Source organism: Dechloromonas hortensis (genome assembly GCF_009469765.1).
Classification (GTDB): domain Bacteria; phylum Pseudomonadota; class Gammaproteobacteria; order Burkholderiales; family Rhodocyclaceae; genus Azonexus; species Azonexus hortensis.
Genome location: NZ_SSSQ01000004.1, coordinates 286,783 through 343,319 on the forward strand (window position 1 = coordinate 286,783; position 56,537 = coordinate 343,319).

Here is a 56,537-nt window from a genome sequence, read left to right on the forward strand (position 1 = left end):
AGGTGCGAATTGACCCCGCGCACCCAAGCCGTCAGCGGCCGCTCGACAGGCGCATCGAAGTGCACGACTTGCTGGCTGGCATGCACCCCGGCATCTGTCCGCCCGGCACACACCACGCCGACCTTGCAACCGGCGATTGCCTGCAGCGCAAGCTCGAGCGCATCCTGGACGGTTTTGCCCTGCGCCTGACTCTGCCAGCCGCGAAAACCTGTGCCGCAATATTCCAGCCCCAAGGCAACTCTCACAGCAGCAGACCTCCTAGCACGACCAGGACAATGATCATCAGCAGCAGCGTATCCGCCATCTTCCAATTGGGCATCGCCACGCGAACGCTGTCCGGACCATCGACAAAACGCGCTTCACCAACCAGCATCTTTTTCCATGCCCCTTTTTCATGTTCAGTCTGCAAATTTTCCAGCACCAGCGACAGCCGGACGACCAGACGCCCGGTATCCAGACCAAGGTAGCGCAAGGGGAGCAGCATTCCCCACAAGCCGCCAAACAAGCCGTCCCGCCCAAGACGAACAAAGAGCCAGGCGAGAAGCACCAACATGCTGAGCAGGCGCACGACCTGCAGGTTGGCCTCGGCGATGCCTTCGTAAGTCGGCGCCCAGGACAAGTCTTGCAAGGCCTCGCCTGGCGTATTGAAGGCAACTATCAACCACAAGCTGAGCAATAGCCAACGTGCACGCCGAGCGTAGCCCAACCAGGGCCGGCAAATGGCTGGCGTGCTCAAAACGGCTACAGTAAGCATCAGCCCCAGACCGGGATAGCCGAGAAACTGGATCGCGACGATACCCGCCAGCCAGAGCACCAAGGCCGCAGAAGGATGCAAATCAGGCTCCCAAAATGCACACAGCCCCTTGCGGGGCCATGTGCCGATCACATGCCTGGATTTTACTCGCCTATTCGACCGAGAATCGCACGCGCCTGCTCGACCAGATCGACCGGCCCTTCGCCAACAACTTCTTGCAGCAACTCGCGGGCTCCTTCCAGATCGCCCATTTCCTCGTAGGCCTTGGCCAGATCGAGTTTGGTATTCACCTCTTCCCACTGTGAATCGCGGACCGGCTCGGCAAGCGAGTCGGCCAATGAATCGGCGAATGACTCGGCAAGCGGCTCCGGCATCACCGTCGTTGCGGCAAGCTCAGCCATCTCCGGCTCACCCGGAACCGGTTCGGAGGCAAGATCAAGGTTGATCGAGCCGATATCGAAATCCGGCTGCACCATCGGCTGACCAAGGAAAACCGAATCCGTCAGACTGACGTCGAACTCCAGCGAGTCTGCGTCCAACACTCCGGGGCTGACCGACGTTGCGGCCAATTCCGGATGATCAAACTCAAACTCATCAGACGGCATCGGCAAGGGATTGACCACGGTTGCGGTTGACTCGTTTTCCAGCACCGAATTCACCATGGTCTGCGTTGCCGGCGAGTCGATATCGAGATCGAAATCGACCATCGGCGCTTCCTCGACCGGCGGCTCGGGAGTTTCAGACTCTTCGGTCGAGGCGGAAATGGCATTGACACCGACAAAGGTCGACACTGCCGAATCGATTTCCGAGTCTGGCTCCAAAGGCATGACCATCGTTCCTTCCGGCGAAAAGTCCGGCGAGGCATCGGGCTCCTCGGACTCGACGACGTTGGCCACCTCTACCGCTGCCTGAGTCGCCCCACCGAGGTCGAAATCTACCGCATCGACCACCAGATCGTCCGCCTCGACATGCAACTCACCGACCGGCGCCTCTTCAGAAACTTCGGCGACCGGCGCGGCGGCCCCCAAGTCGAAATCAAGGGCATTCGACTCCGACAGGCCCATCGTCTCGACATAGGGCTCATCAAAAGCCGGCGAAGCTTCGCCAGCCTCCTTCTCCAGCAACTCGGCAGCCGGCGCCTCAGGCAGAATCTCCGGCAAACCGAGATCGAAATCGAGGCTCATCGCATCGTTGATCGGCTCTTCCACCTCGGCCGCTTCGGCGGCAACGGCCAGTTCGGCCGGAGCGGACAGCGCCAGCGTGTCCGCCGCCTGTTCGAGCGGCAGCTCATCCGGCACACTGGCGATCTCGGCCAACGGGGGCACGGCACCGGTCATCGCCATCGTGGCCCGCCCCAGATCCTCGCTAGAAACGATCATCGTGGCATCGGGATTGAAGCTAGCCCCCGGTACCGCCTGAACCCCGGAGTAAAGGGGATTGGCAGGATCCAGCCCAGCCCCCAGCGCGGCCACTTTTTCCCACTCTGGGCCGGCCCCGCCGGTTTGCGCATACAACTCACTGGCCAGGGTTTCGAACTGCTTCAGGCTTTTCCGATTAGCGTATATCTCGAGCAGCTTGGCGTGAATGGCCGTACGCTGCGGGTCTTTCTGCAGCGCCTCGAGAAGAATTTCCTCGGCCTGGGTATCCCGCCCATAGGCCATGTAAACATCGGCTTCTGCCACTGGATCGACTTCGTCAGTATCGATCGTTCCCGGTCCGGTCTGGCTGAAGTCGCCGGTTTGCGGTGGCGTATTGCCGGTATCGACGCTTTGTCCGCCGGTCATCCGGAACACCGAATTCGGTCCAAGGCTCGACGGACCGGGTGCCGCCGTCGTTTCCACGGACGAACTCTGCTCGCGCCGACGCTTCAACATGAAGTAGCCGGCCAGCAAGGCCAGAATGCCAGCACCGCCCGCCAATGGCAGCGGATCGCTCAACAAGCCATCGACAAGACTCGGCTCCTCGGGTTCGGGAGACGGCACCGGCGCCGGCTTTTTCTCGGGAGGCGGCGGCTTGACCGGTTCCGGTGGCTTGACCTCGGCTGGCTTCGCCTCTTCGACCGGCTTGGCAGCCTCCACAGGCTTCACCGGTTCGGCTTCCTTGGCCGGCTCGGCAAGCTTCGGCGGCTCCGGCGCCTTGACAGGCTCAACCGGTTTGGCCGGCTCGACCGGCTTGACTTCATCTTTCTTGGTGGCTGATTGCTGTTGCAACTCGGCCAACTTCTGGGTTTTCATCTCAACGAGTTTCTGCAACTCGCCAACGTTTTTCTCAAGCAAGGCCAGACGATCCTGGGCTTCCTTCAGAGCCTTATCCTTGGCAATCTGGTCCGCTTCGTTAATCGCCCCCGCCTTGCCTGCAGCGCCCTTCGTCACCACTTCGGTCTTGGCGATCTTGACCTGATCCTTCGACTGATCAGCCGGAGCAGCCTTTTCTTCAACCTTTGCAGTTATCTTGCCGGAGGCGACCTGGCTGGCAGACTCTTCACGAGCCGGCGCCTTCGCACTGGTCGCTGCCAGCTTCTGGCGATAGGCATTCCAATCGCCGGCCTGGGTGACGTAGACCTTTTTTGCATCGGCGTCGGAAACCGCCTCGACCGCAGCCTGTTCTGGAATCCCCAGAATCGCCCCCGCCTTCAGGCGATTGATATTCTTGCCGATAAAGGCATCCGGGTTGCTCTGGAACAGACCAACCAGCATCTGTTCGAGAGAAACGCCATCGTATTTTGTCTCGCTGGCGATCTTGCGCAGGGTTTCACCCGGCTGAACAACACGAGAACCGCTGGCCTCGGTCCTTTTCGGTTCAGCAGGCACCTTGGCCGCTACCGGCTGACGCGGCGCGCTGCGCGTTACGGCCGACTGGCTGCCGCCAGCACCGCCGCCCCGTACCGTTTCGACAACTTTAGCCTCGGCAACCGAGACCTGGCCGCCGGTTCCCTTGGCGGCAATCTCGGGAGGATCGAGCAAAAAAGTGTATTCACGAACCAGGCGACCCGACGGCCAGTTCAATTCAACCAAGAAATCGAGAAACGGCTCGTTAACGGGCTTGATCGAAGTAACTTTGACAATCGATTGACCATTTGCCCGCTTTTCGACAACAAAGCGCAAATCGGTCAAAGCAGAGGCGTAATCAACACCGGCCTGCTTGAAGGCATCGACGGGAGCTAGTCGCGCTGTCATGCCAGCCAGTTCGTCACGACTCGCACCGATTTCCAGTTCGGCCCGCAAAGGCTGCCCCAGACCGGAATAAACCGTAAGTTTCCCCAGGCCGGCGGCCTCGGCAACCCATGGTGCGAGTGACAGACAGGAGGCCACCGCAAGGGCGGCTGCACGTTTCTTGAACTGGGAGCGATTAGTTTCGGTCACGTCGAAACCCTGAGCGTTAAATTTTGGGACTTTCAAATTAACATCATGGACTTAGCAATGCAAGCTAAACCCGCTTCTCATCACTCGGCCATTGGCATATTCCCAACAAATGAAAAACGGGGCAAAAGCCCCGTTTTTCCGATAAAAAACAACAATCAAGCATCAAGCATCAAGCATCAAGAAGAATGCGCAACATGCGGCGCAGCGGCTCGGCCGCGCCCCACAGCAACTGGTCGCCACAGGTAAAGGCAGCCAGATATTCCGGGCCCATTGCCATCTTGTGCAGACGGCCGACCGGCACGGTCAGCGTACCAGTGACTGCTGCCGGGGTCAGTTCGCGCTCGGAGATCTCGCGATCGTTCGGCACGACCTTGGCCCACGGGTTAGCCTTGGCCAGCATGTCACTGATTTCATCAAGCGGCACATCCTTCTTCAACTTGATGGTCAGCGCCTGGCTGTGGCAGCGCATGGCACCGATGCGCACGCACAGGCCGTCGATGGGAATCGAACCGGCCGTGCGGAAAGCCGGCTTGCCGAGGATCTTGTTGCACTCGGCACCGCCCTTCCATTCTTCCTTGGACTGGCCGTTCTCGTAGGGCACATCGATCCACGGGATCAGCGAACCGGCCAACGGCGTATTGCGGAAGTTCTTCTTCGGGAAGCTGTCGGAACGGATGGTCTCGGCCACCTTGCGGTCGATGTCGAGGATGGCGGAAGCCGGGTCGGCCAGCAAATCGGCAACCGACGAATGGATGGCCCCCATCTGCGAAATCAGTTCGCGCATGTTCTGCGCGCCAGCACCGGAGGCCGCCTGGTAGGTCATCGAGGTCGCCCATTCGATCAGGTCGTTCTGGAACAGGCCGCCGAGGCCCATCAGCATCAGGGAAACAGTGCAGTTGCCGCCGATCCAGTTCTTGCCGCCCTTGGCCAGCGCGTCCTTGATGACGTGCATGTTGACCGGATCGAGCACGATCACGGCATCATCGGCCATGCGCAGCGACGAAGCGGCATCGATCCAGTGACCGTTCCAGCCGGCAGTACGCAGCTTCGGGAAGACTTCCTTGGTGTAGTCGCCGCCCTGGCAGGTGATGATGATTTCACAGGCCTTCAGTGCATCGATATTGGAAGCATCCTGCAGCGGCAGCGAGGCTTCCTTGCCACCGAACAGCGGCGCCTTGCCGCCCGCGGCGGAGGTGGAGAAATACACCGGATCGATATGGGCGAAATCGCCCTCTTCGACCATGCGCTGCATCAGCACGGAACCAACCATGCCACGCCAACCGACCAGACCAACCTTCTTCATGACTTACTCTCCGAATAGAACCTGTATTTAACGCACGAATGTGCCGTTCGGTTTACGCCAGCGCCGCCAGCACGGCATCGCCCATTTCCTTGGTACCAACCTTGTTGGTGCCGCGCTCGTAGATGTCGCCGGTGCGATAGCCCTGGGCCAAGACCTTTTTGACCGCATTCTCGACGCGCAGTGCCTGCTCTTCGAGGCCGAAGGTATAGCGCAGCATCATCGCGGCCGACAGGATAGTGGCCAGCGGATTGGCGATTCCCTTGCCGGCGATATCCGGGGCCGAGCCGTGCGACGGCTCGTAGAGGCCCTTGTTCTTGTCGTCGAGCGAGGCCGACGGCAACATACCGATCGAACCGGTCAGCATCGAGGCTTCGTCGGACAGGATGTCGCCGAACATGTTGCCGGTCACCATCACGTCGAACTGCTTCGGCGCCTTGACCAACTGCATGGCGGCGTTGTCGACCAGCATGTGGCTGAGTTCGACGTCCGGGTAGTCGTGGGCGATCTCGATCATCACGTCACGCCACAACTGCGTGCATTCGAGCACGTTCATCTTGTCGACCGAGCAAAGCTTCTTGTTGCGCTTCTGTGCCGCCTGGAAAGCAACGTGGCCGATGCGGCGGATTTCCGACTCGCTATAGACCATGGTATTGAAACCAACGCGCTCGCCATTTTCCTCACGCACGCCACGCGGCTGGCCAAAATAGATGTCGCCGGTCAACTCGCGGACAATCAGGATATCCAGACCCGCCACGACCTCCGGCTTCAGCGTCGAGGCATTGGCCAATTCTGGGTAGAGAATGGCCGGACGCAGGTTGGCGAACAGGTTCAGGTCCTTGCGGATGCCCAGCAGGCCACGTTCCGGACGCTTTTCGCGGGGCAACGAGTCCCACTGCGGGCCACCGACCGCACCAAGCAACACGGCGTCGGCTTCGCGGGCCAATTTCTGGGTCGCTTCCGGATAGGGGCTACCGGTCGCGTCGACCGCGCCACCACCGAGCAGCGCCTCTTCCATCTCGAACTTGAGGTCGAGGGAGTTCAGGACACGCACTGCCTGGGCAGTAATTTCAGGACCAATGCCGTCACCCGGCAGAACACAGATCTTCATCGCTTTTCCTTGTTACGCAAACAGCCAGGGCTGGTTGATACGGCGCTTTTCTTCAAACTCGCGAATTTTCTCGGCATGGCGCAGGGTCAGGCCGATATCGTCCCAACCGTTCAGCAGACATTCCTTGCGGAAGGCATCGATCTGGAATGGAACACCGTGGCCGTCCGGACGAATTACCGCCTGCGCCTGCAGGTCTACCACCAGCTTGTAGCCGGGCGTGGCTTCCACCTGCTGGAACAGTGCCTCTATTTCAGCAGCCGGCAGCACGATCGGCACAATGCCATTCTTGAAGCAGTTATTGAAGAAAATATCGGCAAACGACTCGGCGATGATCGCCTTGAAGCCAAAGTCGAGCAGCGCCCATGGTGCGTGTTCGCGCGAGCTGCCGCAACCGAAATTGGCACGGGTCAGCAGCACCTGGGCGCCTTGATAGCGCGGCTGGTTGAGCACGAAATTCGGATTCTTCGGACGCCCGGAATTATCCTGACCGGGCTGACCGACATCCATGTAACGCCATTCATCGAAGGCATTCGGGCCAAAGCCGGAACGCTTGATCGATTTCAGGAACTGCTTGGGGATGATCGCATCGGTATCGACGTTGTTACGATCGAGCGGAGCGACCAGACCTTCGAGACGGGTAAATTTTTCCATGTCCGCTCCTCAGAGAACTTCACGCACGTCAGCGAAACGACCGGCGATGGCCGCCGCTGCAGCCATGGCCGGGCTGACCAGATGGGTGCGACCGCCCGGCCCCTGGCGCCCTTCGAAATTCCGGTTGGAGGTCGAGGCACAGCGCTCGCCTGGCTCCAGACGGTCGGCATTCATCGCCAGACACATCGAACAGCCCGGCTCGCGCCACTCGAAACCGGCGGCAATGAACACTTTGTCCAGCCCCTCAGCCTCGGCCTGACGCTTGACCAGCCCCGAGCCCGGCACCGCCAGCGCCAGCTTGACGTTGGCAGCGACGTGACGGCCTTTCAGCACCGAGGCGGCTTCGCGCAGATCCTCGATCCGGGAATTGGTGCAGGAACCGATGAACACCTTGTCGATGGCGATGTTCTGGATCGGCGTATTCGGATTCAGGCCCATGTATTGCAGCGCCCGCTCCATGCCTTCCCGCTTGACCGGATCGCTTTCCTTGGCCGGATCGGGCACCGCGGCACCAACCGCGACCACCATTTCTGGCGACGTCCCCCAGGTAACCTGCGGCTGGATGGCCTCGGCCTGCAGCGTGACAACACGGTCGAACTGTGCACCAGCATCGGAATGCAGCGTGCGCCAGTATTCGACAGCGCGCTCCCAGACCTCGCCCTTGGGCGAGAACGGACGGTCTTTCAAATAGTTGATCGTGGTGTCGTCGACCGCAACAAAGCCCATCCGGGCGCCACCTTCGATCGCCATGTTGCACAGCGTCATGCGACCTTCCATGCTCAGACCACGGATCGCGCTACCGCCGAACTCGATGGCATAGCCGGTGCCGCCCGCCGTGCCGATGGTGCCGATGATGGCCAGCGCCACGTCCTTGGCGGTAACGCCCTTGCCGAGCTTGCCGTCGACGGCGATCAGCATGGTCTTCGATTTCTTTTGCAGCAGGCACTGCGTCGCCAGCACATGCTCAACCTCGGAGGTACCGATGCCGTGTGCCAGGCAGGCGAAAGCGCCGTGCGTCGAGGTGTGCGAATCGCCGCAGACGACAGTCATACCGGGCAGCGTTGCGCCGTTCTCCGGACCGACGACATGGAGAATACCCATGCGCGGATCCTTGAACGGGAAATAGGCCAGGGCGCCGACTTCGCGGATATTGGCATCAAGGGTCTCAACCTGCTGGCGCGAGATCGGATCCTTGATCCCTTCATCCCAGTGATCGGTCGGCGTGTTGTGGTCCGGCGTCGAGACGATGGACGAGACGCGCCAAGGCTTGCGGCCAGCCAGCTTCAGGCCTTCGAAAGCCTGCGGGCTGGTCACTTCGTGTACAAGGTGACGGTCGATATAGAGCAAAGCCGTGCCATCCGCTTCTTGATGGACAACATGGTTTTCCCAGAGCTTGTCGTAGAGTGTCTTCGGCATGGAACTAAATTAGGGCCGTAAAGCGTCGAATTATTGCACAGGATCGCTGGTTTTTGCCCTTGCCGGGGCGTCGACCGCAGCGCTCCCGCCAACCCAACCCCAGATCAGGACAAAGCCGAGCAAGGCGAAGCCGGCCCCCAGGCTGAATGTCCAGCCGGCGCCGAGCGGCTCCCAGATCCAGCCGCTGATCAGCGCCCCCAGCAGACCACCGGCCCCAAAAGAAAGACTGGAATAAAGTGCCTGGCCGCGCGCCTGCGCTCGCCCCGGAAACCACTGATTGACGGCAGCGATGGCCGAGGCGTGATAGGCGCCGAAAGTCAGGCCATGCAGCAACTGCACCAGCACCATGATGGCCACCGATTCGACACCCCAGCCCATCATCAGAAAGCGGACAACCGCGGCGGCAAAGCTGGCAAGAAGAATGGCGCGCAGCGAAAAACGCAGCGTCAGCCGGTTCATCAACATGAAGACCAGGATTTCGGCCAGCACACCGAGCGACCATAGGCCACCGACCTCGGTCTTGCTGTAGCCATGCCCGGCCAGATGAATCGAGTAGAAGACGTAGAAAGCGCCATGCGCCGCCGACATCATGAAACAGGCGCTCATCAGCGCCTTGACCCGCGGCTGGCGGAGGATCGCACCGATCGAAAGACCATCCCTGGGGTGTTCAACCAATGGCGCTTCCGGCAAGACCAGCGCCAGCCCGAGAATGCCGAACAGAATACCGGTGCAGACCCAAAGCACCCCCACCGGCGGCGCCATATCAAGTAAGCCGCCGGTACCCATCACCGCCAGAATGAAACCCACCGACCCCCACAGCCGAATCCGGCTGTACCGCCCGCGCTCTTCGCGCAGGTGGTCAAAAGTCAGCGTCTCAACCAGCGGCAGCGCGGCGCTCCAGAAGAAGGCCAGCACAGCCATGGCCAGCAACATGCCCGGCAAGCGGTCGAGCCAGTAGAAAGCCAGGAAACCGGCCAGGCCGATGGCTGCCGCCAGACGAATGATCGCCATACGCCGGCCGAAGCGGTCGGCCAGCCAGCCCCACAAATTGGGACCAAACAGGCGCATCAGCTGCATTTGCGACATCAGCAGCCCGATGTCCCAGGCCGAAAAATTCAGCGACTGGAGATAAAGCCCGAAATAGGGCGAGAACGCGCCAATGAAGGCGAAATAGAAAAAGTAGTAGCCCGAGAGGCGCCAGTAGGGCAATGCATGCATCCGGCAATTCTACCGGATGCATCCTCGGACCAAGGCGCGATCAGGCCTTGGCCGACTGCTGGCCGGCGCGATAGGCCAGCAGCATGTGGTAGAGCTCGTCCTTGAGCTTGACTCGTTGTTTCTTCATGTCTTCGATGGTGAAGTCAGCCACCGGCATGTCGTTTTCCTCGAGGTCTTCGACGCGCCCGGTCAGCCGGTGGTAAATCGAAAACAACTTGGCGAAATGCGCGTTGCCCGTTTTCAGGGCATGAATGGCATCGTCCAGCTCCGGGAACTCGTGATGAAGGTCGTGATGTTCGACTTGCATAGTACTCTCCCTGATACAAAGCCCCGCCGAATGGCGGCTAAAACCAGCAATCTTAAGCGATTACACCGGGAATGCGCGGCGTCTGACAAACCACATCGCCGCATTGCGCCCGATGGCGCAAGGCGTGATCGATCAGGACCAGCGCCAGCATCGCTTCGGCAATCGGTGTCGCCCGGATGCCGACACAAGGATCATGCCGCCCCTGCGTCGCCACCTCGATGGCATTCCCTTGCGCATCGACCGAATGACGCGGCTGGGCAATCGACGAAGTCGGCTTGATCGCCATGTTGACGACGATTTCCTGTCCGCTTGAAATTCCGCCGAGAACGCCGCCGGCATGGTTGCTGGCAAAGCCCTGCGGCGTCATTTCGTCGCCATGTTCGCTCCCTTTTTGCGCGACCGAGGCGAAGCCGGCGCCAATCTCGACCCCCTTGACGGCATTGATCCCCATCATCGCATAGGCGATGTCGGCATCCAGCCGGTCAAAAACCGGCTCGCCCCAGCCCGGCGGAACGCCGGTGGCGGTGACGGTGATCTTGGCGCCAACCGAATCCAGCGACTTGCGCAAGGCGTCCATATAGTCTTCAAGCTGCGGCACGATTGCGGCGTTCGGCGCGAAGAAGGCGTTGCCGTCGATCTCGTCGGCCGAGACGAAGGGAATTTCGATCGGTCCCAAGGCGCTCATCCAGCCGCGAATCGAGACACCGTAACGCTCCTGCAGCCACTTGCGGGCAATCGCCCCGGCTGCGACGCGAACCGCCGTTTCACGGGCCGACGAACGACCGCCACCGCGATAGTCGCGGAAACCGTATTTCTGGGTATAAGTGTAGTCGGCGTGTCCGGGACGAAAAGTCTCGGCGATATTGCCGTAATCCTTGCTGCGTTGATCCTGATTGCGAATCAGCAGACTGATCGGCGTCCCGGTCGTTTTGCCTTCAAAGACGCCGGAGAGTATCTCGACGGTGTCCGGCTCGCGACGCTGCGTCACATGACGCGAAGTACCAGGCTTGCGGCGATCCAGTTCGGCCTGAATATCGGCCTCGCAAAGCGCCAGTCCGGGCGGGCAACCATCGACGACGCAACCAATGGCCGGACCATGGGATTCGCCAAAGGAAGTAACGGTAAACAGCGTGCCAAAAGTATTGCCTGACATGGGGAGGGACAGTCTAATATGGAATCAGGAGTTTACCATGCCAAGCAAAAAGCCCCCGCCCGACACGTCGACCGCAGGCAAGCGCTCAACGCAACCGCAACCGGGAAAAACCACGCCACCCGCCGCCATCAACACACTCCGGCAAGCCGATAACCGCTGGCAGCGCACCAAACGCTACGGCTGGGACAGCCGCTGAGCGCTTTCACACGGACATAAAAAAGGCGACCGTAGCCGCCTTTTTCATCGCTCAAGCCGATCAGACCTGCGGCTCGTCCGGCCAGTTCTTGATGTAGCTTTTCAGCATCTTGTTCTCGAAGCTCTGCTCTTCAAGAACAGCCTTGGCGACGTCGAGGAAGGAAATGACGCCCATCAGGGTGTCGCCATCGAGCACCGGCAGATAGCGCGAGTGTTTTTCGATCATCAGGTAACGCAGGTCGTTGACCTCCATCTCAGGGAAGGCGGTTACCGGCTCGCGGACCATGACCTCACCAACGCTGAGCGCCTCCGGGCTGGCCTTGTGCTGCTTCAGGGCCTGCATGACTTCGCGAAAAGTCAGCATGCCGGCCATCTTGCCGCCAGCCATGACCACCAGCGAACCGACATCAAGTTCAGCCATCGTATCAATGGCAGAGGCCAGAGACTGTTGTGGCGTAGCGGTGTACAACGTGGCGCCCTTGACGCGAAGGATCTCTCGCACCTGCATCGAATTCTCCTGAACAGAGGTTTTATTTGTCAGATGATCTTAGAACATCGGCCCGGTTTCGGGAAGAGCAATCCTCAAAACCCAGCGTGCAGAACCGCTTTGCCGGATCAACCCCATGATAATTATGGTTTTCTATCGGCGCAGTTAAAAATATTTATGGCATTTGCACTTGCGGAACGTCATAAGCAGCTATACACTAAGTCATATTACCTAAGTCATACACCGCTAGGATGCTTGGGTACCCATAGAACACTAGCGTATGGAGATTGGATGATGACTACTGTTAAAACCATCGAGAAAATCGACGCCCGCGAAATCCGTCGCAAACTCGGGCTCAACCAGCAACAATTCTGGTCCACGCTGGGCGTGACCCAAAGCGGTGGCTCCCGCTACGAAAGCGGCCGCAACATGCCGAAACCGGTGCGCGAACTGCTGCGCCTGGTGCACGTTGAACAAATCGACATCAAGTCGATCAAGCGTGAAGACTGGGATGTCGTCGAGTATCTGAAGTCGCAGGAACCGGAACTGTTCAAGTCCCTGAAGAAGTCGGCCCGCAGCCGCACCAAAAAGGCCGCCTGAATATTGGCCTGAAATCGCAGTCGACCGCGCCCCCACGGAAGTACCCTTGGGGCACAGAAACGGGCATTACGGGGAAACGTTGACCCGAATGCCCGTTTTTTTATGGATCTCGTCGGCAAACGCCGACAGTTCTTCCGCCGGCAGGCGGCTCAGCCGTGGCGCAGCAGGCTGCATCGAAGGCCGCGCCAGACCGTAGAGATGAATGCCGGCCAGACGGCTGGCCAGTGGCTTCAACAACTCGCAGTAGGCGTTACGCGCCGTAGCTGGCGGCACCTCGCCATCAAGGGCAAACCAGCAGGTCTGCACCCAGGTCGGCGCCAAGCCGGCACACAGTTCCAGATTGCGGAATACGCGCTCCGCCACCAGGGGAACACCATTCACCTCGGCCGCCGCGGCTGGATCGACCCGGTCGATCTTGAACCAGACCTCTCCGCCGAACTCGCCAAGTTGCCTGATCCCGGCCTGAACTTCCGGACGGTGCAGCAAGCTGCCGTTGGTGATCAGGCGAACCGGCAACTTGCCGAGCAGATCAAAATTCGCCAACACCTTGCCCACCCGCGCCACCGCCTCGGCAAACTCGGGAGCGCTGGTCGGCTCGCCATTTCCGGAGAAGGCGACATCCATCAAGCGACGCGCCTCCGGCGGTACCTGGCGTTGCATGAAATCACCGTGCACTGCATCGGCCAGAAAACCGCTCAACTCCTCCTCCAGAACATCGAGATCGATCGGCGGCGGACCGCCCCGCGTCAGATTCTCAACCTGGCAATAGACGCAGGCCCAGTTACAGGCATTGTTGGTATTGAGGTTGATACCGACCGACACCCCGCCGGCGCGGCGCGACACGACCGGATAAACGTAGCGCAAGCCGGCACTGTCCCGGCGATGATCGTCTGTGGAGAGCATGCCGCATTGTATAATCCGCGACCGCCTTGCAGAGCAATCCACCCATGTTTATCACCCGCCGCCTCGAGTTTGATGCCGGGCATCGCATTCCCGACCACAAGAGCCAGTGCCGCCACCTGCACGGGCACCGCTACGTCATCGAAATCACCCTTTCCGGCCAGGTCATCGACAAGGCGGGCGACGCCGCGAACGGCATGGTGATGGATTTCTCGCAGGTCAAGCATCTGGCCAAGCAGCATCTGGTCGATGAGTGGGACCATGCCTTTCTCGCCTTTGCCGGCGACTCGGCGATTGTCGACTTTCTGAACTCCCTGCCCGACCATAAAACAGTCATTCTCGACCGCGTCCCGACTGCCGAGAATCTGGCCCGTATCGCATTTGATCGACTGGATGCCGTTTACCGCGACACTTACGGCAATCACCTGCAACTCGAACAAGTCCGCCTTTACGAAACGCCCAACTGCTGGGCTGATGCACTGCGCGCCAAGCTGGATTGAGCATCGAAACATCCTCCCCTATACTGCCCGGACAACAACGACAGCATTAAACCGGCAAAAGGGGGAGATCCATGAAAGCGATGCGTCCGTACTGGCTGGCAATCGCCCTCTGGTTTGGCTTGGCCACTCACCTGCACGCTCAGCCGGAAGCCTTGCGCATCGGCATCATTCCGTACCTGACGCCGAACGTACTGATCTCGCTGTTTCAGCCGCTGCGCCTGCAACTTGAAAAAGATCTGGGCCGCCCGGTCGAACTCTACACCGCGCCCGATGTTCGAACTTTCGCCCGGCGCACCCTGAAGCCCGATTTCGATATCGTCATCACCGCCGCCCACCAGGCACGACTGGCCCAGATCGAAGGCGGTTACCTGCCGCTCGCCCGCTTCACCGGACCACTGCATGCAGCTGTCGTCGTCAGCAAGAACTCGAACGCCCAGCACCTGGCTGACCTCAAAGGCCGGCGGATCGCCGTCACCGACCGCTCCATCCTGGTCAATATCGCCATGAGCCGCCTGTTCGCCGAACAGGGGATCAGAGAAAAAGATCTCCACTACCTGCCGGTCAACTCGCAAAATACCGGCATTTTGACCGTCGCCCGCGGCGATGCCGATGCCGCGATCATCGCCCACTTTGCACTGGACCAGAGCCCGGCCGAACAGCGCGATGCGGTGCGCAGCATCTTTCGCTCTGCAGTCCTGCCCAACGTCACCCTGCTCGCCAGTCCGGCGCTCGATGCCAACCGGCGCGAGCAGATCAGGCAATCACTGCTCCAGCTCCCCAAAACCATCGATGGCGCAAAGTTTCTCGAGAGCAGTCGCTTTCAGGGCATTGAGGCTGCTGATGAGGCATTCATGAAGTCGCTCGACCCCTACCTCAAAGAAACCCGCAGGCAACTCGACCTATGAAGCCGATCTCCGGCATGTCAATGCGCTGGAAACTGGTCCTGACCAGCGTTCTGGTTGAAGTCATCATGCTCGCGATGCTGGTCTGGAACGGACTTCGCCTGATGGATGACACCCTGCAACAACAGGTTGAACTGCGCTTGCAGGAAGTCTCGGTCCTGCTCAATGCCTCCATCGCCTCCACCATGGCGACCCAGGACTATGCTCCGATCGCCGACGTCTTCAGCCAAAGCCGGCGGCGGGATGGTATTCAATACTTTGTCCTGAGCGACACCCGCGGCAAACCTCTGCTCGCCGATGGCTGGGATATCAATACGCCGCCACCGGCCGCCGAAACGAACATCACCCTTTCCTCCAGGCAGCCGCTAATCCGCACCCAGATTCCGATCACCCTGTCGGGCCAGGTCTATGGCGAACTCCATTTCGGCATTTCCACCCAGGCCATCCTCGAAGCACGGCAACATCTGATCAGGCAGAGCCTGACCATTGCCGCACTTGAAATCATCCTTTCAATACTGCTGCTCTCCGCCCTGGCCATCTGGCTGACCCGTCACCTGATGCAACTGCGACGGGCCAGCGAAGCGGTCGGCCAGGGCAACTACAAGGTCATGCTGAACATTGAATCCGGCGATGAGGTTGGCCAACTGGCCACCACCTTCAACCAGATGACCCAGCAGATCGACCAACAGCTCAAAGCCCTGCGCGACTCGGAACTACGTTTCCGCAGCCTGCTAAACCTGTCGACCGACCTCTACTGGGAACAGGACAGCGATTTTCGCTTTACCGAGCGCCGCTCGGGCCGCCTGAGCAACGAATCGCAACACATCGCCAAATGGCTGCACGGCAAACGGCGCTGGGAGCTTGATACGACGCTCAGCCCGGAAGAATGGGCCGTCCATCGCGCCCAACTCGAAGCCCATCAGGTATTCCGCAGCTTCGAATATGGCGTCAAACTCCCCGATGGCACCGTACGCTTCCTGCAAATTCATGGCGAACCCTTTTTCGGCAGCGACGGACATTTTTCCGGCTATCGCGGCACGGCGGTGGACATCACGCAGCGCAAGAATGCCGAGGCCTCGCTGCACCTGGCGGCCAGCGTCTTTGCCGAGGCCCACGAAGGGATCATCGTCACCGACCATAACTGGCAGATCATCGACCTCAATCCGATGGCCAGCGAGTTGACCGGTTACGGCCGCACCGAAGCACTGGGCGACGATTTACGTCGCCACTTCGTCGGCGAAGCCAACAGCAGCTTCAATCAGGAAGCCGCCGACGCCCTGGCTGAGCGTGGTCACTGGCGTGGCGAAGCCCTTGGCCAGCGCAAAGGCGGCGAGCCTTTCCCGCAACTGCTTACCGTCAGCGCCGTGCGCAACCCGGCGGGCGATATTGGTAACTATATTTTCATTTTTTCCGACATCACCGCCCTCAAAGAACAGCAGTCGAAACTGGAAGCACTGGCCCATTACGACTCGCTGACCAAACTCCCGAACCGGGTCCTGCTCGCCGACCGCATGTCACAAGGAATTCACCAGGCTAAGCGCACCGGCGAGCTACTCGCCGTGGCCTATCTCGACCTCGATGGTTTCAAGCCGATCAACGACTCCCTCGGTCACGATGCCGGCGATCAATTGCTGATGGAAGTCGCCGAACGACTGCGGTGCGCAGTGCGCGCCAGCGATACGGTAGCCCGCCTCGGCGGCGATGAATTCGCGCTACTGCTGCGCGCCGAAGACTTCGGCGAATGTGAAGCCGCCCTGCTCCGCGTCCTCAGCACGCTGTCCAGCGAATACACCATCAAGAACCAGAGCGTTTCGATTTCGGCCAGTATCGGGGTCACCCTCTTCCCCAACGACACTGCCGACCCAGATCTTTTGCTCCGCCACGCGGATCAGGCGATGTATGTCGCCAAACAGGCCGGCCGCAACCGCTATCATTTCTTCGATGCGGACCTGGACAACAAGCTGCGCTCGAGGAACTCCCAGATTTCGCGCATCCAGAGCGCGCTCGAGGCCGGCGAGTTCGTGCTGCATTACCAACCGAAGGTCGACATGTCTTGCGGCCGGGTGACCGGCGCCGAAGCCCTGATTCGCTGGCAGCACCCGGAACACGGGCTGCTGCCGCCCGCCGAATTCCTGCCCCTGGTTGAAGACACTGAATTCGCGACGCCGCTCGGCGAGTGGGTGATCACCACCGCATTGGGCCAAATGGACCGCTGGCGCACTCAAGGACTAGGTCTCCCGGTCAGCGTCAATATCGCCGCCCGCCAACTGCAGGCCCCGGGATTCCCCAGCCGCCTGCGCCAACTGCTCGGTGCACACCCGGCGGTGCCCGCCGCCTGGCTGGAACTTGAAATTATCGAAACAGCAGCCCTCGACGACATTCAGTACGTTAGTAGCGTGATCAATGACTGCCTTGAAACCGGCGTCTCGTTTGCCCTCGACGACTTTGGCACCGGCTATTCTTCGCTCACCTATTTCAAACGCTTGCCGGCGCATACACTAAAAATCGACCGCTCCTTCATTCGCGACATGCTCTCCGACCCGGAAGACCTCGCCATCGTCCAGGGCGTCATCGGACTGGCCAGAAGCTTTCAGCGTGAAGTGATTGCCGAAGGAGTCGAAACGGCGGCCCATGGCGCCCGCTTGCTGCAACTGGGCTGTCGCCTGGGGCAAGGCTACGGCATTGCCCGCCCGATGCCAGCAGCAGACCTGCCGGCTTGGGTCAATAACTTCAAGGCAGATCGATCATGGACCTTGGCAGCCACATGCGAACTGGCCTGATCCTGACCGGCGGCGGCGCCCGTGCGGCATACCAGGTCGGCTTCCTGCTCGCCGTCGCCAAGCTTTCCCACCACCACCGGCGCAACCCCTTTCCCATCCTCTGCGGCACCTCGGCCGGCGCCATCAATGCGACAGGCATAGCCTGTTTGGCGGACAATTTTGGCAAGGCCGTCGCCATCCTCGCCGGAGTCTGGCGAAACATGCGTGCCAGTGACATCTACCGGGCAGACGCGGTCGGCATCGGCATTTCCGGCGCCCGCTGGATGTCCACCCTGGCCCTCGGCTGGCTGCTCCGCAACCCACCCCGCTCGCTACTCGACAACGCCCCGCTGCGCGAATTGCTCAGCCGAAATCTCGATTTCAAAGGCATCGAGCGCGCCATCGCCAAGGGCGCCTTGCACGCCCTCAGTATCTCCGCCTCCGGTTACGAATCTGGTGAGAGCATCAGCTTCTTTCAGGCGCATTCCTCAGCCGAACCCTGGCAGCGCGTCCACCGCCTTGGCATTCGCGCCGAAATCAGCGTAGACCATCTACTGGCCTCGAGCGCCATTCCTTTCATCTTTCCGGCCACCCGTATCCACCGGGAATTCTTCGGCGACGGTTCAATGCGCCAACTGGCACCGATTTCGCCGGCCATTCACCTCGGTGCCGAGCGCATTCTGATCGTTGGTGCCAGCCAGGCCAACGAACATCAGGAGCGACGCCGTGTCGAAACACATCCCTCGCTCGCCCAGATCGCCGGCCACGCCCTTTCCAGTATTTTTCTTGACGGACTCGCCGTCGATATCGAGCGCCTGCAACGCATCAACCAGACACTATCGGCCATCCCGCCGGAAATGCGGACTGCGGCCGGCATTCCCCTCCGCCCGATCAAGACGCTGATCATTTCGCCCTCGGAACGACTGGACAAGATCGCTGCCGAACACGCTACCGCGTTGCCAAGGCCGGTAAAGCTGCTACTGACGGGATTGGGGGCAATGAATCGCCGAGGCGGCGCGTTAACGAGCTATCTGCTCTTCGAGAAACCGTTTACCCGGGCATTGATCGACCTAGGTTACACCGACACCATGGCGCGCGCCGAAGAAGTCGGCAGTTTTCTAGATCTTTAGGAGTTTTGGCGGGTCCGGTGAGATTCGAACTCACGATGGGTTTCCCCACGCCGGTTTTCAAGGTCTAGGGAAGCACTACCAGTAACGTAGCAATGGTAGATGCACCGCAAAACACATTAGAAATCACACAAAGTTAAACGCTTGGCTCGTCCTGCCCACGTCCTTTTAAGGAGTGAGCAATGGCTTCAATCCGATTTCGCGGGGAAAAATGGCAGTGCCGCATACAGCGACAGGGCTACCCCACGCTCTCTAAAGCATTTATTAACAAGGAAGATGCCCTGCGTTGGGCACGCGGTATCGAACGGTCTATGGATCTAGGGGAATACTCCCCAGCCGAAACTACCAAGACCACCCTCGCTGAATTAATTGATCGATACAAGAGGGAAGTTACACCCACCAAACGCGGCGCACTTCAGGAGAGATATCGCCTTGGTGTGATTGAGGCTGACAAGTTGGCCGGCATGAACATCAAATCGATCACCTCGGCTGAGGTGGCTGCATTCCGTGACCGTCGTTTGGCTACAGTAAAGCCCATCACGGCAAGACATGATCTTTGCACACTGTCTGCAGTTTTCGAACATGCACGTCTTGAGTGGTCCTATGCCATTACCAATCCCGTCAGAGGAATTCGCAAACCTTCAATGGGGCACGGCAGGGAACGCAGACTTGAGGGAGACGAGGAGCAAAGGCTACTGGCCGAGCTTCATAAATGCCGAAGTCCCTGGATAGCGCCGCTGTTCCTGTTCTCAATCGAGACGGCTTGCCGGAGAAGCGACGCCCTTAAGTTGCAATGGGCCGATGTTGATCTAAGCAAGCGGATCGCTGTTCTTCGAGGCACAAAGAATGGTGACAACCGAGTCATCCCACTATCCGGTAAAGCGGTAAAAGTTCTAAGCGCGCTCCCCCGCGACCTGAAAGGACATGTTTTCCCGGTCCCGATGCCCACGGTACGGAGTGCCTTCGAGTATGCACGCGAGCGGGCCAACATCAAGGATCTGCGATGGCATGACCTGCGGCATGAGGCAGTCAGCAGATTGCACGAACTAGGCTTGAGCACCGTCGAGGTTGCATCAATTTCAGGGCACAAAACCTTGGCCTGCCTAGCACGCTATAGCCACATGAAGGTCGAGCGGCAGGCAGCAAAGTTAGCCTGACTCCCCTGAGAAATTGAAAAACTGGAATTCTGAAAACCTGTCATCACGCACTGGGCATTTCGGGGAGGACTCTACTCAAATCTTCAGAAAATTAGTTTTCCCCAGGATCACCTGCACGGTTTAGCAGATTGGATAACACGACACATGTTGCGAGTCTCGTCAGAACCCCACTTGCGTCGTCACGTCATTCGTTACAACATGACGAAGGCAAATATCATGACATCATCACTCTAAATTTCGAGAAAAATATGATTACTAAAATAGCCTTACTAATACTTGTGGTCGCTATCAGTGTTGGCGCTGGCATATATTACGGACACGGGATGCAACTTGGCGTGACAGGACCAGTGACCGTTATTGCCAAAGATGAACAGATAGTCATGAGAACAAAAGGAGGCCTACTTGAGGTCTCAACCGTTGTTGCCACAGAAATGTTTGAGCAAGCTACGGCCTACTCTGCACTCGGGGTTAATTTAGGCAAATCAATTGCCAAAATTCGCGTCCCTGCGACCTATCGCTACCATGTAGAGCTGGCTCCAGAATGGCGTTTTATTCGTAGGGATAAGACCTTTGTAGTGATTGCTCCCGCAGCCAAACCTTCTTTACCGGTAGCTATTGATACTGCAAAACTCGAAGGTGAGTCCGTTGGAAAATGGTCAATTCTTAGTGGCGGCTCACAAGTTGCTGAACTTCAAAAATCTATCACTGCCTCTCTTGGGCAGCGTGCCTCATCCCCAAAATATCTTAATTTGCAGCGAGAATACGCACGAAAAACAGTCACAGAATTTGTCGAAAAATGGGTTCTAAGCCAAGAAAAATGGAAATCTGAAAGTGGCTACATAATCCGCGTATTCTTTGCGGACGAACCGGTCGAAGCAATTCAATCCAGTGGCTTTTTCCCTGTTCCTTTGGCGACAGCTCAGCAATGACAATCATGAATCCATGAACAAGTCAGATCTGCTGATTCTGCTATCAGTCGCCGTCGGAGGATTCCTCTTAATTTGGAATAACAAGCGCCGTTTCAACCGCCTCAATCAATTTGGAATTGAGCAGTTTGCAAACTACCAGCAGAAAGTCGGTGCGAGATTCCTTGATGTGCTGATGCTTGGAGGCGGCTATGGGCTTCTGGGGGCTGCCAGTATCATCTTTTCAATTGAATACGCGCAGCCTCTCCTATCTATTCTTTGCCTACTGGGCGCAATCTGGGCAATTGAAACCATTCAACGCAAATCAAAAAATTGAGTCCACATAGGGCATTGCCTATCCACAATATCTCTTGACCAAAGCCATGACAAAAATACTAATCATCGCGTTTTTCACTGCCCTGTTAGCTGGCTGCACCGGCGTTAGTTCGATTAAAACAAAGAACATCGATCCAACCCAGAAAACCGTCTATATACAACCTGGAACGCTTAGGGTTCTACAACCGATCAAAGATACCTTCACGGCAGAGGGATGGCAGATTGACGAGCTAAACCAAGAAAACGTGCGGTATTTGGTGCATACCAACATTAGAACTATCGAATTATTCTGCTTAAACCAATGGAGTGAGATAGAGATTGAACTCTTGCTTATGGATAGGATGACAAAGTCACCTGTATTTTCGATAACAAGCCAGACGTGCGATAGCTATTCAAACTTCACTGACGAGCTTCGAAAAATGCTTAAAAACTAGCCAAGCAAACCTAGAACCAACAGTTTTACCCCCATAGCGCCCCTGGAGAAACCCTCACCGGATTGCTTCCCCTGCGTTTGATATTGTCGAATACAACAATTTTTTCGGCGGGGTTTGAGCATTCTTCTGTCGCTATCGTGTAAGCGCAGTCAAAATCGTCCACGATGTCTGACGTGCCGCCATAGATTGGCTTGCCGTTGGCCCCAAGTTTTTTGTTGGTATGCGCCATGCCGATTACGGTTCCACCCTTCATCACGAATTGCCGAATTACTTTGGTGAACTGACTGGCCTTGGTTTTGTCCATCAGGTCCGTAAACTTCTTGATCGTGTCGAGGATGACGATGACACCTTTCGCTTGGTCGCTGGCGACCATCTCGTTCATTATTCCAAGCATGCCAGAGGCTTTGAACCCCCGGTACCAAAGGAAAATCGGATGCAGACGTAATTGCGTCTGTTATGTCTAACATTACTCGGGGTGTAAATACCAAGATGATGTTAGCCGGCGAAGTTGCCACAGAGGCCGGCATTAGCAAACGTCAAGCACTCGCTGTGATTGAGCGATACACCGGCAACGATCCATCTGCACACAAATGGTCATTTACCGTCCGTGAGCGTGGCGCCAAGGTCTTCACCCTACTAGCGCCGGAATAGGCAGGAACAGCCTGAGGCAGTTTTTCAGGTTCTCAGTTTCTAGCATTTCTGAGGGGTCTCAGTGCCTAAAGTTCTAGCCGACACTGGGACCACCTCAACTTCCCCCACCATCGGCAATCGACCGCCCCACGGCCACACGCCAGCAGCCCGCCTCACCCCAACTGCTGGCTGGCCACCACCACCCTACTCGGCCTGCCCCAGTGCGCCACCTTGGCACCGCCACGAGCAACCTTGCCCCTTGCAGCAAGGTCAGATCGGCAGCGTCGGGGTCGTCAATGCGTCAAGTGTTTTGAGCTAGCTGTCAGGCGGCTCTATCGGCAACAGCAGGCCAGAAGTGGAAATACGCTGGCCTGATGAATAAACGGCAGGTAACCGGTGGTCTGCAGCCTGATGCACCAGCACAGGCCAACGGCCGTTTTGGCCGAGGAATTGTCAGCGGGCTTCCGGCTTGAGTGACTGCTGCCCTCCACCACCTGTCGTTAAGCGCTCAGAACGGCTGCATGCAGGATTGGACACTCCCCCCCCCCCCCGAACCCGACACACCCGACGACTTGTCGCCATCTCATTCCCCACAAGATGACCTATTTCGGGGAAGGGGAGCATGAAGAATCACGCCCTCCACTGCCACACGTCAGCAGCCCACCTCGCCCCAACTGCTGGCCAGCCATCACCACCCTACCTGGCCAGGCCGCGCACACCAACTCGGCAGCACCACGGACAACCTCGCCCCCTCGTCGCAAACGCAGGGCAACTAGGCACACCCCTATCTCGATCTTTTGAAAGGAGTTCAGGCAATATAAATTGAAGTTTTTATTTATCAATCTGGACAGAGCATTCGTCCTTTTATGGTCCTTTTTACCGAACTTACGTCGGTTAGGACTTAGCCAAGATTTGACTAATGTGTAACCCTCGGAACGACTGGACAAGATCGCGGCCGAACACGCTACCTCGTTGCCGAGGCCGGTAAAGCTGCTACTGACGGGATTGGGGGCAATGAATCGCCGAGGCGGCGCGTTAACGAGCTATCTACTCTTCGAGAAACCGTTTACCCGGGCACTGATCGACCTGGGTTACGCCGACACCATGGCGCGCGCCGAAGAAGTCGGCAGTTTTCTCGATCTTTAGGAGTTTTGGCGGGTCCGGTGAGATTCGAACTCACGATGGGTTTCCCCACGCCGGTTTTCAAGACCGGTGCATTCAACCGCTCTGCCACAGACCCACTGTACTAGCTACAACATATTTCGCGGCAGGTTCAATCAAATACGGCACCCGGCCCCGAGAGGCGCGCATGATAGCACAGGAGATCACATCGAGCATTCGAGGCGGCAACGTCCTGCATTGAAACTTTAGCCCGCCTCCGTTAGTCTTAGATACTGTTGAAACACCATAGGGAAAGACTCCGCATGAACAACAACTTTGAAATTTCCAGCCAGGGTTCTTCCGGCTTCGCACTGCAGCAGAACCGCGTTTTGCGTAATACCTACATGCTGCTCGCCCTATCGATGGTGCCGACCGTAATTGGTGCCCTGATTGGCATCCAGATTCAATTCAGCTTCATGGCGGGCAGTCCGTTCATTGCTTTCCTGTTGTTCTTGGGTATTGCCTTCGGCTTTATGTGGGGAATCGAGAAGAATAAGAACAATGGCTTGGGCGTGGCCTTGTTGCTCGGCTTTACCTTCTTCATGGGCCTGATGCTGTCGCGCATTCTTCAGGTCGCCCTCGGCTTCTCCAACGGCGGCTCGATGATCGCCCTGGCCGCAGGCGGCACCGGCGCCATTTTCCTCACGCTGTCGACCGTAGCCACAGTCAGCAAGCGCGACTTCAGCGGCATGGGCAAATTCCTGTTTGTCGGCATGATCATTGTGCTGCTAGCAGCCGTTGCCAACATCTTCTTCCAGATTCCCGCGCTCTCGCTGACCATCGCTGCGGCGGTCGTGATGATTTTTTCGGCTTACATCCTGTATGACATCAGCCGTATCGTACAAGGTGGCGAAACAAACTACGTCAGTGCGACCCTTGCGGTCTACCTCGATATTTACAACGTTTTCGTCAGCCTGCTGCAACTGATCATGGCCTTCACCGGCGAACGCGACTAAGCTTTACTGGCAACAACAAGAAGGGCGGCCTGAGCCGCCCTTCTTCCGTTTACGAAACCTGTTTATACGCGCTCAAAAACGGCAATTGATTCAACGTGCGAGGTGTGCGGGAACATATTGACCGCACCGGCCGCAACGAAGCGATAGCCTTTGCTAGTCACCAGAACGGCGGCATCGCGGGCCAGGGTGGCCGGATTGCATGAGACATAGACGATCCGGCGCGGCCCGTCCGGCCCGATGGCCCTGACCAGTTCGACCGCCCCTTCCCGCGGCGGATCAATCAGCATCTTGTCAAAATGCCCCAGCGCGGCCAGCGATGCCTCGGTGCATTCGAAAAGGTTGGCCACACCAAACTCGACAAACTCCGCCAGGCCATTGGCTAGCGCGCTTTCCAGCCCCCGCTTGACCAAGGCCTCGCTCCCTTCAATGCCGACAACGCGGGCACCGGAACGGGCTATCGGCAGCGTAAAGTTCCCCAGGCCGCAGAACATGTCGGCAATCCGCTCATCAGGCTGAGGATCGAGGAGACGCAGTGCACGCCGGATGAGAACCCGGTTCACCGCATGGTTGACCTGAGTAAAGTCAGTCGGTCGAAAGTCCAGTTCCAGACCAAACTCGGGCAAGGTGTAAGACAGTCGTGGCCCGGGTAGCGGGTAGAAGCGATAGGCGGTATCCGGCCCCTTGGGTTGCAGATAAAACACCACTTTATGGTGATCGGAAAAATCCCGCAGCAACTGCTCATCCCTGGCCTTGAGCGGCTCGAGAATACGCAGCAGCAGCGCCGTACACTGTTCGCCAACGGCAAAATCCAACTGCGGCACACGCTCGGCAATCGACAGCGAAGCGATCAGGTCGCGCATCAGCATCAGCAATGCCGAAACATGGGGCGGCAGGATCGCACAAGATTGAATGTCGGCAATGTAACTACTCCGCCATTCGTGGAAACCGATCAGCACGCCGCCCTTTTTGGGCAGTTTGCGCACAGCCAGTCGAGCCCGGTGCCGATAACCCCAGGGCTCGCCGTGAATCGGTGGCAGGATGCTGTCCGGCCGGACGCGACCGATATGCCACAAGCTGTCCTCCAGGACGCGCTGCTTGGCCGCCACCTGGGCTGAGGGCTCCATATGCTGCATGGCGCAACCACCGCACACCCCAAAATGCGGGCAGCGTGGCTCAACACGGGCCGTAGATGGCCGCAGGACGCTGACCAGATGCGCCAACTCGTAGCTTGGTTTTCTCCGGAAACTGGCGTACTCGACAGTTTCACCTGGCAGGGCACTGTCGACAAAAACAGTTTTACCATCCAGGCGGGTAATGCCCCTCGCCTCATGATCCAGCGATTCGATAATCCCGATTGGCACGGTCAACTCCGAAAAAGCGCGAATTCTATCAATCGGTTAGACTATGCGCCATGGCCCGAGAACTGATCACTTCCTGGAACGACTATCAGGCAGCAATTGATCGCCTGCTGGCGATGGCTTGTCAAAAAATCTGCATTTACGACGAAGACCTCAGCCAATTACGACTGGACTCCGCCAGCCGCCTACCGCACTTGCAGCGAATCCTGAGAACAGCGACTAACGGACAATGCCTGATGATCGCAGTCCGCAACGCCGAACCCTTACGCCAGAAAAATCCATTGCTGATGGCACTGCAGGGCAGTCACAATCACCGCTTTGCAATGCAACAAACGCCGCCCCAACTCGCCCACCTGCGCGACGCAATGATCATCGTCGATGACAAGCACGGGCTGATCCGCTTTGAGCGCGACCAGCCTCGCAGCAAGCTGCTGATTGACGAAAGCATAGAACTAAACCCCTACCGCGCCCGCTTTCAGGAAATATGGGACGAAGGTGGAGAAGCAATCAGCAATACGGTACTGGGACTCTAAGCACGGCAGAAATAAGCGTGTGCCATACTGCGGTGCACCAAGCACGACCCCAAGCAATTAAAAAATTGATATAATTGCAGGCTGATTGGGTCGCTCCTGATCTCAAAATTTAGCTTTTACTGCCTCTTATCGATAAGGAAATTTCATGACTAAGTCCATTCTCGTTGCTGCTCTGCTCGCCGTTGCCCTGACCGCTTGCGGCAAGAAGGAAGAACCGGCTGCTGCCGCTCCGGCTCCGGCCCCGGTTGCCGCTCCGGCTGCTGAAGCCGCCAAGCCGGCCGAAGCCGCTGCCCCGGCTGCCGCTCCGGCTGCTGAAGCCGCCAAGCCGGCCGAAGCCGCTGCTCCGGCTGCCGCTCCGGCCGCTGAAGCCGCCAAGCCGGCCGAAGAAGCCAAGAAGTAATCTTTCTTGCTTCAATGAAAACGGGGCCTTGGCCCCGTTTTTTATTGCCTTTTTTCCAGTCAGTTCAAGCAACGCCAGCCGAAACCCGTATCCGGCGTAGCCACGCCGATCCATGCCTCGGCACAGCCAAGGACGCCGGCAATTGCCGCCGTGACCAGTTCCGGTAAATTGTTTCGTTCGCTGAGATGCGCCGCCACCAGATGCTGCAGGCGCGAACAATCGATACTGCCCAGCAACTCTGCCGCAACAGAGTTTTCCAGATGCCCGTAACGGCTCGCGATCCGACGCTTGAGCGAAGCTGGGTAGATCGACTGGGCGAGCATCCGGGCATCATGATTGCATTCGAGCACCAGACCATCGCACGCCGAGAGCATTTCGCGGATGTGCGGCGTTACCTCCCCCGCATCCGTCAGCACTCCCAAGCGGCGACCGGCGCCGGAAAAGACATACTGAACGGGCTCACGGGCATCGTGTGGAACAGGAAAAGGCTGGATCTCAAGATCGCCGATTGACAGCCCGCGATGGCTGTCGATGATGCGCAAATCCAGACCGACATCACTTTCACGCGTCGCCACCCAAGTGCCATGAGTCAGCCAGATCGGCACGGCATATTTGCGGGCAAAACGGAAGACGCCACCAATATGGTCACCGTGTTCGTGCGTCACCAGAATACCGGTAATGCATGCCGGTGAGCGCTCCAGCCGATGCAGACGGGCTGCGGTCTCGCGCAGCCCGAAACCGCAATCGAGCATCAAACAGGTGGAACCTCGCTCGACCAGCAGTGCATTACCTGCACTACCGCTGCCAAGCGAGGCGAAGCGGATCACTGCAACTGCTGATAGAGCAAGCCAAGAATCTTCTTGGCAGTCTCGGACTTGTCGGTGCCACCTTCACTGGTCAGCACCTTGACGGTACTCTGGGCGCCAGCATCGCTGACATGAATGCGGTACTGCACCTTGGAACTGGCCAGCGGCTCGCTGCTCTTCCAGAAGGTAAGCTTGGACAGGAATCCCTGATCCTTCTTGCTGCTGTTGTCAGCCTCGGGATCGACATAGCGCACGAAGTACAGGCCACGCGAGCGATCACGGTCTTCAACCGTGAAACCGACGCGATCCAGGGCCAGGCCAACCCGACGCCAGGCACGGTCGAAACGTTCATACACTTCGAGCGTACCGGCACCGTCGTCGCTCTTCGCCAGGTTGGCGCGAGGCTCCGCCTTGGCGGAGGCAACAGACGCTTCCGCCCGCTTTTCCTCGGAGCCCAAACGGACCATCAGGCGACGCAGCATCTCCGCCTCAAGCTCAGGGTCCGGCTGCCGGGGCTGCCAGCGAGTATCTTCCTTGGAGGAAGAGGTGTACACCTCTTCCATACCGCGATGGCTGATGAAAACATCGGTCGTACCAGGCTCGGCACCGGGTTCAAAACGGGTCCGGAACTTATCACGCTCGCCGGTCGAGTACAGCGAATCAAGCAGTTTGCCGATCGTGTTGCGGATAATATCGTCGCCGATCTTGGCGCGATTTTCGGCCCAGTCGGTTTCCATCACGCCGGCATCCGGGCGTTCGACGCTGATGATGAAACCGGTTTCCTGCCAGAAGTCCTTGACGGTATCCCAGAGCTTGTCAGCGGGGAGCGCAACGGCCAGCCAGCGCTGGTTGCCGGAACGCTCGACGCGGACCTTATCGACCTGCGGCAGGACCGTCGAATTCTGTGCCTGGGCAGCCGGGGTTCGATCCGCGCTATAGGCCGAGAAAGTCGCACTACCCTTGCCTGCAGCATCCGGCACCAGGAAACGGTCGTCGCGGGCAACCTGCGACAGGTCGGGTGGCACCTCCAGCGTCGGCGCCTTGCTGGCGGATTTGTATTCGATCTTGCGTGTATCGGGAAGCATGCTGCAGCCAGCCAGGGAGATGGCCAGCAGCGAGAGAGTTAGGCCGGAAAGCCGACGATTCATGGTTACTGCGCTCCGTCAGGCAATGAGACCGGCCTGGCGCAGGGCAGCTAGCACGCGCGGCTGGTTGGCTTCGGACAGGGTGGTCAGCGGCAGGCGAATACCATTGGGCATCAAGCCCAGCTTATGTACCGCCCATTTGACCGGAATTGGATTGGCTTCGCAGAACAGGTCGCGATGCAAGCCGAGTAGCTTGAAATGGATCTCGCGAGCCCGAACGATGTTGCCGGCGGCGGCCGCGACACACATTTCGTGCATCAGGCGCGGCGCGACATTGGCTGTCACCGAAATATCGCCATGGAAGCCGAGGCTGATCGTCGCCACGGCCGTCATGTCGTCACCGGTATACAGCGCGAAATCCTTCGGCGCCCGCGCGATCAGATCACAGGCCCGGTCGATGCTGCCCGTTGCGTCCTTGACACCGACGATACCCGGCACTTCGGCGAGGCGCAGAATGGTGTCGTTCGACATGTCGGCAACCGTGCGGCCCGGCACGTTATAAAGCAGGATCGGCAGTTCCACCGCTTCGGCAATGGCCTTGAAGTGGCGATAGAGGCCTTCCTGCGTCGGCTTGTTGTAGTAAGGCACCACCGACAAAGCCATGTCGGCTCCGGCCTTCTTGGCAAATTCGGTCAGTTCGATAGCCTCGGCCGTCGAATTGGCGCCGGTGCCGGCAATCACTGGAATCCGGCCGGCGGCATGGTCAACCGTGACCCGGATCAACTCGCAGTGTTCTTCGACATTGACCGTCGGCGATTCACCGGTCGTCCCGACAATTACGATCCCATCCGTACCCTCGCGCACATGGAAATCGACGAGATTGCGCAGGGAGTTCAAATCGAGGCTGCCATCCTCGTGCATGGGCGTGACGATGGCGACAATGGATCCAGTAATCATGGCCTTGTTAACAAGAAAATAATCCATCGATTGTAACTGAAGGGCTCCGGGAGCGGATAGCCGGCAGGTAACAGATTGTTATTTTTGCACCAGCCAGTGCACGCGGCCCTGCGCGATTCGTAGACAGCCCTCGGGCAACTGCAACTCGGGATGACGATCGGGTGCCGCGCTCTGCAACTGGCGGGCAAACTCCTCAAGACGCGAGGCCACGGGCGTCCGCCAGCCCAATTCGCGCAAACGATAACGCAGCAGGTTTTTCAGGCGCGACAAGGAGAGCGCCCGCATGGCGTGCAAGGAAGCGGTCTGACCATCGCTTTCCTGGACTTTTTGCCAGTCGACCGCAGCAAGCTCGGCCAGCAGTTGATCGGTTTCGCCGAAATGACTGGCCGCCAGCGTCAGCGAGGCTTCGGCCTGCGGAAAGCGGGCGCTCAGGCGGGGCAGGATTTCGTGGCGGAGAAAATTGCGCGAATAGTGGAGATCGATATTGCTTTCGTCATCGATCCAGGCCAGGCCTTGTTGCCGCGCATAGTCTTCGATCTCGGCCCGACTGAACGCCAGCAAGGGGCGTAGCAGACGGCGGGCGCCGAGCGGACGCTCGACCGGCATCCCTGCCGCACCGGCCACCCCGGCGCCACGCAGCAGATTGAATAATACGGTTTCGGCCTGATCGCCCTGGTGATGCGCCAGTAGCAGACTATCGGCATCGCAGTTGGCGAGTACGGCATAGCGCGCCTGGCGTGCGGCGGCCTCCAGACCCAAGCCGCTTTGGCGATCTACCTCGACATGGGCAATATCGAGCGCGACCGCCAACTGGCGGCAGTAAGCGGCGCAAAAGGCGGCCCAGTCGTCGGCATTGGGCGACAGGCCGTGATGAACGTGGATGGCGCTGAGGCGAGCCCCCAGGCCCAGACGACTCAGTAGATGCAACAGGACGACGGAGTCGCAACCGCCGGAAAGGCCGACGCAGACGCGTTCGGCCGGCGCCAGACGGGTGGCGATAAAATCGCCGACCCGACCGGGCAGATCAATTGACCGCTTGTTCCTTGTAGCGGCCATAGCTCATCAGCCGCTCGTAACGCGTCGCCAGCAACTCGGCCGTAGACAAGCCGGACAGCTGCTTCAGCGCATCCTGCAAGGCCTTTTTCAGACTGTTGGCCATCGCCGTGTGATCGCGGTGGGCGCCGCCCAACGGCTCGCTGACGATCTTGTCGATCAGGCCCAGGGTCTTCAGGCGCGGCGCCGTGATGCCCATCGTTTCAGCGGCTTCCGGCGCCTTCTCGGCGCTTTTCCACAGGATGGAGGCACAACCTTCCGGCGAAATCACCGAGTAGGTGGAATACTGCAGCATCTGCACGACATCGCCGACCGCGATGGCCAGTGCGCCGCCGGAGCCGCCTTCGCCGATGATGGTGACGATGACCGGCACCTTGAGTTCAGCCATCACATACAGGTTGCGGCCAATGGCTTCGGACTGGCCGCGCTCTTCGGCATCGATGCCGGGGTAAGCGCCGGGCGTATCGACGAAGGTCATCACCGGAATGCCGAACTTTTCGGCCAGTTTCATCAGGCGCAGCGCCTTGCGATAACCCTCCGGGCGCGGCATGCCGAAATTGCGATAGATCTTTTCCTTGGTGTCGCGGCCCTTCTGGTGGCCGATCACCATCACCGGCTGGCCGTTGAAACGGGCCAGACCGCCGACGATCGCGTGGTCATCGGCAAAGGCACGATCCCCATGCAACTCTTCGAAATCGGTAAAGATCAGCGACAAATAGTCCAGCGTATAGGGGCGCTGGGGGTGGCGTGCCACCTGCGAAATCTGCCAGGAGGAAAGCTTGGCATAGATATCCTTGGTCAGCTGCGCGCCCTTTTTCTCCAACCGTTCAATCTCTTCCGAGATATCGACAGCGGAATCATCCTGCACGAAGCGCAGCTCTTCGATCTTTGCTTCGAGGTCGGCAATGGACTGCTCGAAGTCGAGGAAACTTGTTTTCATGGACAGCTCGTTTTCTAGGTCGGCGGGTATTTTACCCTAAAGGTTGCCGGACCCGATTTTCGAAAGCGGCAAGACCAGATGTCGAGCCCGGCGGTCAACGCTCCGAAAACGGCAAAAATGCGCTAGGCCCGAGATTTTGTTAACATCGCCGGCAACCAAAAACTAGAAAGTAAGCCATGTCCGCGAATGACCTGCTGTTCCTGCACCCTTTGCTCGGCGCAGACGACTCCTGGTCAGGCTACCTGGTCGAGACAGCACCGGACGCCAGTCCGGAAAACGCCCTGGCCCAGCTCTGCCAACACCCGTTGCTGCGTCAATTCGATCAGCGCCTGCCCTGGCTCCTGCCGGCCCTGCCCGGCGTCAGCCCGCAGTGCGCGATCGAGACCGCGGTCCACATCTTTCCGGCCCGTACAACGGAGCCCCAGGATGCGCTGGAGAAGGAATTGCGCCTCGCCAAGTGCAAACTTGGCCTGAGCGCCGCCCCCGAAGAGCGGCTGCCGATGCCGGGGACCTGGGATTACCTGCTGATCGGCACCAGCCATGCCCGCACCCTGCGGCCCTTCACGCTGGCCGGCATGTCGAGCCGGACCATCGTCGTCGCCACCGGCGTGCACAGCCCGGCCGACTACGCCTGGGCGCGCGACAATGCCTGCAGCCTGTCCACCTCGGAGTTCCTGCTCAGCCGCGACCAGAAGGGCAAGAAGGCCGACATGACACGCGTCAAGCTGCTCGAAATGCTCGCCCTGATTGCCGAAGATGCCGACACCGAAGCCATCGAGGAAATTTTCAAACAGGAACCGAAGCTCTCGTACAGCCTGCTCCGCCTGGTCAACTCCGCCGCCATTGCGCCGCGCAGCCCGATCACCAGCTTCTCGCAGGCGATCAACCTGCTCGGCCGCCGGCAGTTGCAACGTTGGTTGCAACTCCTGGTCTATGCCGACCCGAACAACGGCCAACACCCCAACCCCTTGCTGCAAAAAGCCGCCGCCCGCGGCCGCCTGCTTGAGCTGCTGGCGGCAAAGCTGCGCCCGGCGCCGGCGGTCGACAATGTCGAAGATGCGGCTTTCATGGTTGGCGTCTTCTCGTTACTCGATGTCCTGCTCAACATGTCGATGACCGAGATACTTCAACAGTTGCCGCTCGCCCCGGCCGTACGCGATGCGCTCGCCGAATACGGCGGCGCACTCGGCACCATGCTGCGCGTCATCGAAGCTGCCGAAAGCCGCGACCTGGCAGCCGCGGCCAAGCAGATGGCAGAAAGCAGCGTCGATGGTGAAAGTTACCTGAACGCCCAGCTCACCGCCTTGAACTGGGCGGCAAAGATCCACCACGCGGCCTGAGGCAACAGCCGGGCAATCTGCCCGGCTTGCGCTGAATCAGCCGAAACGGCCGCTCAGGAAGGGGTTGTAGCGGCGCTCTTCACCGAAGTCGGACATCGGCCCGTGGCCGGGGATGAATGCCACCTCGTCGCCGAGCGGAAATAGCTGCTCCTTGATCGAGCGAATCAGCGTCTCGTGATCGCCTTTCGGGAAATCGGTGCGCCCGATCGACCCCTGAAACAGCACGTCGCCGACTTGCGCCAGATGACTGGGCGCATGATAGAAGACGACATGGCCCGGCGTATGCCCCGGGCAATGCAGCACATCGAGCTCGACTTCGCCGAACTGCACCTTGTCACCGCCCTTCAACCAGCGCGTCGGTTCGAAGCTCTTGACGCTGGGGAAGCCGAACATCTTGCTCTGCTGCGGCATGCCTTCGATCCAGAAACGGTCATCCTCGTGCGGCCCCTCGATCGGCACGCCGCTGCGCTCGGCCAGCGCGGCGACAGCGCCGGCATGGTCGATATGACCGTGGGTGACGAGGATCTTGGCCAGCGTCAGCTTCTCGTCGGCGAGCGCCTGCAGGATGCGCTCGACATCGCCACCGGGATCAATGACAACCGCCTGACGGGTTTTTTCGCACCAGAAGATCGTGCAGTTCTGCTCGAAAGGAGTAACCGGAACAATGGCGTAACGCATGGCAAAAACCGAAATGATTGAGTGACGGCGATTATCGCATGGCGGCGCCCTTGCCCGCTGTGGGCGGCGCCCTTACACTCAGCGCACCTGGAGAGACTGCTGCATATTCGAGGACGATAAAAACATGATCGACCACCCGCTGCCCGACATCGAAAGCTGGGTCCTGTTCTTCAACAACAATAGTCTGCCCGTGCTGCGCGTCACAAAGCGCCGGCTCGACGAAATGCGCGACAACCTCGACCGCGTCGACGCCCGCGAACTGGCCCGCGTCATCCTGCAGGACCCGATCATGACGGTGCGCGTGCTGGCCTACATCCAGCCGATGCGTGGCCGTGCCCTGCAGCACGACATCACGACCATTGCCAGTGCGGTGATGATGGCCGGCATCGAACCCTTCTTCAATCGTTTTTCAGAACTTCTGACCATTGAGGAGCAGTTACAGGGCGAGGACCGGCATGCCCTGCTCGGCATTCTGCAGATCATCCGCCGCGCCCAGCGGGCCGCCGACTACGCCCAAGAATGGGCTATCTGGCGCCACGACATCAACATGGAAGAGATCCGCATCGCGGCCCTGCTGCACGATCTGGCTGAAATTCTCGTCTGGTGCTCGGCGCCGAAACTCGGTCTCGACATTCTCGCCCGGCAACAAGCCCAACCGACGCTACGCAGTGCCGACGCGCAGACCCAGGTCCTCGGTTTTGCCTTTCAGGAAATCCAGATGGCGCTCTGCCGCGTCTGGCATCTTCCCGAATTGCTGCAACACCTGATCAATGACGACAACAGCGAGCGCGCGCGCGTCCGCAATGTCCTCCTCGCCGTCCGCCTGGCCCGCCATTCGGCGCATGGCTGGGAAGATGCGGCACTGCCCGACGATTACAAGGACATCGGACACCTGTTGAACATCACGCCGGAAGCCGTCCGCCAACGCATCGGCCTGGCGCCGATGCCGGCCCGCGAAGCCGATGGCAGCGAAGCGGGCTAGCCAACGGCGTGGGATGCGCTGAACACCAGGCTCAGGCGCTATTGCCCCCGGCCCGGGCTTCCAGTATTTCCCACCGTTCCAACAGCAGCATCAATTCGTCATCGATGGCGGCCAGGCGCTCGGCCGCCTGCTGGGCACCCGGCGCATCGGTCTGGTAGATCGCCGGATCTTCAAGGCGCTTGCTCAGCACCCCCTGCTCTTCTTCGAGCGCGGCGATCTTGCCGGGCAGCGCCTCCAGTTCGCGCTGTTCCTTCCAGGACATTTTCTCGACCTTGCCCTTGGCCGGCTCGGCCGCCTTGGCAGCGGGTTTCGCCTCGGCCTGAGCCTTGACCGCCGCCTTCTGCAGGCTGCTCTTGTAGGCCGCCCAGTCACTGTAGCCGCCGGCGTATTCGCGCCAGAAGCCGTCGCCTTCGGCGGCAATGGTCTGGGTCACGACGTTGTCGAGGAAGGTCCGGTCGTGGCTAACCAGGAACAACGTGCCGTCGTAATTGGCGAGCAGCTCCTCGAGCAATTCCAGGGTTTCGATGTCGAGGTCGTTGGTCGGCTCGTCGAGGACCAGCACATTGGCCGGGCGGGCGAACAGGCGGGCCAGCAGCAGCCGGTTGCGCTCGCCGCCGGACAGCGAACTGACCGGTGAACGGGCACGCTCCGGCGCAAACAGGAAATCTTCCAGGTAGCCGATCACATGCTTCCTGGCGCCGCCGATTTCTACATAATCCGAGCCCGGCGAAATGATGTCGATCAGCGTCGAGTCGGGGTTCAACTGGGTGCGGAACTGGTCGAAATAGGCAACGTCGATCTTCGTGCCCTGGCGGACAATCCCTTCATCCGGCTGCAGTTCGCCGAGGATCATCCGCAGCAGCGTTGTTTTGCCGGCCCCGTTCGGGCCGATGACGCCGATCTTGTCGCCGCGCTGAATGCGGGCCGAGAAATCGCGCACAATTTGCCGTTGACCGTAGGACTTGCTGACATGCTCAAGTTCGGCGACCAGCTTGCCGCTCTTGTCGCCGGCATCGAGTTGCAGATTGACCTTGCCCATCCGTTCGCGCCGCGCCTGGCGCTCGGCGCGCAGCTTGTCGAGGCGCTGGACGCGGAAGACCGCGCGCGTCCGCCGGGCTTCGACGCCCTTGCGTATCCACACTTCTTCCTCTTTCAGCAGCTTGTCGGCCCGCGCATTGGCCAGGCCTTCCTCGTGCAGCAGCGCCTCCTTGCGCAGCTGGTATTCCTTGAAGCTGCCGGGAAAACTGGCCAGCTTGCCGCGGTCGAGCTCAACGATACGGGTACAGACGCGGTCGAGGAAAGAACGGTCGTGGGTAATGAAAAACAGCGTGACGCCGGTTTCGATCAGCAGGTTTTCCAGCCACTCGATGGCGGCGATGTCGAGGTGGTTGGTCGGCTCATCGAGCAGCAGCACTTCCGGCGCCACGGCCAGCGCCTGGGCCAGTGCCAGACGCTTTTTCTGGCCGCCGGACAGGCTGCCGACATTGGCGTCCGGATCGAGGCCGAAGCGGTCGATGACCTTCTCGGCCTGCGCTTCATAGGCCCAGGCACCACGCGACTCCAGCTCGTGCTGCAGGCTTTCCATGCGCGCCATCAGGGCGTCGTGGTCGCCCTTGCCATCGGCCATCTGGTGCGAGACTTCGTGGTATTCGGCAAGCAGCTTCGAGGTTTCCCCCATGCCGGAAATGACCGCCTCGAACACCGTCGACTGCGGGTCGAAGGGCGGCTCTTGCGGTACATAGCCGACGCGGATGCCGGGCTGGACCCAGACTTCGCCGTCGTCCAGCTTGCCGCGGCCGGAACCGGCGGCCAGCGCGGCGAGCAAGGAGGACTTGCCGGTGCCGTTGCGGCCGATCAGCGCAACGCGCTCACCCGGGTCGAGCAGAAAATCGGCGTGGTCAAGAAGCGGCACGTGGCCGTAGGCGAGGCAGGCGTCGGAAAGTTTTAGGTAAGGCATGGGACCAAATAGAAGCGGCGCCCCGCAGGGTGCCGCGTTGGGAAGAACCGGATTCTATCCGTTCAGGCGACCGGTGGAACAAACATGTCCGGCGGTCAACGCGGTGTGGAAGCAAAAATCAGCTGGCAAAGCGCGCCAACCGGGCAAGGCGCAGCGCTTGGAGCGGCAACCCCTTAACACCACCCCTGTCGTTTTATTGATGCGGCACTATCTATCACACGGCCCTCAGCCCCGGTACAATGCGCGCCTGCCGACAAGAGCACGCTGCGCCTCCATAGTTAAATGGATATAACACGCCCCTCCTAAGGGCGAATTGGTGGTTCGATTCCACCTGGGGGCGCCAGGCAACCCCTCAAAAAAACCTCTCCTGCCGGAACAGCAAGAAAAAAGCCGGGTTTCCCCGGCTTTGCTTAGTGGTAGGCAGTCTTCGACGAGAGTTTTAGCGCCATCACGCAAGCCAGGCCAAAGATCAGCACCGCAAAGCCAATGCCCAGGTAAGAGAGTTCGTCCATAGTTGCCCCGTTGAAGGTTGGTTGAGAATTTCGAGGCGATATAGACAACCCTCTCAGCCAAAGTTCCCGGGCAAGCTATTTTTTTGATCGCCCTCCGGCAATCGCGGAAGCACTCACGGCTTAACCAACCGCCCCGATCACATGCAGGAAGATGGCGACGATGGCGATTGGCGAAACATAGCGCAAGGTCGTCCGCCACAGCGCGAAACCCTTGCCGCCCAGCGCGATTTCATCCTCGACATGTCGGCGCTGCATCATCCAGCCGGCAAATACGGCGATCAGCAGACCGGACAGCGGCATCATGATCTTGGTGGTCAGCGAGTCGAGCAAATCGAAAATACCCAACCCGAACAGTTTGACCTCACTCCATTCGTTGAAGGACAGCGCAACGGCGATACCGAGCAGCCAGACTGCGCCGCCGGTTGCCCAGGCCGCACGCTTGCGGGAGAAGGAGAAACGCTCGATGAGCAGCGCGACAAACGGCTCGAGCAGCGAAATCGACGAGGTCCAGGCGGCAAAAACCACGAGCAGGAAGAAAAGCGGACCGACCACCGAGCCCCCCGGCATCTGGGAAAAGGCAATCGGCAAGGTTTGCAGGATCAGGCCGGGACCGCTGGCCGGGGCCAGGCCCTTGGCAAAGACGATGGCGAAAATGGCCAGTCCCGCCAGCAAGGCAATGGCCGTATCGGCGATGGCAACGTAGAAACAGGTGCGAACGATCGACGTTCCTTTGTCGAGATAGGAACCGTACGCCATGATCGCCCCCATGCCGAGGCTGAGGGTGAAGAAGGAATGCCCCATCGCCGAGAACACGACTTCGCGCGTAATGGCCGAGACGTCGAAATGGAACATGAAACGGATGGCGGCCGGCATGTCGGCCGTCACCATGCCGTAGCCGATCAGGCCGAGCACAATGGCAAACAGGGCTGGCATCATGATCTTGTTGGCCTGCTCGATACCGCCGGTGACGCCGCGGGCGACCACGAAAACGGTCATCACCATGAACAGGCTATGCCAGGCGATCAGGCGCAGCGGGTCGGCCAGCAAACCGGCAAAACCGGCGGCCGCACTTTCCTTGGTGATGCCGTCGAAGCCGCTGGTGGCGCGCAAGGTGTATTCGAGAATCCAGCCGGCCACGACGCTGTAGAAGGAAAGGATGAGCAGCGCACCGGTGACGCCGATCAGGCCGATGATCTTCCAATAACGCCCCAACCCGGCCTCGCGCGCCACCGCCCCCATGGCAGCCACCGGATTGCCCTGGCCGCGCCGGCCGAGCATGGTTTCAGCCATCAGCAGGGGCAGACCGATGCTGACGATGCACAACAGGTAGACGAGAACGAAGGCGCTCCCGCCGTTGGTCCCGGTCATGTAGGGGAATTTCCAGATATTGCCGAGGCCGATCGCCGAGCCGGCGGTGACCAGGATGAAGGCCCAACGACTGGACCAGTGACTGCGATTGACGTTTGCTGTTTCCATGTATCAATACTTTTTTTGAATTACCCCAGTTTGCCTGCCGCTTTTGGGGAAGGCGCGGAGTATAGACCGTGAAATCGGCCAAAACGTATGCTTTTCCTCAAAAAACAGATCGACAACAAGCCAGTTTCGGGCTGAATCAAACAGATGGCACTGTAAAATTAACCGATTCATACCACCACGCCCCCAATCAAGGGCCAGCCAATGAAAAAACAATCGTCCCTGCCACGCCACTCGGTAGACATTAGTGAAGAGAATGGGGTTCGCTCCCTGCACTTTGGTTCCGAATGGGTGCAAGGCGCCATGCGCATTGCCCGCCCGTGGTCGCTCGAACTGGCCTACACCCGCGAAATGATGGCCGGCCTGCTGTTGCGCCAGGGCAGCCACTGGCCGCGCCGGGCCTTGCTGATCGGGCTGGGCGCCGGTTCGTTGGCCAAGTTCATCTACCGTTACCTGCCGGATTGCCGGATCACCGTGGTCGAGATCAACCCACAGGTCGAGTTTGTCGCCCGCCAGTATTTCAAGCTACCGGACGATCCGAAGCGACTGGAGGTGGTTATCGGCTGCGGCGCCGATTACATGCTGAGTGGAGAACGCCAGTACGATTACATTCTGCTCGATGGTTTCGATCAGGACGCCCGGGCCGGCGCCCTCGATACGCTGCCCTTTTACCTCGCCTGTCGGGCTCGACTGGCTGACGATGGGCTGCTGGCGGTCAACCTGCTCGGACGGAACAAAGGTTTCCAGGGCAGTGTCGAACGATTACTAGCTGCTTTTGATCAACGACTTGCCGTCTTCCCGTCCTGCGACAGCGGTAACACCATTGCCTTTGCCACAGGCGGCAATCCGGTGGAAGTTTCGCTCGATGCCATGCGTGAGGCGGCACAAAAACTGAAGAAGGAAACCCGCCTCGACCTGTTGCCGACAATCAGCCGCTTGCAGCTGAGCCAGCCGTTTCCGGATGGCATTTTGAGGATTTGAGGGGTTTTCCCATGCTTGCCTTATCGGCAAGTTGAGCTACAAAGAAGTATGGTCCTCCACCAATTCCAACGAAAAGGCGGACAGAACAAAGATAACAAGCAGCTAGAAAATTTAACGTTATCGTTTTGCCTATCCTATTGAAGGAGGATTTCTATGTTGTCTCTTCAAGATGTTATCGATTATTGCGATCTCGATCGCGGTGAAATTGAAGCAATTGCCGAACACGAGCATATTCCAGTGGCGGTGGCGGCCGAATTGAGCGAGGTTCTGCTCTGCTCCCCGGAAGGGGTGTGCCGTTTGCATACGATGATTATCGAAAACATGGCCCACGCGCTGGAGGTGGGCGAGTACGAGCATGTGCAGGATCTGTCGAAGACCTATCAGCACCTGCAGCGGACCCACCCGATTCCCGAGAATATCGGGACGTGATCAGACTGGAAATCGGGTAAAAAAGGCAGTCGACCGCAGCAGTCGCTTAGGCGTTGCGGGAATGTAGGCCGTAGCCGTGTTCAACCGCATACAGCGCTACCTGAACACGGCTGGTCATGTTCAGCTTCTTGAAGATGTTCTGGACATGAATCTTGACGGTACTCTCGGCCAGATCGAGCTTGCGGGCGATTTCCTTGTTACTTTCACCCTGCGCCAGGCTCTCCAGGATGTCGCGTTCGCGCGGTGAAAACTTTTCGCGCTCAACCATGGCCGGCACAGCTTTCGGCTGGTTGCGCACACCCTGGATCAGCTTGGCCGTCATCTGCGGCGAGACAATGGATTCACCCTGCGCGGCGCGGCGGATGGCATCGACCAGCGTGTCGGTCTCGATATTCTTCAGCAGGTAACCGCTGGCCCCGGCCCGCAAGGCATCAAGCAGGTCCTGCGCATCCTCGGAAACGGTCAGCATCAGCACCCGCGCCTCGGGAATTTCCTCACTGATCACCTTGACCGCTTCCAGGCCGGAAACGCCCGGCATGTGCAGGTCGAGGAGGACCACGTCCGGCTTCAGCGAACGGGCGCGCTTGATGCCTTCCAGGCCGTCGCCAGCCTCATCGACCACTTCGAAATCGTCATTACGCTGCAGCAGGGACTTGATGCCGCTGCGAAAAAGAGTGTGGTCATCGACCAGCAGGACGCGGATTTTATTGTTCATGGATTTCTACCTTTTCTTGTTCCCTGGGCAAGCTTAGCGTAACGCGGGTGCCTTCACCGATCTTTGACTCGATGGTGCATTCTCCCCCCACCCGATAAGCCCGCTCGCGCATGATTTTAAGACCGACATGGCGGTCGGACAGCACATTCGGCTCGTTGACCGGATCGAAACCGACGCCATCGTCGACCACGGTGACGGTCAACTGGCCCAGATTGCGGCGCAGCGTGACTGCCACCCGGCTCGCTTTCGCATGCTTGCGGATATTGGAAAGCGATTCCTGGACGATATGCATGACCTGGATTTCGTCGGTCGGGATCAGCGTAACGCCACTGCCGAGAATTTCCAGTTCGGTCTGGATGCCGGTCTGGCCTTCGAACTTTTCCAGCGTGGCATGGATGGCGGTATCGAGGTCGCTCTGATGAACGCGCGTCCGGAAATGCACCAGCAGTTCGCGAACGTCGTCGTAACTCTCCTGCACCCCTTCGCGCAACTGGCCGGCCGTCTGCATCGCCTCGTCGGTCTTGCCCTTGCGCAGCGAATCCTGCAGCAACTGGACCTGGATATTCAGGAAAGCGAGGCCCTGGGCGATCGAGTCGTGCAGTTCCTGGGCCAGCAGGTTGCGCTCTTCCGAAACGGCCAGCTCCTTCTCCCGCGACTGCAGGCGCAGGTTTTCAATGGCGACGCCGAGGTGTTGGCCGAGCGTTTCCAGCAGGTGCTTTTCCCGTTCCGACAAGGCCTGCGGCCGGAGGAAATAGAGGTTATAGACGCCGATCTTGGTCTTGTTGTGCATGATGGTGAAGGCCGTCGCCGTGGCGAAGCCTTCCCGGATGCAACTGCGCAATTTCATGCCTTCCGGCGGGTTGATCGTGGCAAAGGTCGCCGTGATGCCGCTCTGGATGACCTGGCCGCACAGGCATTCGCCACAGTTCAGCGTCGATTCGTTGGCGACAAACTCGTCGGACAGCCCCTCGTGCGTAAACAGGTGCAACTCGCCGGTGTCGTTGGCGTACATGCGGACGGCGCCGGCGTCCGCCCCCAGTGCCGTCTTGATGCGGTCGAGAAAGCCCTGGCACAAGGCCTCGATCGGCGCCGGCTCGCTGAGAAAGGCGGTCGCGCCATAAAGAATGCCTAGCTCGCGGTTGCGTTCGGCCAGGCTGCTCGTTTCGGCAACGACTCGGTCTTCCAGCGTGCCGTATACGTTCTGCAGGTGTTCGGCCATCTGGTTGAAACCACGGGCCAGCCCGCCCAGTTCGTCGTCACCGCTGACCGGTACGCGGACCGCCAGATCGTTGTCCATCATCCGCCGCATCCCGGCGTGCAGGGTGCCGACCGGCCCGATGACCAGCACGCTGAAGAAACGGATCAGCAAGCCGGTACCGACGATGGCGAGCAGGACCAGCGCGACCTGCACCGTGCGCAGCAGGTTGGTGTCCTGCGTATAGCTGCGCTCCATGACCAGCACCAGGTCGTTGATCAGAGCGACGACGGATTCCAGCTGGTTGTCGAAGCGGTCCAGCGCCAGCACCCGGCCCGGCGTGTCGGCCGCGCCGTAGGCGACGGCGAGCGGGCGCAGGGCTTCGACCCAGGCCTGCTCGACGGCCGCCAGGCTCTGTTCGACTTCGTCATTGCGCGGCGGCGACATCGGCCGCTCCGGGTCGCCCTGCTTGAGATCGAGCAGGACTTTGTCGAAGCGTTCGATTTCTTCCTGCAATGCACGAGACAATGGGGCGCCGGCTGATTTTTCGTCAACCGCCCGCGCCATCAGGTGACTGATGCGATAAGTCCGCATGCGCTGGCTGCCCGCGTCGTTGATCGCCGCCGCCACCCCTTCGAGCTGCCAGGAGATGAGCAGAGTCAGTGCAATGGCGCTCAGCGCCACCACGAAGAAAATGCAGAGAATACCGACGATCTTGCGGGACAGCTTGGCGGGGGATGCGAACATCAGGAGACACCGAATGAGGATGGCCGAACCTTAGCCTTGGCCGGGGTCAGTTAGCAAGAATCTGCATCAAAAGAAAAAAGCCCGCCGGGTTGAGCCGGCGGGCGAAAGTCGCTCACAGGAGAGAGCGTAGCGACGATGGATCGTTAGAACCGCTCAGGCCGCGATCTTTTCAACGTGCGCCTGCTTTTCGTAGAGGAACTCGAGGACGGCAGCGCGGCAGTCGATGTAGGCCGGATCGTGAGCCAGCGTCAGGCGGTCGCGCGGGCGTGGCAGATTGACTTCGAGGATCTCGCCGATGGTCGCCGCCGGTCCGTTGGTCATCATCACGATGCGGTCGGAGAGCAGCACGGCCTCGTCGACATCGTGGGTGACCATGACCGTCGTCGCCTTGGTCGCCTCGCAGATCTTCATCAGCTCATCCTGCAGCTTGGCGCGGGTCAGCGCGTCGAGGGCGCCGAACGGCTCGTCCATCAGCAGCACCTTCGGCTGCATCGACAGGGCGCGGGCGATGCCGACGCGCTGCTTCATGCCGCCGGAGATTTCATGCGGATACTTGCTGCTGGCGTGGTCGAGGCCGACCAGGTTGATCGCCGCCGCCGTCCGTTCCTTCAGCTTCGCCTTGCCCTCCTTCTGGCCAAAAACCCGTTCGACGGCGAGATAGACGTTCTCGAAGCAGGTCAGCCAGGGCAGCAGGCTGTGGTTCTGGAAGACCACGGCGCGTTCCGGGCCGGGGCCGGCAATTTCGCGGCCGTCGCACAACAGCACGCCGTTGGTCGGCCGGGTCAGCCCGGCAATCAGGTTGAGCAAGGTCGATTTGCCGCAACCGGAGTGGCCGATCAGGGCGATGAACTCGCCTTGCTTGATGCCGAGGTCGATGTCGCGCAGGGCGACGAACTTGCCCTTCTTGGTATCGAAGGTCTGGCCGACTTTTTCAATGCTTACGAATTTTTCCATGATCATTGCTCCGCTCAGGACGATTCTTTGGTCAGTTTCTTGGCGAGCAGGATCAGGCTTTGCTCGAGGATCAGGCCGACGATGCCGATGACGAAGATGGCGATGATGATGTGCTCGACCTTCAGGTTGTTCCATTCGTCCCACACCCAGAAACCGATACCGACGCCGCCGGTCAGCATTTCGGCGGCGACGATGACCAGCCAGGCGGTGCCGATCGACAGCCGGATACCAGTCAGCATGTAGGGCAGCACGGCCGGGAACAGGATCTTGGTGACGACTTTCCACTCGGACAGCGCCAGCACGCGGGCGACATTGAGGTAATCCTGCGGCACGCGCTGGACACCCTGGGCGGTGTTCATGATCATCGGCCAGATCGAGCAGATGAAGATGGTGTAGGTCGCCGCCGGGTCGGCCTTCTTGAAGACCAGCAGACCGATCGGGAGCCAGGCCAGCGGTGAGACCGGGCGCAGCAGGCTGATGATCGGGTTGATCATGGCCGACAGGAAAGCCGAGCGGCCAAGGATGAAGCCGAGCGGAATGCCGACCAGCGCCGCGAAGCCAAAGCCGATACCGACCCGTTGCAGCGAGGACAGGATGTTCCAGCCGATGCCCTGGTCGTTCGGCCCGTTACGGTAGAAGGGGTCGGCGAACAGCGTTACGGCGGCGTCCCAGGTCTGGACCGGGCCGGGAATGCTGCCGCCCTTGTGGGTGGCGACATACCAGATGCCGATCAGGATCAGCATGCCGAGGGTGGGCGGCAGCACGGCACGCAAGAAGGTGTTGAACTTCTCGCCGAACGGCACGCCGCTCGGCAGGGCTGCTGTTTTTTCCATCTTTTTTTCCTTGGCCGGCTCTGCGACAACTTCCGCGACCGGCTGGCTGGTTATGCTGTCCCCCAGGGGGACTTCCTTCGGGTCGCGGTCGACCGGCTGTTCAAGGCCAAAATCTCCGCTCATCGTCGTGGCGCTCATCGTTTTCTCCAGGCTTGTCGCCGCCCCCGCCGCAGCGGGGAGCGGGGCGACTCAATCGACCAATCAGGCTTTGACCTTGAAACCATCGGCGTACTTGGCCGGGTCCTTGCCATCCCAGACCACGCCATCGATCAACTTGTGGCTGCGCATCTCGCTCTTCGGCAAGGCGACGCCGGCGGCGGTGGCCCCCTGCTTGTAAATATCGATGCGATTGACCTGCTTGGCGATGGCCAGGTAATCCGGGTGGCTCTTCAACAGGCCCCAGCGCTTGTGCTGCGTCATGAACCACATGCCGTCCGAGAGGTAGGGGAAATTCACCGCCCCCTCATTGAAGAACTTCATGTGGTTCTTGTCGTCCCAACTCTTGCCAAGGCCGTTCTGGTAACGGCCGAGCATGCGGGCGACGATGACCTCGGTGTCGGTATTGACGTAGGACTTCTGGGCGATGACTTCGGCCGTCTTCTGCTTGTTGGGCAGCGAGGCGTCGATCCACTTGCCGGCATCGAGGATGGCGGCGACCACGGCGCGCGCGGTGTTCGGGTTCTGCTTGACCCAGTCGGCGGTGGTGCCGAGCACCTTCTCGGGGTGATCGGTCCAGATATCCTGCGTCGTCGTCGCCGTGAAGCCGATGTTGTCCATGATGGCGCGGTTGTTCCACGGCTCGCCGACACAGTAGCCGTCCATGTTGCCGACGCGCATGTTGGCGACCATCTGCGGTGGCGGCACGGTGATCGTCTTGACGTCCTTGAGCGGGTTGATACCCTGGGCGGCCAGCCAGTAGTACAGCCACATGGCGTGGGTGCCGGTCGGGAAGGTCTGGGCGAAGGTGTATTCGCGCTCCTTCTTGGCGATCAGTTTGGCCAGGCTGGGGCCGTCGACCGCGCCCTTGTCCTTCATCTGGTTGGACAGGGTGATCGCCTGGCCGTTGGTGTTCAACGTCATCAGGTTGGCCATGTCCTTCTTCGGCCCGCCGATACCCATCTGCACACCGTAGATCAAGCCATACAGCACATGAGCGCAATCCAGTTCGCCGTTGACCAGCTTGTCGCGCACCGAGGCCCAGGAGGCTTCCTTGGTCGGGATGATCTTGATGCCGTATTTCTCATCGAACTTGTTCACCGCAGCCATCACCACGGAGGCACAGTCGGTGAGTGGGATGAAGCCGATACGGACTTCCTTTTTTTCAGGGGCGTCCGAACCGGCGGCCCAGGCGCCGCTGCGAACGCCGGGGGGGACCATGGCCATCAATGAGGCTCCCATAGCGGTTGAGACGAAATCACGACGTGAAAAGGCGGGTTTGCTGTCCGCGACCAGTTTCTTGTCTTCCATTGCTTGCTCCTTGATTGCTTGAATCGAAAAAACAAAATGGGCGTCACATCCCGGCTGCCGCTGGCAGCTTGGATGGACGCCCTTGTCCCGCGAGTCGGCTGGGGCTCGACTCTCGCCCGGTCGCCTTTGACCGTGCGTTATGTAAGGACTATTGCAATGGCCGTGCCAGGCATAGTTAAAAGGTACTAATACCTTTTAACTATTTGGTTTTATGGGGATTTTTTTCTTGAGCGGCGCCAAAATTGCGCCAAAAGCGATGCACTGTTGCAGTGCAGCAGGCGAAAAGCCCGCACAATAACGGGGAGCTTTAGAGCAGCACCCGCGCCATGTCGATGACGTCGCGCGCCACTTTGGCCATCGTCTGGCCACGTTCCATCGCCAGCTTGCGCATGGCGTGATAAGCCGCATCCTCGTCGAGGCCGCGCGCTTTCATCAACACACCCTTGGCCTGGTCGACCAGTTTGCGGTCGGTCAGCTTCTTCGAGGTTTCTTCCAGTTCGCGGCGCAGGGCCTGCGTATCTTCGAAGCGGGCCCGCGCCACCTCGACGATGGGCTTGATCCGCTTCGGGTCGAGACCATCGACGATATAGGCCGAAACGCCCGCCTTGACGGCATCGCGGATGGTTTCCTGGCCATCTTCCTGGGTGAAGATGACGACCGGGCGCGGCATGTCCTTGTTCATCGCCGCCAGGTGTTCCAGCGTGTCGCGGCTGGGGCTGTCGGTGTCGATCAGGATTACGTCCGGCTGCAGTTTTTCGACTTCGGCCGTCAGATTTTCGGAGCCGGCCAGGATGGCGGCCACCTGGTAACCGGCGAGCGCCAGCCCGGCGCAGATTTCTCCGGCCCGCGAACGGGATTCATCAATAACGAGTACGGTCAGCATGCAGGAGACTACGCAAGCTCCGTACCAGCCGATTTAAGCGCCGCATCAGCCATCGCCTGGACGACGATTTCGTTTTCGCCGATGGCGCCACCGAGCAGAAATTCGACTTCTGGATAGGTCGACCGCAGGGATTCGATCATCACCGGCACCTCGTTCTTCAAATGGCCGCCACGGGCGATGAACATCGGCATGACCACCACTTTCCGCGCGCCGCCCTCGACCAGCGCGGTCGCGCAGTCGGTCAGGGTCGGCGTCATGAATTCGAGAAAGGCCAGCTCGACCGGCATATCGGCCACCCGCTGGCGGACCACGGCCTGGACGCGACGCATCGGGTTGGCCCATTCCGGATCACGGGCACCATGGGCAAAAAGAATGAGGGCTGTTTTCATCGGGTGAACTCTACCGCAACAGAATTAACAGAAGCACAAAATTCAGCACTATTGACAGTGCCGCGACAATCTTCCACAGCTTCAGCGGATTGCGCTGGGCCAAGGCTTGCCGGCTCGGTGCGGCAAGCGGCCGGGTGGCGCCGCGCTCAAGGGCCAGGATAAATTCCTCGGCCGTCTCGAAACGCTCTTTCGCCTCCTTGGACACCGCCTTGAGCAGGATGTTTTCCAGCCAGCCGGGAATTTCCGGCCGCCAGCGGGTCGGCCGCACCGGCTCGGTGAATTTCGGCGTCTGGAAAGGCTCGATTTCGCCGTAGGGGTATTTGCGCGTCAGCAGGTGGTAGAGCACGACGCCGGCCGCGTAGAGATCATGGCCGGGCTGCGGTTCGGGCTTTTCGAACAGCTCGGGCGCCATGTAGGACGGCGTGCCGGCCTGGCCGATCGGTTCGTCGGCCTTGCGCTCGCCGAGGCTGATCGCGACACCGAGATCGAGAACGCGCAGGACGCCGTCCTGGCCGAGATGGATGTTGTCGGTCTTGATGTCGCGATGCACGATATCGAGCCGGTGCAGCGCTGCAATCGCCCGTAGCAGCGCGACGCCGAGGCGGACGACTTCGCCGGCCGGAAAATGCTGGCCGGAATCGAGCCGGGCCTGCAAGGTGGCGCCAGCATGCCAGGTCATCAGGTAATAGAGGCAACTGCGCTGCTCAGCCGGCACGACCTGCGGGAAAAACGGCGAAACGACGCGGCGGGCCCGCCATTCCTCCATCAGCAGCGCCGCCGTCGCCCCACTATCGCCTTCCATGCCCGGCTGCAGCGTCTTCAGCACCAGTTGCTGGCCGTTGCGCGGATTGCGCACGCGATAGAGCAGTGTTTCCCGTGCATCGTGCAGCAGCTCTTCGACAATCAGGCCATCCAGTTCGTGGCCCGGCTTGAGGCGGTGCGGCAGCGGCAGGCTGGCCGCGCTCTCCAGACTGTCGCGCAGCCCGGCCGGCGGCAGGCCGAGGACATCGACGACCACCGCCGTCGCATTGTCGTGACCGCCGTGGGCCAGCGCCAGGCTGGTCAGCGCGGCGGCGGCAGCCTGCGGCTCGGGATGGTCGAGCAGCACATCGACCATCAGCGCATCGGGCAGGACACCCCAGACGCCGTCGGAAACCAGCAGAAAACGGTCGTCGACCGCCAGATCGCCATCGGCAAAGTCCATCAGGACGCGCGGGTCGAGCCCGATGGCGCGCGACAGCACGTTGTTCAGTTCCGGGTGTTCCCAGGTGTGATCGACCGTCAGGCAGAGCAGCCGCCCTTCCTGCAGGCGGTAGATGCGGCTGTCGCCGATATGCGCCGTGTAGTAGCGGCGACCGCGCAGGACCAGCGCCGACAGCGTCGTCGCCATCCCGGTCAGTTCGGCATTGCGCCCGGCTTCGGCGATCACCCAGCGGTTGAGCGCCGTGGTCACCGTTTCGATGGCGCGCGGCACGCCCCAGGTATCGGGCGTCGCGAAATAGTCGGCGAGCAGGCCGCGCACGGTGTATTCCGCCGCCTCGCGACCGCCCTTGTGGCCGCCGATGCCGTCGGCGACGGCGGCGATGACGCCCTTGTTTTCCAGCTCCAGGCCTTCCGGCGTCGCGTAGCCGCAATAGTCCTCGTTGCGTTCGCGCGGGCCGGTCAGCGAGGCATGGCCGATGGCCAGGCGGAGGGCGTTTTTATCCGGATTTTTCATGGAAGAGATACTACCGCCTGGCGCGGCCGGCGTTCAGCCGCGCATCAGTTGTTCGTAGCGCCCGGTCAGGCCATCCATGACCTCCAGGATGCGCTCGCTGGTCGTCGCCACATTGCGCTGGGCGATCGTCCGGTTGCTTTCCTGGCCGTTCAGCGCCTGGTCGAAGAACAGCCATTGCGTATTGGCCAGCCCCAGTTCGATGCGGATTTCCGGCGTATTTTCCGGCGCCGCATTCAGCTCGCCGAGGGCCGCGACGAAATCGCGGCGGGCTGCTTCCAGTTCCGCCTTCAAGGCTGGCGAACCGACGCCGGACTGCTCGAACATGAAGCATTTGGCCATCCGTTGCGACAACATGCGCTGACGCCCGGCCAGATTGACCAGATGCCCGGCATTGCCGCTCGCCTGCTTCTCGTACAAGCCGGTCAGGGCATGGGCCAGCCGCAGGGTCTTCTCCGACTCGGCGAGGACCAGCAGCAGGTTGTCGGCGGTGCGCGGCCGGCCGAGCAGTTCGCGGTAAAGCGCCCACTGCCGGTCGAGTTCGCCGAGATTGCTGCGAATCGCCTCGTTCGGCTGCAGCGTCGCCAGTTCGCGCAACTGCGTCTCGAACAGCCGGCGCGACTGGTCGAGCAGGCTGGCCGCCTTGTCCGGCATGACGGCCAGCACCTGCATCGCGAACGCCTTGGCCATCCGCTGCGACAGCATGCGCTGCCGCCCCGCCTTGTTGATCGCCGCCCCCAGGCCGAGGGCGGCGCCCGGCCGGGCCTCTTCGGCGGCACCGAGGGCGGGCAACAGCATGACGCCTGCGGTCAACCCGAGAAAATCCCGTCTTTTCATCGCCCGCCCCCTATCGCTCAGATCTTGGCCGCGGTCAGGTGGCTGGCACCCCACGTCGTGCGCCAGCGGGTCTTGACGCCGGTCAGGCCGACCAGGGCGAGCACGGCGAGGCCGGCAAAGATCAGGAAGCCGATCTGGTAGCTGCCGGTCACCTGGCGCGAGTAGCCGAGGCTGGAGGCCAGGTAGAAGCCGCCGACACCGCCGGCCATGCCGACCAGGCCGGTCATGACGCCGATTTCCTTCTTGAAGCGCTGCGGCACCAGCTGGAAGACCGCGCCGTTGCCCATGCCGAGGGCCAGCATGGCGCCGACGAAGGCGACCACGGCCATCCAGGCTTCCGGCAGGCCGACGCTGACAATGGCCAGGAAGATGGCGGCGAAGATGTACATCACGGTCAGCGACTTGACGCCACCGATGCGGTCGGCGACGTTGCCGCCAATCGGGCGAACCAGCGAACCGGCGAAGACGCAACCGGCGGTGAAGAAGCCGGCCGTCTTCGGGTCGAGGCCATATTGCGTGTTGAAGTAGATGACCAGCGACGAAGCCAAGCCAACGAAGCCGCCAAAAGTCACCGAGTAGAAGAACATGAACCACCAGGCGTCCTTGTCCTTCAGGACCTTGAGGTATTCGGCGAAAGTCTTGGGCGGCGGCGCATCCGGCGCATCCTTGGCCATGAAGCAGAAGGCGATCAGCACGATGACCAGCGGCACCAGCACGACGCCGAAGACGTTGGTCCAGCCGAAGGCGGCGGCCAGGCCGGGGGCGAACAGCGCGGCGAGCGCGGTGCCCGAGTTGCCGGCCCCGGCAATGCCCATCGCCGTGCCCTGATGCTCGGCCGGATACCAGCGCGAAGCGAGCGGCAAGGCGGCGGCGAAGGAAGCGCCGGCGACGCCGAGGAAGAGGCCGAGGATCAGCACTTCACCGTAGGAATGGACGCCGACCAGCCAGGCGTAAAGCATGGCGCCGATGACGACGAGCTGGCCGATGATGGCCGCCTTCTTCGGCGACAGGCGGTCAACCAGGATGCCCATCACGATGCGCAGCAAGGCCCCGGCCAGCACCGGCGTCGCCACCATCATGCCCTTTTCGGCATGGGTCAGGCCGAGATCCTTGGCGATGCCGACGCCGAGCGGACCGAGAATGACCCAGACCATGAAGGCAAGGTCGAAGTAGAGGAAGGCGGCAAGCAGGGTCGGCGTGTGGCCGGCCTGCAGGAAGGATTTCTTGTCCATGGTCGATTTTCCGGGTGGACCGCTTAGCAACGGTCGTTAAAGGGGGAGTGCCTGGTTCAGCGCATGACGTCGTTGCCATGGAACCGCCCCCGTTGGCGGATAAATCGCTGTGATGACCTGACTTTGCAAGCTGCGTGCCAGGATGGCAAAGCCTTGATTTATTGACCTTATGCCTAGTCCATCGGCCGTAGCCCGCACCAAAACAAGGCACGCCACGCCATTGCGGTGCAGCATTTTCGGAACGAAGACGGGTGAAGGATTGACCATGCCGCCGTTCAAGCCCGATACTCTGCCGGCCACGCTTCCCACTGCCCTCCCCCGACGAAAGTTTCGGCATGGATATCGACTATTTCCTGATCAGCATCAGCAAGCTGCCCCTGTTTGCCAAGTGGGCCTGGGGTACGGTTGGTGTTGCGGTCCTGGCGGCGGCCGGCTTGATCCTGTTCTGGGAGCGCCGTTACTTCGCAGCACGCGACAAGGCGGGCAGCTGGCTGTCGCTGCGCCTGCTCTCGCTCTTCCTGCTGCTGCCGGTGACGGCAGGCGTCATCGCCATCCCGAGCATGGCGATTTCGGGGCCCGAGGCGCTGGCCTATTTCTATCTCGCCCTGCTCGTCCTTGGCCCACTGGTCTGGTTCGCCGGTCATACGCTCTGCGGCCGCCTGCTGCGACCGGCCTTCAGCAAGGGCGAAAGCCTGTTGATGGCGGCCAGCGGGCTACTCATCCTGCTCCTCCCCTTCGCTGCGGCGACAGTCGCCCAAGGGCCGATATTCGAGGTCTCGCGCGGTTTGACCGCAAGCGCCTTCCAGGCTGCGCCGGTCGCTGCCTTACCCTATACCGTCAAACCCGTTCAGCGCTTCAAGCTGCCGACCGTCGGCCTGATCCATACCCAGTCGCTGATCGCACCAGCCGGCTTCGAACTGGAGCGGATCGACCGCCAGCAGGGCGAAGGCTGGTATGACACTGCCACCAGCAGCCACGACATCTTTTGCCGGGATGGCCAGAACCTGCACCTGATGTGGTCGGCCCGCGAAGGGACGCCGGTTCTGCGCCTTTACTGGCGCCAGAACGGCAAACGTGTGCATGCCGATTATTCGCCAGCCACGGCCTCGCTCGATCCAGCCGAACCGAGCGAATTCAGCATCGCCTTTCGCCCCGACGGAATCGACCCGCCGGCGCCCATTTCCCGTTCACGCGCATCAATTGCTTATTTTGTCGGCCCGGATCGTCTCTACTTCAATTCGCTGAACCCGCTGCAGCCCGGTGAAACCTTCGCCAACGACTGCATCATGCCCGGCTACCAGCGCGTCGACTGGAAAAAGGAAGGCCCGCCGCAAGCCGTCGCACTGATGTTCTTCCAGCGTGCCGATGCGCCTTACCTGCGCGCCGAGATCAAGCGGCCGGCCGATGCGGAATAGTGCCGACAGCAGCCCCCCGTTGCTTTCATGGCATAAATCCCCCGGAACCTTAGCTGCCACCAAGCGCCCAAGAGAATGATCGAGCGGCGCAGCCGGCTCAATTGATGCCACTTCAAACCAAAACAGCGAAAGGATTAATGCTCATGGCCACCAATACTGTCACGCTGCATCGCGTACTGCGGGCCACGCCCGAGCGGGTTTATCGGGCCTTTCTCGATCCCGATGCGATGGTCAAATGGCTGCCGCCACATGGCTTTACCGGCAAGGTTCAGCATCTGGATGCCACTGTCGGCGGCACTTACCGGATGTCGTTCACCAACTTTTCGACCGGCCACAGCCATTCCTTTGGCGGCAAGTATCTGGAGTTGGTGCCCAACGAGCGCATTCGCCACACGGATGCCTTCGACGACCCCAATCTGCCCGGGGAAATGGAAACGACGATTTCGATCCGGCCGGTTTTTTGCGGCGTCGAATTGAACATCGTGCAGCAAGGCATCCCGGAAGTCATTCCGACCGAGGCCTGTTATCTGGGTTGGCAGGAGTCGCTGACCTTGCTGGCGCAACTGGTCGAGGCCGAGATTCCGGGGTAAGGCGCGTCACCCGGCGGTCAAAAAATGGCGTGAAGCCAAGCCGCGCCAATTTTGGTTTTTGGCTTTTTTTCCTGGTTGACCGCAGCAATCGGTCTGCGCACGCCTCCCGCGCGCATCAAGCAAACCGTACCGCGCTGATAACGATCAGCGCCAGCAGCAGCACGAACGACACGCTCTTCCAGAACACCACCGGATTGCGTTCGATCAGCGGCGGCCGGGTCTTGTTCAGGAAGGCCTGGTTCGGGTGGTGCAGGTCGAAGATGAACTCGGACAGTTCGGCGTAGCGCGCCAGAGGATCGGGCGCTACCGCCTGGCGGATGGCGTCGTCGATCCAGGCCGGGATTTCGCGTTCGTCGTTGAGCACCGATTGATAGACGAGCTTGCGTTGCGCCGCCCGGGTCCGTGCCTTGGCGACCTCGACGCCGTAGGGCAGCTTGCCGGAGAGCATCTGGTAGGCGATGACGCCGAGCGAAAAGATGTCCGAACGCGGCGTACCATTTTCGCCGAGGAAATACTCCGGCGCGGCATAGGCGGCGGAACCGAGCAGGTTGATCTGCTCGATCGGCGTCGCGATTTCGATCACCCCGGCCACCCGCGTCGCGCCGAAATCGATGATCTTCACCGTGCCGGTGCTGTCGATCATGATGTTGTCCGGCTTCAGGTCCTGATGCACCATTTCGAGGCGGTGGAAGGCCTGCAAGCCTTTGCCGATCTGTTCCAGGATGCCGCGCACGCTGGCCAGATCGGGCTTCGGGTTGTCGATCATCCACTGAGCCAGGGTCTGCCCTTCGATGTATTCGCTGACGACGTAGATGTAGTTGCGCTGGCGCGTCTGCAGGCACGGCTTGAGGACATGCGGGCTGTTCAGGCGACGGGCGATCCACTCTTCCATCAGGAAGCGTTCGAGGTAGGCCGGGTCGCCCTGCAGGTCGATGGACGGGGTCTTGATGACGACTTTTTGCCCGCTCTCGGCGTCGACCGCCAGATAGATGTGGCTGCGGCTGCTGCCCTTGATTTCGCGAACGATCCGGTAGCCGTCGAAATCCATGCGCGCTTCGAGCAGCGGCGCGAAAGGCAGTTCGGCGACCTGGCGGTACATTTCGTTGGCCTCCGGGCTCGGCAATTCCTCGACCCGGACGATCTGCACGGTCAGGTTGTCGGCACTGCCCTGGCGATAGGCTTCTTCGCCGATGGCGCGGGCCGCCTGGTCGAGATCGCCGGCATTGGCCTCGATGCTGGCGCTGATGAAATCGGCGGCGACATGCTCGTAGACGCCATCGGTCGCCAGCAGGAAGATATCGCCGCACGCTACCGGCACCGCCTGGTAGTCGATTTCAAGCCGGCGATCGATGCCGAGCGCCCGCGCCAGGTGGCTTTGCGTCGAGGAAATCCAGACCCGGTGGTCTTCGGTCAATTGGCTCAGCGCCTGGTCGCGCAGCAGGTAGATGCGCGCATCGCCGACGTGGAACAGGTGGGCGGTCGTCGATTTGATGACCAGGCCGCTGAAGGTGCAGACGTAGCCGCGATCCTTGTCGTAGCGGTGCTGACTCTGCTGGGTCTGGGCATGCAACCAGGAATTGGTGGCGACCAGCACGCGCTCGGCCGACGTCTTCACCGACCAGGCTTCGGAGGTGCAATAGTAGTCCTCGAGAAAGCCGGTGACCGCCGACTGGCTGGCGATCTGGCTGACTTCGCTGCTGCTGATGCCGTCGGCCAGCGCAATGGCGATGCCTTTCGAACTGAGTTGCGGTTCGGGCGGCACGCACAGGCCGTGGAAGTCCTGGTTGCTTGCCTTGCGGCCCTGGTCGGAATATTGCCCGGCGGAGATTTTGAGTGGCATGCCTGGTTTTATACAAGAAAAGCCCCAGCCCGGCGCGGGACTGAGGCTTTGGGGTCGGGCTGGCGGCTTAGTTGAAGGCGCGCTTCGGGCCGGTCTTGATATGCGTCGCGTACAGGGTCAGGCCGGTGAAAGCCAGGCCGCCGACCAGGTTGCCGAGGACGACCGGAATCTCGTTCCAGATGAAATAGTCGAGGATGGAGAAGTTGCCGCCCATCATCAGGCCGGACGGGAAGAGGAACATGTTGACCACGGAATGCTCGAAAGTCATCGCGAAGAACAGCATGATCGGCATCCACATGGCGATCACCTTGCCGCTCACCGTGGTCGAGATCATGGCGCCGACGACGCCGGTGGACACCATCCAGTTGCACAGCATGCCGCGGATGAAAATGGTGAACCAGCCCATCAGGCCGTACTTGGCATAGCCGATGGTGCGCGCTTCGCCGATGTGGCCGATCTTCTGGCCGATTTCATTCGGTGCCGTCGAGAAGCCGTAGGTGAAGACGAAGGACATCATGAAGGCGACGGTCAGCGCGCCGAGGAAGTTGCCGGTGAAAACGACCCCCCAGTTTTTCAGGATGGCCTTGATGGTGACGCCCGGGCGCTTGTCGAGCCAGGCCAGCGGAGTCAGCACGAAGACCCCGGTAAGCAGGTCGAAACCGAGCAGGTAGAGCATGCAGAAGCCGACCGGGAAGAGGATGGCGCCGACCAGCGCCTGGCCGGTCATGACCGAGGCGGTGACCGCGAAGACGGCGGCCAGCGCGAGGATGGCACCGGCCATGTAGGCGCGGATCAGGGCGTCGCGGGTGGACATGTAGATTTTGGATTCGCCGGCATCGACCATTTTGGTGACGAATTCCGAAGGGACCAGATAAGCCATAGGAGTTCCTTGAGTTGCTGTGACAGGCACAGCTTTTATTATTTGAAATCGGAGAAGGCGGCGCCGCCGCCCGGGTCAGGCTTCCAGCCGAACCACGCTTTCGGGCGGAGTGTGCTGAATCTGATACTCGACCATCCGGATCGCAGTCAGGATGTCCGCCTTGTTTTGGCCGCAGATGTACTTGTCGGCCTCCGAGAAAACCGTACGCAACCGCCGCTTTTCCGGGTTGCCGAAAGCCTGGCCGTTGCCGATCGCCAGCAACAACTCCTGGATGCCGCTGTAGAAATTGATCGAACGGCGATCCTTGTTGATGTAGGCCAGCGCCAGGGCGACGTTGAACACTCCGGCGACCGAAGCGACATGCAGGTGATGCCATTCGCCGGTGGCCAGCAGTTGCGCCAGGTGGAGATGCGGAATCAGCATGATGTGCACTTCTTCCGGCTCGCTGATGCCGAAGTCGGCGCCGAGCAGGCGATTGATTTTGCGGTGACCTGAAAAAGACATTTGACTCGCTTGTTTCTTGTTGTTTCTTCAAAGCGCCGGATGACCCCCGTCACCCGGCATTTCCCCGATCAGACCGACAGATAGACCTGGCCGGCCTCGACCTTGACCTGGAACTTGGTGCAGGAACCGACGTCCGGCGCCACCGCATGGCCGTCGTCCAGGCCGATGTTCCAGCCGTGCAGCGGGCAGGTCACCCGCTTGCCATGGACGATGCCTTGCGACAGCGGGCCGCCCTTGTGCGGGCACTTGTCGTGCATGGCGAAGACTTCGTCATCGGAAGTGCGAAAGATGGCGATGTCGCCGCCGGTGGCCGGGCGGACGATGCGCGAGCCGAGTTGCGGGATGTCTTCCAGCGGGCAGATCAGTTTCCAGTTGTTCATTGTGTATTCCTCGATTTTTGGCAATTTTCAGGCGTTGACCGCAGGACCGGCCCTCAGACCGCGACCGGCACGATGGGGATGAACTGCTTGATCGCTTCCGGCTCGCGGGACGTCGCCCACGGGTCCTTGGCATCCTTCAGCGAGTCGAGCAGCGCGG

General features: G+C 60.3%; 56 protein-coding genes and 2 tRNA genes (2 of these 58 only partly in view). 20 read left to right on the forward strand and 38 right to left on the reverse strand.

Annotation, left to right across the window (positions count from 1 at the left end; all coding sequences use genetic code 11):
• The 10 genes from truA to aroC all read right to left on the reverse strand — a co-directional run.
• Positions 1-245, reverse strand: partial view of a tRNA pseudouridine(38-40) synthase TruA gene (truA, locus tag GH663_RS09555; protein WP_153131403.1) — the start only. The gene continues 544 nt to the left of window position 1, outside the view; only the first 245 of its 789 coding nucleotides appear in the window; it begins with the start codon at positions 243-245; its stop codon lies off the left edge, out of view.
• Positions 242-835, reverse strand: coding sequence for a hypothetical protein (locus tag GH663_RS09560; RefSeq protein WP_153131404.1), 594 nt, complete (start codon positions 833-835; stop codon positions 242-244). The genes truA and GH663_RS09560 overlap by 4 nt, the downstream gene beginning before the upstream one ends.
• A gap of 62 nt (positions 836-897) precedes the next feature.
• Positions 898-4,116, reverse strand: a complete 3,219-nt coding sequence (locus tag GH663_RS09565) for a motility hub landmark protein FimV (RefSeq protein WP_153131405.1) — start codon at positions 4,114-4,116, stop codon at positions 898-900.
• A gap of 169 nt (positions 4,117-4,285) precedes the next feature.
• Entirely contained in the window at positions 4,286-5,419 is a 1,134-nt protein-coding gene (gene asd, locus GH663_RS09570) for an aspartate-semialdehyde dehydrogenase (protein ID WP_153131406.1), read from the reverse strand.
• A 52-nt stretch (positions 5,420-5,471) separates the two neighbouring features.
• Entirely contained in the window at positions 5,472-6,527 is a 1,056-nt protein-coding gene (gene leuB, locus GH663_RS09575; RefSeq protein ID WP_153131407.1) for a 3-isopropylmalate dehydrogenase, read from the reverse strand.
• 12 nt (positions 6,528-6,539) lie between these two features.
• Positions 6,540-7,178: a 3-isopropylmalate dehydratase small subunit gene (gene leuD / locus GH663_RS09580; protein ID WP_153131408.1), complete on the reverse strand. Its 639-nt coding sequence runs from the start codon at positions 7,176-7,178 to the stop codon at positions 6,540-6,542.
• Positions 7,179-7,187: 9 nt separating this feature from the next.
• The gene (leuC, locus tag GH663_RS09585; RefSeq protein ID WP_153131409.1) at positions 7,188-8,594 is read right to left on the reverse strand and encodes a 3-isopropylmalate dehydratase large subunit; all 1,407 of its coding nucleotides are present in this window, start codon (positions 8,592-8,594) and stop codon (positions 7,188-7,190) included.
• A gap of 30 nt (positions 8,595-8,624) precedes the next feature.
• Positions 8,625-9,812, reverse strand: coding sequence for an MFS transporter (locus GH663_RS09590; protein ID WP_153131410.1), 1,188 nt, complete (start codon positions 9,810-9,812; stop codon positions 8,625-8,627).
• 40 nt (positions 9,813-9,852) lie between these two features.
• Positions 9,853-10,119 (reverse strand): HP1242/YdcH family protein, encoded by a 267-nt coding sequence (locus tag GH663_RS09595; protein ID WP_153131411.1) that lies wholly within the window; start codon positions 10,117-10,119, stop codon positions 9,853-9,855.
• Positions 10,120-10,171: 52 nt separating this feature from the next.
• Positions 10,172-11,272: a chorismate synthase gene (gene aroC, locus GH663_RS09600; RefSeq protein ID WP_153131412.1), complete on the reverse strand. Its 1,101-nt coding sequence runs from the start codon at positions 11,270-11,272 to the stop codon at positions 10,172-10,174.
• Between the two features lie 37 nt (positions 11,273-11,309).
• Between aroC and GH663_RS09605 the strand changes: the two genes are divergently transcribed.
• The gene (locus GH663_RS09605) at positions 11,310-11,468 is read left to right on the forward strand and encodes a hypothetical protein (protein WP_153131413.1); all 159 of its coding nucleotides are present in this window, start codon (positions 11,310-11,312) and stop codon (positions 11,466-11,468) included.
• A gap of 60 nt (positions 11,469-11,528) precedes the next feature.
• On the opposite strand, the gene GH663_RS09610 is transcribed toward GH663_RS09605, so the two are convergent.
• Positions 11,529-11,975 (reverse strand): CBS domain-containing protein, encoded by a 447-nt coding sequence (locus GH663_RS09610; protein ID WP_153131414.1) that lies wholly within the window; start codon positions 11,973-11,975, stop codon positions 11,529-11,531.
• A 273-nt stretch (positions 11,976-12,248) separates the two neighbouring features.
• On the opposite strand from GH663_RS09610, the gene GH663_RS09615 reads away from it, so the two are divergent.
• The gene (locus tag GH663_RS09615) at positions 12,249-12,554 is read left to right on the forward strand and encodes a helix-turn-helix domain-containing protein (RefSeq protein ID WP_066884413.1); all 306 of its coding nucleotides are present in this window, start codon (positions 12,249-12,251) and stop codon (positions 12,552-12,554) included.
• A 66-nt stretch (positions 12,555-12,620) separates the two neighbouring features.
• Here the strand turns inward: GH663_RS09615 and GH663_RS09620 are convergent, their stop codons facing one another.
• On the reverse strand, positions 12,621-13,457 hold the full coding sequence (locus tag GH663_RS09620) for a radical SAM protein (RefSeq protein WP_153131415.1): 837 nt from the start codon (positions 13,455-13,457) through the stop codon (positions 12,621-12,623).
• Between the two features lie 44 nt (positions 13,458-13,501).
• Between GH663_RS09620 and queD the strand changes: the two genes are divergently transcribed.
• The 7 genes from queD (at position 13,502) to GH663_RS09655 (ending at position 21,141) form a co-directional block, all read left to right on the forward strand.
• Positions 13,502-13,954, forward strand: a complete 453-nt coding sequence (gene queD, locus GH663_RS09625; protein ID WP_066883746.1) for a 6-carboxytetrahydropterin synthase QueD — start codon at positions 13,502-13,504, stop codon at positions 13,952-13,954.
• A gap of 71 nt (positions 13,955-14,025) precedes the next feature.
• Positions 14,026-14,859: a phosphate/phosphite/phosphonate ABC transporter substrate-binding protein gene (locus GH663_RS09630; RefSeq protein WP_153131416.1), complete on the forward strand. Its 834-nt coding sequence runs from the start codon at positions 14,026-14,028 to the stop codon at positions 14,857-14,859.
• A complete protein-coding gene (locus tag GH663_RS09635) occupies positions 14,856-17,636 on the forward strand; it encodes an EAL domain-containing protein (RefSeq protein WP_153131417.1) in 2,781 nt (926 codons plus the stop codon). Before GH663_RS09630 ends, GH663_RS09635 begins: the two co-directional genes overlap by 4 nt.
• A complete protein-coding gene (locus tag GH663_RS09640; RefSeq protein WP_153131418.1) occupies positions 17,603-18,745 on the forward strand; it encodes a patatin-like phospholipase family protein in 1,143 nt (380 codons plus the stop codon). The genes GH663_RS09635 and GH663_RS09640 overlap by 34 nt, the downstream gene beginning before the upstream one ends.
• 179 nt (positions 18,746-18,924) lie before the next feature.
• Entirely contained in the window at positions 18,925-19,899 is a 975-nt protein-coding gene (locus tag GH663_RS09645; protein ID WP_153131419.1) for an integrase, read from the forward strand.
• Positions 19,900-20,147: 248 nt separating this feature from the next.
• On the forward strand, positions 20,148-20,828 hold the full coding sequence (locus tag GH663_RS09650) for a hypothetical protein (protein ID WP_153131420.1): 681 nt from the start codon (positions 20,148-20,150) through the stop codon (positions 20,826-20,828).
• Positions 20,829-20,841: 13 nt separating this feature from the next.
• Positions 20,842-21,141, forward strand: a complete 300-nt coding sequence (locus tag GH663_RS09655; protein ID WP_153131421.1) for a hypothetical protein — start codon at positions 20,842-20,844, stop codon at positions 21,139-21,141.
• Positions 21,142-21,599: 458 nt separating this feature from the next.
• Here the strand turns inward: GH663_RS09655 and GH663_RS09660 are convergent, their stop codons facing one another.
• Positions 21,600-21,956: a hypothetical protein gene (locus tag GH663_RS09660; protein WP_153131422.1), complete on the reverse strand. Its 357-nt coding sequence runs from the start codon at positions 21,954-21,956 to the stop codon at positions 21,600-21,602.
• Positions 21,957-23,218: 1,262 nt separating this feature from the next.
• Here GH663_RS09660 and GH663_RS21360 point away from each other — a divergent pair.
• Entirely contained in the window at positions 23,219-23,350 is a 132-nt protein-coding gene (locus tag GH663_RS21360) for a hypothetical protein (RefSeq protein ID WP_281349782.1), read from the forward strand.
• 6 nt (positions 23,351-23,356) lie between these two features.
• Here the strand turns inward: GH663_RS21360 and GH663_RS09670 are convergent.
• Positions 23,357-23,444: transfer RNA gene (locus tag GH663_RS09670), tRNA-Ser, on the reverse strand.
• A gap of 184 nt (positions 23,445-23,628) precedes the next feature.
• On the opposite strand from GH663_RS09670, the gene GH663_RS09675 reads away from it, so the two are divergent.
• Positions 23,629-24,321: a Bax inhibitor-1/YccA family protein gene (locus GH663_RS09675; RefSeq protein WP_153131423.1), complete on the forward strand. Its 693-nt coding sequence runs from the start codon at positions 23,629-23,631 to the stop codon at positions 24,319-24,321.
• Positions 24,322-24,383: 62 nt separating this feature from the next.
• On the opposite strand, the gene rlmD is transcribed toward GH663_RS09675, so the two are convergent.
• Positions 24,384-25,682, reverse strand: coding sequence for a 23S rRNA (uracil(1939)-C(5))-methyltransferase RlmD (gene rlmD, locus GH663_RS09680; RefSeq protein WP_153131424.1), 1,299 nt, complete (start codon positions 25,680-25,682; stop codon positions 24,384-24,386).
• Positions 25,683-25,732: 50 nt separating this feature from the next.
• On the opposite strand from rlmD, the gene GH663_RS09685 reads away from it, so the two are divergent.
• Together GH663_RS09685 and GH663_RS09690 are read left to right on the forward strand one after the other, a co-directional pair.
• Positions 25,733-26,212, forward strand: coding sequence for a DUF7931 domain-containing protein (locus GH663_RS09685; RefSeq protein ID WP_153131425.1), 480 nt, complete (start codon positions 25,733-25,735; stop codon positions 26,210-26,212).
• A gap of 145 nt (positions 26,213-26,357) precedes the next feature.
• A complete protein-coding gene (locus GH663_RS09690) occupies positions 26,358-26,612 on the forward strand; it encodes a hypothetical protein (protein WP_153131426.1) in 255 nt (84 codons plus the stop codon).
• Between the two features lie 59 nt (positions 26,613-26,671).
• On the opposite strand, the gene GH663_RS09695 is transcribed toward GH663_RS09690, so the two are convergent.
• From GH663_RS09695 to GH663_RS09715, 5 genes are all read right to left on the reverse strand, one after another.
• On the reverse strand, positions 26,672-27,439 hold the full coding sequence (locus GH663_RS09695; RefSeq protein ID WP_211371105.1) for an MBL fold metallo-hydrolase: 768 nt from the start codon (positions 27,437-27,439) through the stop codon (positions 26,672-26,674).
• A complete protein-coding gene (gene bamC / locus GH663_RS09700) occupies positions 27,436-28,566 on the reverse strand; it encodes an NlpB/DapX family lipoprotein (protein WP_153131427.1) in 1,131 nt (376 codons plus the stop codon). The genes GH663_RS09695 and bamC overlap by 4 nt, the downstream gene beginning before the upstream one ends.
• Before the next feature lie 15 nt (positions 28,567-28,581).
• Complete coding sequence (gene dapA / locus GH663_RS09705; RefSeq protein ID WP_153131428.1) at positions 28,582-29,460, reverse strand: 4-hydroxy-tetrahydrodipicolinate synthase; 879 nt, start codon at positions 29,458-29,460, stop codon at positions 28,582-28,584.
• A gap of 78 nt (positions 29,461-29,538) precedes the next feature.
• On the reverse strand, positions 29,539-30,516 hold the full coding sequence (tilS, locus tag GH663_RS09710; protein ID WP_153131429.1) for a tRNA lysidine(34) synthetase TilS: 978 nt from the start codon (positions 30,514-30,516) through the stop codon (positions 29,539-29,541).
• Positions 30,485-31,453, reverse strand: a complete 969-nt coding sequence (locus GH663_RS09715; protein WP_153131430.1) for an acetyl-CoA carboxylase carboxyltransferase subunit alpha — start codon at positions 31,451-31,453, stop codon at positions 30,485-30,487. The genes tilS and GH663_RS09715 overlap by 32 nt, the downstream gene beginning before the upstream one ends.
• 176 nt (positions 31,454-31,629) lie before the next feature.
• On the opposite strand from GH663_RS09715, the gene GH663_RS09720 reads away from it, so the two are divergent.
• Entirely contained in the window at positions 31,630-32,793 is a 1,164-nt protein-coding gene (locus GH663_RS09720) for an EAL and HDOD domain-containing protein (RefSeq protein WP_153131431.1), read from the forward strand.
• Between the two features lie 36 nt (positions 32,794-32,829).
• Here the strand turns inward: GH663_RS09720 and GH663_RS09725 are convergent, their stop codons facing one another.
• On the reverse strand, positions 32,830-33,471 hold the full coding sequence (locus tag GH663_RS09725) for an MBL fold metallo-hydrolase (RefSeq protein WP_153131432.1): 642 nt from the start codon (positions 33,469-33,471) through the stop codon (positions 32,830-32,832).
• Positions 33,472-33,595: 124 nt separating this feature from the next.
• Between GH663_RS09725 and GH663_RS09730 the strand changes: the two genes are divergently transcribed.
• Positions 33,596-34,453 carry an HDOD domain-containing protein gene (locus tag GH663_RS09730; RefSeq protein WP_153131433.1) on the forward strand — a complete coding sequence of 286 codons (858 nt, stop codon included), beginning with the start codon at positions 33,596-33,598 and terminating at the stop codon, positions 34,451-34,453.
• A gap of 31 nt (positions 34,454-34,484) precedes the next feature.
• On the opposite strand, the gene GH663_RS09735 is transcribed toward GH663_RS09730, so the two are convergent.
• A complete protein-coding gene (locus GH663_RS09735) occupies positions 34,485-36,410 on the reverse strand; it encodes an ATP-binding cassette domain-containing protein (protein WP_153131434.1) in 1,926 nt (641 codons plus the stop codon).
• Between the two features lie 268 nt (positions 36,411-36,678).
• On the opposite strand from GH663_RS09735, the gene GH663_RS09740 reads away from it, so the two are divergent.
• Positions 36,679-36,753 (forward strand) — tRNA-Arg (locus GH663_RS09740).
• 289 nt (positions 36,754-37,042) lie between these two features.
• Here the strand turns inward: GH663_RS09740 and GH663_RS09745 are convergent.
• The gene (locus GH663_RS09745) at positions 37,043-38,398 is read right to left on the reverse strand and encodes a sodium-dependent transporter (protein ID WP_153131435.1); all 1,356 of its coding nucleotides are present in this window, start codon (positions 38,396-38,398) and stop codon (positions 37,043-37,045) included.
• A 201-nt stretch (positions 38,399-38,599) separates the two neighbouring features.
• Between GH663_RS09745 and GH663_RS09750 the strand changes: the two genes are divergently transcribed.
• Positions 38,600-39,376, forward strand: a complete 777-nt coding sequence (locus tag GH663_RS09750; protein WP_153131436.1) for a spermine/spermidine synthase domain-containing protein — start codon at positions 38,600-38,602, stop codon at positions 39,374-39,376.
• Positions 39,377-39,529: 153 nt separating this feature from the next.
• The gene (locus GH663_RS09755; protein ID WP_153131437.1) at positions 39,530-39,805 is read left to right on the forward strand and encodes a hypothetical protein; all 276 of its coding nucleotides are present in this window, start codon (positions 39,530-39,532) and stop codon (positions 39,803-39,805) included.
• Positions 39,806-39,851: 46 nt separating this feature from the next.
• Here GH663_RS09755 and GH663_RS09760 read toward each other — a convergent pair whose 3' ends face one another.
• From GH663_RS09760 to GH663_RS09805, 10 genes are all read right to left on the reverse strand, one after another.
• Positions 39,852-40,520, reverse strand: a complete 669-nt coding sequence (locus GH663_RS09760) for a response regulator (protein ID WP_153131438.1) — start codon at positions 40,518-40,520, stop codon at positions 39,852-39,854.
• The gene (locus tag GH663_RS09765; RefSeq protein ID WP_153131439.1) at positions 40,510-42,462 is read right to left on the reverse strand and encodes a type IV pili methyl-accepting chemotaxis transducer N-terminal domain-containing protein; all 1,953 of its coding nucleotides are present in this window, start codon (positions 42,460-42,462) and stop codon (positions 40,510-40,512) included. Before GH663_RS09765 ends, GH663_RS09760 begins: the two co-directional genes overlap by 11 nt.
• A gap of 153 nt (positions 42,463-42,615) precedes the next feature.
• Positions 42,616-43,416: an ABC transporter ATP-binding protein gene (locus GH663_RS09770; protein ID WP_153131440.1), complete on the reverse strand. Its 801-nt coding sequence runs from the start codon at positions 43,414-43,416 to the stop codon at positions 42,616-42,618.
• Positions 43,417-43,430: 14 nt separating this feature from the next.
• On the reverse strand, positions 43,431-44,387 hold the full coding sequence (gene ntrB, locus GH663_RS09775) for a nitrate ABC transporter permease (protein ID WP_246181544.1): 957 nt from the start codon (positions 44,385-44,387) through the stop codon (positions 43,431-43,433).
• Between the two features lie 63 nt (positions 44,388-44,450).
• Complete coding sequence (locus GH663_RS09780) at positions 44,451-45,716, reverse strand: CmpA/NrtA family ABC transporter substrate-binding protein (RefSeq protein ID WP_153131441.1); 1,266 nt, start codon at positions 45,714-45,716, stop codon at positions 44,451-44,453.
• 307 nt (positions 45,717-46,023) lie between these two features.
• Positions 46,024-46,599, reverse strand: a complete 576-nt coding sequence (locus tag GH663_RS09785) for an ANTAR domain-containing response regulator (RefSeq protein ID WP_066879982.1) — start codon at positions 46,597-46,599, stop codon at positions 46,024-46,026.
• Between the two features lie 8 nt (positions 46,600-46,607).
• A complete protein-coding gene (locus GH663_RS09790) occupies positions 46,608-46,988 on the reverse strand; it encodes a sirohydrochlorin chelatase (RefSeq protein ID WP_153131442.1) in 381 nt (126 codons plus the stop codon).
• A 10-nt stretch (positions 46,989-46,998) separates the two neighbouring features.
• The gene (locus GH663_RS09795) at positions 46,999-48,705 is read right to left on the reverse strand and encodes a bifunctional protein-serine/threonine kinase/phosphatase (RefSeq protein ID WP_153131443.1); all 1,707 of its coding nucleotides are present in this window, start codon (positions 48,703-48,705) and stop codon (positions 46,999-47,001) included.
• 33 nt (positions 48,706-48,738) lie between these two features.
• Positions 48,739-49,539, reverse strand: coding sequence for a type IV pili methyl-accepting chemotaxis transducer N-terminal domain-containing protein (locus GH663_RS09800; protein ID WP_153131444.1), 801 nt, complete (start codon positions 49,537-49,539; stop codon positions 48,739-48,741).
• 17 nt (positions 49,540-49,556) lie between these two features.
• A complete protein-coding gene (locus GH663_RS09805) occupies positions 49,557-50,771 on the reverse strand; it encodes a nitrate/nitrite transporter (protein WP_153131445.1) in 1,215 nt (404 codons plus the stop codon).
• A gap of 335 nt (positions 50,772-51,106) precedes the next feature.
• Between GH663_RS09805 and GH663_RS09810 the strand changes: the two genes are divergently transcribed.
• Positions 51,107-52,186 (forward strand): hypothetical protein, encoded by a 1,080-nt coding sequence (locus tag GH663_RS09810; RefSeq protein WP_153131446.1) that lies wholly within the window; start codon positions 51,107-51,109, stop codon positions 52,184-52,186.
• A gap of 143 nt (positions 52,187-52,329) precedes the next feature.
• A complete protein-coding gene (locus GH663_RS09815; protein WP_066880261.1) occupies positions 52,330-52,776 on the forward strand; it encodes an SRPBCC family protein in 447 nt (148 codons plus the stop codon).
• A gap of 115 nt (positions 52,777-52,891) precedes the next feature.
• Here GH663_RS09815 and GH663_RS09820 read toward each other — a convergent pair whose 3' ends face one another.
• From GH663_RS09820 to nirB, 5 genes are all read right to left on the reverse strand, one after another.
• Positions 52,892-54,616: a bifunctional protein-serine/threonine kinase/phosphatase gene (locus GH663_RS09820; protein WP_153131447.1), complete on the reverse strand. Its 1,725-nt coding sequence runs from the start codon at positions 54,614-54,616 to the stop codon at positions 52,892-52,894.
• Between the two features lie 67 nt (positions 54,617-54,683).
• Entirely contained in the window at positions 54,684-55,496 is an 813-nt protein-coding gene (locus tag GH663_RS09825) for a formate/nitrite transporter family protein (RefSeq protein ID WP_066879975.1), read from the reverse strand.
• Positions 55,497-55,571: 75 nt separating this feature from the next.
• Complete coding sequence (locus GH663_RS09830) at positions 55,572-56,000, reverse strand: hypothetical protein (RefSeq protein WP_066879974.1); 429 nt, start codon at positions 55,998-56,000, stop codon at positions 55,572-55,574.
• 68 nt (positions 56,001-56,068) lie between these two features.
• Positions 56,069-56,380: a nitrite reductase small subunit NirD gene (gene nirD / locus GH663_RS09835; RefSeq protein WP_066879973.1), complete on the reverse strand. Its 312-nt coding sequence runs from the start codon at positions 56,378-56,380 to the stop codon at positions 56,069-56,071.
• A 53-nt stretch (positions 56,381-56,433) separates the two neighbouring features.
• Positions 56,434-56,537, reverse strand: partial view of a nitrite reductase large subunit NirB gene (gene nirB, locus GH663_RS09840; protein WP_153131448.1) — the 3' end only. It continues 2,344 nt past the right edge of the window; only the last 104 of its 2,448 coding nucleotides appear in the window; its start codon lies off the right edge, out of view; it ends in the stop codon at positions 56,434-56,436.

Bases quoted from the DNA above. Each gene is read 5' to 3' on its own strand.
- GH663_RS09630 (WP_153131416.1), top strand. From the start codon at position 14,026: ATGAAAGCGATGCGTCCGTACTGGCTGGCAATCGCCCTCTGGTTTGGC.
- tilS (WP_153131429.1), bottom strand. From the start codon at position 30,516: ATGGCCGCTACAAGGAACAAGCGGTCAATTGATCTGCCCGGTCGGGTC.
- GH663_RS09675 (WP_153131423.1), top strand. From the start codon at position 23,629: ATGAACAACAACTTTGAAATTTCCAGCCAGGGTTCTTCCGGCTTCGCA.
- GH663_RS09720 (WP_153131431.1), top strand. From the start codon at position 31,630: ATGTCCGCGAATGACCTGCTGTTCCTGCACCCTTTGCTCGGCGCAGAC.
- aroC (WP_153131412.1), bottom strand. From the start codon at position 11,272: ATGTCAGGCAATACTTTTGGCACGCTGTTTACCGTTACTTCCTTTGGC.
- GH663_RS09650 (WP_153131420.1), top strand. From the start codon at position 20,148: ATGATTACTAAAATAGCCTTACTAATACTTGTGGTCGCTATCAGTGTT.
- GH663_RS09790 (WP_153131442.1), bottom strand. From the start codon at position 46,988: ATGAAAACAGCCCTCATTCTTTTTGCCCATGGTGCCCGTGATCCGGAA.
- GH663_RS09635 (WP_153131417.1), top strand. From the start codon at position 14,856: ATGAAGCCGATCTCCGGCATGTCAATGCGCTGGAAACTGGTCCTGACC.
- GH663_RS09590 (WP_153131410.1), bottom strand. From the start codon at position 9,812: ATGCATGCATTGCCCTACTGGCGCCTCTCGGGCTACTACTTTTTCTAT.
- GH663_RS09800 (WP_153131444.1), bottom strand. From the start codon at position 49,539: ATGAAAAGACGGGATTTTCTCGGGTTGACCGCAGGCGTCATGCTGTTG.
- GH663_RS09725 (WP_153131432.1), bottom strand. From the start codon at position 33,471: ATGCGTTACGCCATTGTTCCGGTTACTCCTTTCGAGCAGAACTGCACG.
- GH663_RS09595 (WP_153131411.1), bottom strand. From the start codon at position 10,119: ATGCAAGTCGAACATCACGACCTTCATCACGAGTTCCCGGAGCTGGAC.
- GH663_RS09785 (WP_066879982.1), bottom strand. From the start codon at position 46,599: ATGCTGACCGTACTCGTTATTGATGAATCCCGTTCGCGGGCCGGAGAA.
- GH663_RS09685 (WP_153131425.1), top strand. From the start codon at position 25,733: ATGGCCCGAGAACTGATCACTTCCTGGAACGACTATCAGGCAGCAATT.
- GH663_RS09640 (WP_153131418.1), top strand. From the start codon at position 17,603: ATGGACCTTGGCAGCCACATGCGAACTGGCCTGATCCTGACCGGCGGC.
- GH663_RS09615 (WP_066884413.1), top strand. From the start codon at position 12,249: ATGACTACTGTTAAAACCATCGAGAAAATCGACGCCCGCGAAATCCGT.
- GH663_RS09605 (WP_153131413.1), top strand. From the start codon at position 11,310: ATGCCAAGCAAAAAGCCCCCGCCCGACACGTCGACCGCAGGCAAGCGC.
- GH663_RS09620 (WP_153131415.1), bottom strand. From the start codon at position 13,457: ATGCTCTCCACAGACGATCATCGCCGGGACAGTGCCGGCTTGCGCTAC.
- GH663_RS09830 (WP_066879974.1), bottom strand. From the start codon at position 56,000: ATGTCTTTTTCAGGTCACCGCAAAATCAATCGCCTGCTCGGCGCCGAC.
- GH663_RS09730 (WP_153131433.1), top strand. From the start codon at position 33,596: ATGATCGACCACCCGCTGCCCGACATCGAAAGCTGGGTCCTGTTCTTC.
- GH663_RS09825 (WP_066879975.1), bottom strand. From the start codon at position 55,496: ATGGCTTATCTGGTCCCTTCGGAATTCGTCACCAAAATGGTCGATGCC.
- GH663_RS09715 (WP_153131430.1), bottom strand. From the start codon at position 31,453: ATGAAAACAAGTTTCCTCGACTTCGAGCAGTCCATTGCCGACCTCGAA.
- leuC (WP_153131409.1), bottom strand. From the start codon at position 8,594: ATGCCGAAGACACTCTACGACAAGCTCTGGGAAAACCATGTTGTCCAT.
- queD (WP_066883746.1), top strand. From the start codon at position 13,502: ATGTTTATCACCCGCCGCCTCGAGTTTGATGCCGGGCATCGCATTCCC.
- leuB (WP_153131407.1), bottom strand. From the start codon at position 6,527: ATGAAGATCTGTGTTCTGCCGGGTGACGGCATTGGTCCTGAAATTACT.
- GH663_RS09755 (WP_153131437.1), top strand. From the start codon at position 39,530: ATGTTGTCTCTTCAAGATGTTATCGATTATTGCGATCTCGATCGCGGT.
- leuD (WP_153131408.1), bottom strand. From the start codon at position 7,178: ATGGAAAAATTTACCCGTCTCGAAGGTCTGGTCGCTCCGCTCGATCGT.
- GH663_RS09770 (WP_153131440.1), bottom strand. From the start codon at position 43,416: ATGGAAAAATTCGTAAGCATTGAAAAAGTCGGCCAGACCTTCGATACC.
- GH663_RS09795 (WP_153131443.1), bottom strand. From the start codon at position 48,705: ATGAAAAATCCGGATAAAAACGCCCTCCGCCTGGCCATCGGCCATGCC.
- asd (WP_153131406.1), bottom strand. From the start codon at position 5,419: ATGAAGAAGGTTGGTCTGGTCGGTTGGCGTGGCATGGTTGGTTCCGTG.
- GH663_RS09610 (WP_153131414.1), bottom strand. From the start codon at position 11,975: ATGCAGGTGCGAGAGATCCTTCGCGTCAAGGGCGCCACGTTGTACACC.
- GH663_RS09645 (WP_153131419.1), top strand. From the start codon at position 18,925: ATGGCTTCAATCCGATTTCGCGGGGAAAAATGGCAGTGCCGCATACAG.
- ntrB (WP_246181544.1), bottom strand. From the start codon at position 44,387: ATGAGCGCCACGACGATGAGCGGAGATTTTGGCCTTGAACAGCCGGTC.
- GH663_RS09750 (WP_153131436.1), top strand. From the start codon at position 38,600: ATGAAAAAACAATCGTCCCTGCCACGCCACTCGGTAGACATTAGTGAA.
- GH663_RS09810 (WP_153131446.1), top strand. From the start codon at position 51,107: ATGGATATCGACTATTTCCTGATCAGCATCAGCAAGCTGCCCCTGTTT.
- GH663_RS09745 (WP_153131435.1), bottom strand. From the start codon at position 38,398: ATGGAAACAGCAAACGTCAATCGCAGTCACTGGTCCAGTCGTTGGGCC.
- GH663_RS09765 (WP_153131439.1), bottom strand. From the start codon at position 42,462: ATGTTCGCATCCCCCGCCAAGCTGTCCCGCAAGATCGTCGGTATTCTC.
- GH663_RS09760 (WP_153131438.1), bottom strand. From the start codon at position 40,520: ATGAACAATAAAATCCGCGTCCTGCTGGTCGATGACCACACTCTTTTT.
- GH663_RS09655 (WP_153131421.1), top strand. From the start codon at position 20,842: ATGAACAAGTCAGATCTGCTGATTCTGCTATCAGTCGCCGTCGGAGGA.
- GH663_RS09735 (WP_153131434.1), bottom strand. From the start codon at position 36,410: ATGCCTTACCTAAAACTTTCCGACGCCTGCCTCGCCTACGGCCACGTG.
- nirD (WP_066879973.1), bottom strand. From the start codon at position 56,380: ATGAACAACTGGAAACTGATCTGCCCGCTGGAAGACATCCCGCAACTC.
- GH663_RS21360 (WP_281349782.1), top strand. From the start codon at position 23,219: ATGAATCGCCGAGGCGGCGCGTTAACGAGCTATCTACTCTTCGAGAAA.
- GH663_RS09815 (WP_066880261.1), top strand. From the start codon at position 52,330: ATGGCCACCAATACTGTCACGCTGCATCGCGTACTGCGGGCCACGCCC.
- GH663_RS09690 (WP_153131426.1), top strand. From the start codon at position 26,358: ATGACTAAGTCCATTCTCGTTGCTGCTCTGCTCGCCGTTGCCCTGACC.
- GH663_RS09820 (WP_153131447.1), bottom strand. From the start codon at position 54,616: ATGCCACTCAAAATCTCCGCCGGGCAATATTCCGACCAGGGCCGCAAG.
- bamC (WP_153131427.1), bottom strand. From the start codon at position 28,566: ATGAATCGTCGGCTTTCCGGCCTAACTCTCTCGCTGCTGGCCATCTCC.
- GH663_RS09660 (WP_153131422.1), bottom strand. From the start codon at position 21,956: ATGAACGAGATGGTCGCCAGCGACCAAGCGAAAGGTGTCATCGTCATC.
- dapA (WP_153131428.1), bottom strand. From the start codon at position 29,460: ATGATTACTGGATCCATTGTCGCCATCGTCACGCCCATGCACGAGGAT.
- GH663_RS09780 (WP_153131441.1), bottom strand. From the start codon at position 45,716: ATGGAAGACAAGAAACTGGTCGCGGACAGCAAACCCGCCTTTTCACGT.
- GH663_RS09805 (WP_153131445.1), bottom strand. From the start codon at position 50,771: ATGGACAAGAAATCCTTCCTGCAGGCCGGCCACACGCCGACCCTGCTT.